The following is a 42,745-nucleotide window of genomic DNA, read 5'->3' as shown; positions in this document are numbered from 1 at the left end:
GGCCGCCATGACAGTTGACGCATTGACGGATGTCGCGGGAGTGCGGGTGGGACACGCCTCCCGCAGCGGGGACGGCTGGCTCACCGGTACCACGGTCGTCCTCGCTCCCGAGGGCGGCGCCGTCGTCGCCGTGGATGTACGCGGTGGCGGCCCCGGCACCAAGGAGACCGACGCCCTCGACCCGCGCAACGTGGTGCAGAAGGTCGACGCCGTCGTGCTGACCGGAGGCAGCGCGTACGGGCTCGACGCGGCGTCCGGAGTCATGGCCTGGCTGGAGGAGCAGGGGCGCGGAGTGCCGGTCGGCGCGGATCCGGCGCACGTCGTGCCGGTGGTCCCCGCCGCGTGCGTCTTCGACCTGGGGCGGGGCGGGACGTTCCGGGCCCGCCCGGACGCGGCGATGGGGCGCGCGGCGGTCGAGGCGGCCGCGGCGAGCACGCCGGGCGCGGCGGTGCCGGAGGGGTCCGTGGGGGCCGGGACGGGCGCGGTGGCGGGGCAGCTCAAGGGCGGGGTGGGGAGCGCGAGCACGGTCCTCGACTCGGGGATCACCGTGGCCGCGCTGGTGGTGGTGAACGCCGCGGGGGCGGTGACGGATCCCGAAACGGGCGTCCTGTACGGGGAGTTGTTCCAGGGGCGCGTGCGGTACCCGGAGGAGCGCGTGCACGAGGCGGCACGCCGGCGCCTTGCCGAGGTGGCCGCGCAGAACGGACCCCCGCCGCTCAACACGACGCTCGCGGTGGTCGCGACCGACGCGGACCTCACCAAGGCGCAGGCGCAGAAGATGGCGGGCACGGCGCACGACGGCATCGCCCGCGCGGTGCGGCCGGTGCACCTGATGCACGACGGCGACACGGTGTTCGCGCTGGCGACGGGCACGCGCCCGCTCGACAGCGGGCACCCGTTGGCACTGAACGACGTCCTCGCGGCCGCCGCGGACCTCGTGATGCGCGCGATCGTACGCGGCGTGCGCGCCGCCGAGTCGGCCGAGGGGCCGGGCGGAGTGTGGCTGTCGTACGGGGAGTTGTACGGGGAGCGGTAGGCGCAAGGCGGGTGAGGCGTAAGACCGGGGCCGCAGCGCCGGGCCGAGCGCCTCGGGGGTTTGGATTGTCGCGGTTGTGTCACGTGATGGCGTTCAGGGGCGATGGAGGGAACCTCCCCCGGGGCCGATGCCCTCTTTCCTCACGCACTGGAACGGATCACGCACATCACACGAACTGGGAGCAGCCCGTGACAACGCCGGACATTGCAGCGCGGCGCGCACTGGGGGCCTGTGCCGCCCTGATGGTCGGCGCCCTCACCCTGACCGGTTGTGGCGGCAGCGCCAACGCCACGAACGACGACGGCAAGGGCGGCCAGGACTCGCCCAAGACGTCGACGGCGAAGATCGTGATCTCGGCCAAGGACGGTTCGACCGGCGCGTCCATCAACGCGACCGGGGTGAAGGTCAGCGACGGCAAGCTGACCGACGTGAAGATGACCGTGGCGGGGTCGGGGCAGGCCGTGCCGGGGGCGGTGTCGGGGGACGGCAGCAGCTGGAAGCCGAAGCAGCAGCTGGAGCGCGGGACCAAGTACGAGATAGCTGCGACCGCGAAGGACTCGGGCGGGCGTACGGCGGCGGCCAACTCCATCTTCACCACCGTCAGCTCGGCCAACAGCTTCATCGGCACCTACACGCCGGACGACGGCTCGACGGTCGGCGCGGGCATGCCGGTGTCGTTCACCTTCGACAAGGCGATCACCGACAAGAAGGCCGTGCAGTCGCACATCACGGTCAACTCCAGCAGTGGGCAGCAGGTGGTCGGGCACTGGTTCGGGGACCAGCGGCTGGACTTCAGGCCGCAGGACTACTGGAAGGCCGGCTCCAAGGTCACGATGAAGATCGCCCTGGACGGGGTCCAGGGCGCGAACGGCGTCTACGGCGTGCAGAAGAAGACGGTGTCCTTCACGATCGGGCGCTCGCAGGTCTCCACCGTCGACGTCAACACGCAGACCATGACGGTGGTGCGGGACGGCAAGACGATCAAGTCGGTGCCGATCTCCGCGGGCAGCGCGCAGCACACCACGTACAACGGGCAGATGGTGATCGCCGAGAAGTTCGTGCAGACCCGGATGAACGGCTCGACGGTCGGCTTCGGCGGGGAGTACGACATCCCGGACGTGCCGCACGCGATGCGTCTGACGTCGTCCGGCACGTTCATCCACGGCAACTACTGGTACAACAAGGGCAACCCGCCCTTCGGCCGCGAGGGCACCAGCCACGGCTGCGTCGGGCTCGCGGACGTGCAGGGCGCGCAGGGCGACACGACGGCCAAGTGGTTCTACGACAACTCGCTCGTCGGGGACGTCGTGATCGTGAAGAACTCCCCGGACACGACCGTGGCCCCGGACAACGGACTCAACGGCTGGAACATGGCCTGGAGCGCCTGGACCGCCGGAAGTGCCGTCTGACCGGCAGTTTGTGACGGAGCGTGAGGCCGCGCGGGAACTTCTCGCGCGGCCTTCGCGTTTTCCCGGCATACGTTTTCTCGGTTCCCGGACACGATGTCCGACCGAGGGGCTACGGTATGCACCCACAAGGTGACATGCAGCAACGCCGGGAGAAGCCTTGAGCGTTCCGTACGAGACGGCAGCGTACGAACCAGCCGAGTCGCCCGAGTCTCCGGAGGAGCATCTCGTGCGACTCCTCGGCCGTGCCCTGAACTCCTTCGAGCTGCCCGACGAGGTGATACGGCGGCTCGACTGCGCGCTGGCGCACGACAGTTCCCTGCACTCCGCCCACCACAGCGCGGGGCTGCACCGCGAGACGTACCGGCACACCTGGCTGCTCGCCGACGGCTCCGCGGTGACCCTGTGGGAGCTCGTCCACAACACCGCTGTGGGCGGCGACGCCCAGCACGAGGTGTACGTCGACGAGGAGGAGCTGCACGCCGCCACCGCCCGGCTCGCACTGCCGCCGGACACGCCGGACTTCGAGCTGCCGACGCTGATGCAGTTGTCGGCGATTCCCGAGCCCCGGCACGTGTACGCCCCCGACGACTCGGCGGACCACGCGCGCCGGCTGCTGCGCCGTGCGGAGAACCCCGACCGGCCGGACGCGGAGGTGGCGGCGCTGCTGGCGACCGCGTCCGCGCATCAGATCACCCAGGCGTTCGGGCGGCCCGGGCGGGCCGCCCGGGCCGGACTGAGCTTCGCGCTGTACGAGCACGCGTTCCTGCTGTCGGACGGCCGGGAGGTCTCCCTGTGGGAGGTCGAGCACACGGCGACGCCCGACGGGCGGCACATGTGCGAGGTGTACACGACGGCGGACGCGGCGCGGAACGCCATGGAGCGGCGCGCGGCACGGCAGGGCTAGGGCCTGTCCGGCGGATCATGCCGGAATCGCGGGGGCTGGCACGCACATCTGCGGCGTTGTCGTCGGTTGCCGACGCTCCGCGTCGACGCCCTCCTCCGCCTTGCATCTGCACGCACCAGCCCCCGCTCACCCGTGCTGATGAGGCACCGTTGCCTGGAGCCGGCCCGATCCGCCGGACAGGCCCTAGCGCCTGCGCTCCCGGGTGACAGGAGTGGGCCCGGGCACGGACGGGAACTTCGGTGCCTTCTCGCGTCAGCGGTGGCCGAGTTGGCGTACCAGACCCGCGAAGGCGTCCTGTTCCGCCGGGGTCAGCTCGACGGACTCCTGCGGGGGACCGTCCTGGGGCTGGAACGGGAGAGCCGGGAGGGATGCGGCGGCAAGCCGTTCGGTGGCCTCGACACGGGCGCGGCGCAGCAGGCGCATCACCACGACGGCCCACACGGCACCCGCCGCGGTGAGGGCGGCCACGCCGATCAGCTGAAGAGTCGAGACGTGCTCAGGCATACGCCCCAGTACACACCACGGTCCGGGACTTTGGGCCCGGACCGTGACGTATCTCGCAGGTGCCGTGAACAACTCACAGTTCACCAAAGGGACAAGAGGTGGCGGTGCGCCGTCAGGCGGCGACCGGCTGCTTCGTCTCCTTCGCCGCCGCCGCGTTCGCGGCGGGGTCGGTGGCCGTGGTCTCGAGGGCCTGCTTGCGCATGCCCTTGAGGATGACGACCAGGGCCGTGGTGACGCACACACCGGCCGCGATGGCGATCAGGTAGAGGAACGGGTTGCCGATCAGCGGGACCACGAAGATGCCGCCGTGCGGGGCGCGCAGAGTGGCGCCGAAGGCCATCGACAGGGCACCGGTGACCGCGCCGCCGACCATGGAGGACGGGATGACCCGCAGCGGGTCCGCCGCGGCGAACGGGATCGCGCCCTCGGAGATGAAGGAGAGGCCCAGCACCCAGGCGGCCTTGCCGTTCTCGCGCTCGGTCTGCGTGAAGAGCTTCCCGCGGACGGTCGTGGCCAGGGCCATCGCCAGCGGCGGGACCATGCCGGCCGCCATCACCGCGGCCATGATCTTCATCGCCGAGTCGCTCGGGCTGGCGGCCGCGATACCGGCCGTGGCGAAGGTGTAGGCCACCTTGTTGACCGGGCCGCCCAGGTCGAAGCACATCATCAGGCCGAGCAGGGCGCCGAGCAGGACGGCGTTGGCGCCGGTGAGGCCGTTCAGCCAGTCGGTCATGCCCTTCTGGGCGGAGGCGATGGGCTTGCCGATCACGACGAACATCAGGAAGCCGACGATCGCCGAGGAGATCAACGGGATCACCACCACCGGCATGATGCCGCGCAGGGCCGCCGGGATGTCGATCTTCTGGATCGCGAGCACCACGCCACCGGCGATCAGACCGGCCGCCAGGCCGCCGAGGAAGCCGGCGTTGATCGTCAGCGAGATCGCACCGCCCACGAAGCCGGGGACCAGGCCCGGCCTGTCCGCCATGCCGTAGGCGATGTAGGCGGCCAGGACCGGGACGAGGAAGCCGAAGGCCACCACGCCGATCTGGAACAGGAGGGCACCCCAGCTGTCGGCCTGGGTCCACACGAAGTGGTCCATCACCGACGGCGCCTTGTTGATCTTGTAGCCGCCGATCGCGAAGCCGAGGGCGATGAGGAGACCGCCCGCGGCGACGAACGGGACCATGTAGCTCACGCCGGACATGAGCCACTTGCGGAGCCTGGTGCCGTAGCCCTCGGTGGAGTCACCGGCCCGCTCGACCGGAGTTCCCGCAGCGGCGGCGGCGGTGACCTCGCCGCGCTCGGCCTTGCCGCGCACCTCGGTGATCAGTTGGGCGGGGCGGTTGATGCCCGCCTTCACACCGACGTCGACCGTCGGCTTGCCCGCGAAGCGGTCCTTGTCGCGTACGGGGACGTCGTGCGCGAAGATCACGCCGTCCGCCGCCGCGATCACCGCCGGATCGAGCCGGGTGAAGCCGGCCGAGCCCTGCGTCTCGACGAGGACCTCGACGCCCGCGTCGCGGCCCGCGTTCTCCAGCGACTCGGCCGCCATATAGGTGTGCGCGATACCGGTCGGGCAGGAGGTGACGGCGACGATACGGAAGGGGCGCTCGCCCGCGCCGGTACCACCGGCCGTGGCGCTCTGCGCCGCAGCGGGCTCGCCCGCGCCCGGCGCCTGCGCCGTACTGCCCGCCGCGGCGCCGGCGGAGGCCGCCCCCGGCGCCGCAGCGGTGTTCTCGGGGGCGCCCGCCGGCGCCTCGTCCCCGCGGATCAGCGCCGCCGCCGTCCCCGCGTCGCCCGCCGACCGCAGCGCGTCCGTGAACTCGGCGTTCATCAGCTGGCGGGCCAGGGAGGAGAGGATCGTGAGGTGGGCGTCGTCCGCGCCGGCCGGGGCCGCGATCAGGAAGATCAGGTCGGCGGGGCCGTCCGGGGCGCCGAAGTCGATGCCCGCGGCGCTGCGGCCGAAGGCGAGCGTCGGCTCGGTGACGTGGGCGCTGCGGCAGTGCGGGATGCCGATGCCGCCGTCGAGGCCGGTCGGCATCTGCGCCTCGCGGGCGGCCACGTCGGCGAGGAAGCCGTCGAGGTCGGTCACCCGGCCCAGGGCCACCATGCGCTCGGCGAGGGCGCGCGCCGCCGCTTCCTTGGTATCGGCGGACAGGTCGAGGTCGACCAGGTCCGCGGTGATCATGTCGCTCATCGCGGGCTCCTATGCACGCGTATCGCCCGGGGAGTGGGGTGGGCGGGGGTGGGGACGGGGGTGCCGTGGGGGGAGGCAGCGGGGTGGACGGAGGCGGGGCCGGGGAGACCCCGCCTCCTGGGGGCGGCAGAGCGGCTCGGGGTGCCCTGCCTGCCCGCTGAAGCGGCGAGTAACGGGGAGCCTCGCCGCTTGGGGGCCGGTCGGCCGGGTACGTCCGGGCGGGCGGGCGTGGGGCGTCCGCCCAGGTGCCGGGTTCCGGGGCGGGCGCCACGGAGTGCGAGGGAGTTCATGACACCGGCTCCGTCAGTTCGCGGTCGACCGGGACGTCGGCCGTCACGGTCACCGCCGCCAGGTCCAGGTCGGCGGGGGTCGGCATCACGCTGCCGGGGAGCTGGACGGCGGCGGCGCCGTGGGCGACGGCGGAGGCGAGGGCCTCCGGGCCGCTGCCGCCGGCGATCAGGAAGCCGGCGAGGGAGGAGTCGCCGGCACCCACGTTGCTGCGTACGGCGTCCACGTGCGCGCTGCCGAACCAGGCGCCCGCGTCGTCCACGAGCAGCTGCCCGTCGGCGCCCAGGCTCGCGAGCACGGCGCGTGCGCCCATCGCGCGCAGTTCCTCGGCCGCCTTCACCGCGTCGCCCACGGTCGCCAGGGGGCGCCCGACGGCTTCCGCGAGCTCCTCGGCGTTCGGCTTCACCACGTCGGGCCGCGCGCGCAGCGCCTCCAGGAGCGCAGGCCCCGAGGTGTCCAGGGCGATGCGCGCGCCTCCGGCGTGCGCCCGCGTGACGACGTCGGCGTACCAGGAGGGCGCGAGCCCCCGGGGCAGGCTCCCGCAGCACGCGATCCAGTCGGCGTCCCGGGACTGCTCGCGGACGGTGTCCAGGAGCAGTTCCTGCTCGGCGGGCGACAGCTGCGGGCCTGGCGCGTTGATCTTCGTGAGCACCCCGTCCGTCTCCGCGAGCGCGATGTTGGAGCGGGTGGCGCCGGCGATCGGGACCGGTGCGACCTCGATGCCCTGCGCGGCGAGCAGATCGGCCACGAGCGCCCCCGGCGCACCACCCAGGGGCAGGACGGCGACCGTGCGCTGTCCGGCGGCCGTGGCGGCGCGCGAGACGTTCACGCCCTTGCCGCCGGGGTCCGTGCGCTCGGTTTCGGCGCGGATGACCTCGCCCCGCTTGAGCGCGTGGACCTCGTAGGTGCGGTCGAGGGACGGGTTGGGGGTGACGGTGAGGATCATGCGCGCACTACTTCCGTGCCGCCGCGCTCGATGGCGGCGGCGTCTTCAGGGCTCAGCCCGCTGTCGGTGATCAGCAGGTCCACATCGCTCAGGTCGCCGAAGCGGGCGAAGTGCTCCTGGCCGTGCTTGGAGGAGTCGGCGAGGAGGACGACGCGGCGGGCGGCGGCGACGGCCGCGCGCTTGACCGCGGCCTCGGCGAGGTCGGGGGTGGTCAGACCGTGCTCGGCGGAGAAGCCGTTGGCGGCGACGAAGAGGACGTCGGCGCGGATCTCGCCGTACGCGCGCAGCGCCCAGGCGTCCACGGCGGCGCGTGTGCGGTGCCGTACGCGCCCCCCGACCAGATGGAGCTGGATGCCCGGGTGGTCGGCGAGGCGGGCGGCGATCGGCAGGCTGTGCGTGACGACGGTGAGGGAGGCCTCCAGCGGGATGGCCGCGGCCATCCGCGCCACCGTCGTACCGGCGTCGAGGACCATCGTGCCCTCGGCGGGCAGCTCGGCGAGGGCCGCCTTGGCGATGCGGTCCTTCTCGTCGGCGGAGGTGGACTCGCGTTCGGCGAGGTCCGGCTCGAAGTCGAGGCGTCCGACCGGTATGGCACCGCCGTGCACCCGGCGGACCAGACCGGCGCGGTCGAGGGCCTTCAGATCGCGGCGGATCGTTTCCGCGGTGACCTGGAACTCCTCGGCCAGCGACAGCACGTCCACCCGGCCGCCGTCACGGGCGAGCCGGAGGATCTCCTGCTGCCGCTCCGGTGCGTACATGTCCGTTCGCCTCCGACTCATGCCCGAACGTGTGGTTTCACCGCGAGACTACGCCCGGATTTCCGGGAAGTAAACAGGTTCGGGCCACATTCGGGCATGAACGGACTTCCGGCGTTTCGGGGCAGCAGAAAGGCCCGGTACCTGGTCGGTACCGGGCCCCTCGTCGTGCCTGGTCAGGACACCAGCTCGGGTTCCTTCTCCACCACCGGAGCATCGGCCGCGCCCTCCACATGCTGTGCCGGCCGCTTCGGCAGGGCGGACATCAGCAGGAAGATCACGCCCATCACACCGGCCACCCACCACAGCGCGTGCTGGAAGCCGTGCACGAAGGCGGGGCCCACCTGGGCGGGCGTCAGCCGGTCGCCGATCACGCCGAAGAACACCACCGAGACCAGGCCGAGGCCGAGCGCGTTACCCATCTGCTGCACGGTGTTGATCAGGCCGGACGCGGACCCGGCATGCTCGCGCGGCACCTCGGAGAGCACCGCGTCGGTCAGCGGGGCGACGATCAGTCCCATGCCGGCGCCCATCACGACCAGCGGGAGCGCCATCTGCCAGGAGGCGATGCCGAGGCCGTACCGGTGCGACTCCCAGATGTAGAGGAGGACGCCCGTCGCCATCACCAGCGCACCGGCCTGGAGCACCTTGCGGCCGAACCGCGGGACCAGCTTCCCCACCGACACCCCGGCCGCCGTCGACACCGCGAGCGAGAACGGCACGCCGGTCAGGCCGGCCCGCAGCGGGCTCCAGCCGAGGCCGATCTGCATGTACAGCGTCCAGACCAGGAAGAAGATGCCGAGCGCGACACCGAACACGGTCTGCACGGCGATGCCGGCGGCGAAGCTCTTCACCCGGAACAGCGACAGCTCGATGAGCGGGGAGCCGTCCCGGGCGGCCTTGCGCCGCTCGTACGCCACCAGCGCCGCGAAGACGCCGAGCGCGCCGGCCATCGAGACGTACCCCCACAGCGGCCAGCCCAGCTCGCGGCCGCGGGTGAGCGGGTAGAGCAGCATCAGCAGGCCGAGGGTCACCAGGGCGACGCCGACCAGGTCCAGCTTCAGCGCCTTCGGGGCGCGGGACTCGGTGATGAAGCGGCGGCCGAGCAGGAAGGCGACGATGCCGACGGGGAGGTTGATCAGGAAGATCGGGCGCCACTGGAGCCCGAACAGGTTCCACTCCGTCAGCAGGGCGCCGAGCAGCGGCCCGGAGACCGCGCCGAGGCCGACGACCGCACCGAAGAGACCGAAGACCTTGCCGCGCTCATGGGCGGGGAAGGTGGCGTGCACGATCGACAGGACCTGCGGGACCATCATCGCCGCCATGCCGCCCTGCAGGATGCGGGAGGCGACCAGCATCTCCGGGTTCGCGGCGAAGCCGCACAGCGCGGAGGCCAGGGTGAAGCCGCCGATGCCGAGGAGGAAGAGCCGGCGGCGGCCGTGGATGTCGCCGAGGCGGCCGCCGGTGATGAGGCCGGCGGCGAAGGCCATGGCGTATCCGGCGGTTATCCACTGGATCTGGCTGAGGGACGCGCCCTCGTCCTGCTGGATCGAGGGGATCGCGATGTTGACGATCGTGACGTCGACGAGGTCCATGAAGGCCGCGGCCATCACGATCGCGAGCGCGAACCATCGGCGGCGGTCGCCCGCTGCCTGTTCAGCGGTGAGGGTCTGTTCCGTGGAGGTCATGACGTCAAGGTAGGAGGCCACTAGGTCAGATCGTGTCCTAGTTCTACGGCATTCTCGGATGTATGACGACGGACACTCCGGCTCGGCTCCTTCAGCTGCTCTCCCTCCTCCAGACCCCGCGCGAGTGGCCCGGCGGTGAGCTGGCCGACCGGCTCGGGGTGTCCCGCCGTACCGTGCGGCGGGACATCGACCGGCTGCGGGAACTGGGGTATCCCGTGCAGGCGAGCAAAGGTTCCGATGGCGGCTACCGCCTGGTCGCGGGCAAGGCCATGCCGCCGCTGGTACTGGACGACGAGGAGGCGGTGGCGATCGCGGTCGGACTGCGGGCGGGGGCCGGGCACGCGGTCGAGGGGGTGGACGAGGCGTCGGTGCGGGCACTGGCGAAGCTGGAGCAGGTGCTGCCGGCACGGCTGCGGCACCGAGTGTCGACGCTTCAGGCCGCGACGACGCCGCTGACCAGTGGGGACGGGGCGAGTATCGCGCCCGAGACGCTGACCGTGATGGCGTCGACGGTGGCCGGGCAGGAGCGGCTGCGGTTCGCCTACCGCGACAGGGAGGGGGGCGAGTCGCGGCGGCTGACCGAGCCGTATCGGCTCGTGTCGACGGGGCGGCGGTGGTACCTCGTCGCGTACGACCTCGGGCGGGAGGACTGGCGGACGTTCCGGGTGGACCGGGTGAGGGAGCCGTTCGCGACCGGAGTGCGGTTCGCTCCGCGGGAGTTGCCGGCGGGGAGCGCGGCGGAGTATCTGCGGCGGTCGATTCGGCGGCGGCAGGAAACGTACGAGTTCGAGGTGTGGTTCGCCGGGCCGGTGGAGGTGGTTGCTTCGCGGGTGCCGGAGTGGATCGGGACGCCGGAGGCGGAGGCCGACGGCGGGTGCGTGCTGCGGGGGAGCAGCGGGGATCCCGTGGAGTGGCTGGCGGTGCGGTTGGTGATGGTGGGGTGTGAGTTCGCGGTGCGGGGTCCGGGTGAACTGGTGGAGTGCGTACGGGAGTTGGGGGGACGGCTGAGTCGGGCGGGGGCGGCGGGAGGCTAGGCGGGTTTCAGGCGCACGGAGTTGGCGCGGGGCGGGGGTGGGTGTCGCTCGCCCGCGCTGACGGGGTGCCGCTGCGCCCACCCGTGCCGCCCCGGGGGTCCCCCAGGCCCTTAAGGCACTGAGGGGAGGCACGACTGCCCGCAGCTACGCGCGCCCCCAAGGGGCGCGGGGCTGTATCGATTTGCGGCTCCGCCGCGTGGGCGCGATCAGCCCCCACTCACCCGCGGCCGAAGCTAGGCGCCCCATCCGAAGTCGTCCAGAGCCTCGAGGTTTTGCAGGGCCAGGGCCGCCGGACCGGTGGGACCCGTGGGTGGGGCTGTGGTGGTCGCCCAGGACTCGACGGCCACACGGATCGCCGCGCCGGCCACTGCTGCCGCGAAGCGCAGACGCGGGGTGACCGGTGCCGGGGCGGCAGCGTTGTCCGCCGCCTCCTCCCCCGCCGACGCCAGTCGCTCAGCGAGGATTTCCGCGAGCGTGCCCTCCGAGGCCTGGCAGACCTCTGCCCAGACCTTCCGTAGTGCCGGGCTTGCGTCGGCCAGGCGGATGAGGGTGCGGACCCACTCCCAGGACGCCGCCGAGACGCCGATGCCGGGGGTGAGGGTGTGGCCGACCGCGTGCCGCAGGGCCTCGGGGACGGTGAGGGCGGGCGGGGCCTCGCGCACCGCTTGGGTCCAGCGCTCGGCGCCTGCCGCGTAGAGCGGGGACACCGCCTCCTCCTTGGAGGCGAAGTAACGGTAGAAGGTGCGCGGCGCGATGCCCGCCGCCTGCGCGATGTCCTCGGCGCGGGTGGCGCGCAGGCCCTGGCGGACGAACAGGGCGGCCGCCGCGCGGGCGATCTCCATGCGGGTCTCCGCCTTGCGGCGTTCCGTGAGGGACGCCGGGGCGGAGGCCGAAACGTGCTGGTGGGCGGTGGTGCCGGTGGTGCTGGGGGTGCTCACCTCGGCAGGCTATGCCGATGTGGCAGAATCTGCCATCCGGCGGGCCACCCCGGGGTTCAGGTACGGGGTGGCCCGCCCTTCCAGCATGTCCGCCCTCTGCGCCGTCTCCGCGGACACTCACGCCTCTCGGACATCCGCCCCGCAGTACCCCAGCGGCAAGGAAAAGGCCGGGCTCCGGCGCCTGGGGGGGGTAGGCGCCGAAGCCCGGCCCTGGGAAGGTCCCGGCGCCGGGGGGGGATTGCGTCGGGACGTGGCTCATACGGGGTGACGTCGTGCCGGTGGTGCGTGTGGGGGGAGTGGGAGTGCGGTCCGGGGCCCAACTCCTGGGCCCTGAAGGGTTGTTCCCTCGGGCCCCGGAGTTGAAGCGACGGTAGCGCGCCATGTTTGCGCCGTCTTCGGCCACCGGGCGTACGCGGTCGAAGCGGTCGTACGCCGGGTTACGCCGCGGCGTCGAAGCCGGTGTCGCGGGCCAGCTTCTTCAGTTCGAGCAGGGCGTGCTTCTCGATCTGGCGGATGCGCTCGCGGGTCAGTCCGTGCTCCTTGCCGACCTCGGTCAGGGTGCGCTCACGGCCGTCCTCGATGCCGTACCGCATCTTGATGATGGAGGCCGTGCGCTGGTCCAGGCGGCCGATCAGGCCGTCCAGTTCCTCGCTGCGCAGGAGGGTGAGCACCGACTGCTCGGGGGAGACCGCGGAGGTGTCCTCCAGGAGGTCACCGAACTGCGTGTCGCCATCGTCGTCCACCGCCATGTTGAGCGAGACCGGATCGCGGGACCAGTCGAGCACGTCGGTCACGCGCTCCGGAGTCGAGTCCAGCTCGGCGGCGATCTCCGCGGGCTCCGGCTCGCGGCCGTGCTCGCGGTTGAACTCGCGCTGGACGCGCCGGATGCGGCCCAGCTCCTCCACCAGGTGGACGGGGAGCCTGATCGTGCGGGACTGGTCGGCGATGGAGCGGGTGATGGCCTGACGGATCCACCAGGTGGCGTACGTGGAGAACTTGAAGCCCTTGCGGTAGTCGAACTTCTCCACGGCGCGCACCAGACCGGCGTTGCCCTCCTGGACCAGGTCGAGGAGCGGCAGGCCGCTGCGCGGATAGCGCCGGGCCACCGCCACGACCAGGCGGAGGTTGGAGCGGATGAAGACGTCCTTGGCCCGCTCGCTCTCGGCGACCAGGGCCTCCAGCTCCTCGCGGGTGGCGTCCGCCTCGGTCTCCTCGTATCCGTCGAGGACCTGCCGCGCGAACACGCCCGCCTCGATGGTCTGGGACAGCTCGACCTCCTTGGCGGCGTCGAGCAGCGGCGTGCGCGCGATCTCGTCGAGGTACATGCCGACCAGGTCGCGGTCGGCGATCTCGCCGCCATGGGCGCGAACACTGCTTGCCGAGTCGCCCGTCTCGCCGGTGGCGGACTGACGACGGGCGACGGCACGGGTTGCCATGCGTGCTCCCTTGCGTGATGGGCTGGCGGGTGGTCCTAACGAACGCTCGGCACTCCGGGGGCTGTCTCTGGGACTCTCCTGGAGTGCCCTGCATCCGTGGGAAACAACGACTGGAATCCGGACAGAATTCCCAACCCGCCCCCCTATTTTTCTGATCATGCAGTACCCTGTCCGCCACACGGGGAGGCGCGATGTCGTCCGGACGCACAGAAGTGCAGGTCAGGCCCGGAGTCGAGAAGGATCTCGACGCCCTCACAGCCCTCTACAACCACTACGTACGCGAGACGGCCATCACATTCGATACGGCGGTCTTCACTCCGGAAGAGCGCCGCCCTTGGCTGCTCTCCCACCCGGAAGACGGCCCATACCGCCTGATGGTTGCCACGGAAGAGGACTCTCAGCAGATTCTGGGGTACACCACATCCAGCCCTTACCGGCCGAAGTCCGCATACGTGACATCCGTGGAGACAACGGTGTACGTCGCCCCGGACGCCGGCCGCCGCGGGATCGGCACCCTGCTCTACGACGCCCTCTTCAAGGCCCTGGCCGACGAGGACGTACACCGCGCCTACGCCGGCATCGCCCAGCCGAACCAGGCCTCCGGGCGGCTGCATGCCCGCTTCGGCTTCCGGTGCGTCGGCACCTACCGGGAAGTCGGACGCAAGTTCGGCCGCTACTGGGACGTGTCCTGGTACGAGAAGGATCTGTAGGTCAGCCGAACTGCACCGACCGCTTCGCCATTCCCATCCAGAACCCGTCGATCACCGACTTCTGCGCATCCAGCTCGCCGCTCGCCTCGGCCGCGCCCATGGTGACGAAGAGCGGGGCGAAGTGCTCGGTGCGCGGGTGGGCGTAGCGGCCGGCCGGGGCCTTGTGGAGGAAGTCCAGCAGGGCGTCCCAGTCACGGGCCTCCAGGGCGTGCCGGCCCCAGTCGTCGAACTCGGAGGACCAGCTCGGCACGCCCCTGCCCGCGTACCGCAGTGCGGCCAGGTTGTGCGTGAAGAAGCCGGAGCCGACGATCAGCACGCCCTCGTCGCGCAGCGGGGCGAGCTTGCGGCCGATGTCCATCAGACGCCGGGGATCGAGGGTGGGCAGGGAGATCTGCAGGACAGGAACGTCAGCGGCCGGGAACATCTCGACCAGGGGGACGTAGGCGCCGTGGTCGAGGCCGCGGTCGGGGATGTCCTGGACGGGGATGCCGGGGGCGCGCAGCAGCTTGCGGACGGATTCGGCGACCCCGGGCGCGCCGGGGGCGGCGTACCGGACCTGGTAGTAGTGCTCCGGGAAGCCCCAGAAGTCGTAGACGAGGGGGATGGTCCGGGTGGCGCCGAGGGCGAGGGGCGCCTCCTCCCAGTGGGCGGAGACCATCAGGATCGCCTTGGGGCGCGGCAGGTCGGCGGACCAGGCGGCGAGCTGGCCGGGCCAGACCGGGTCGTCGGCGAGCGGCGGGGCGCCATGACTGAGATAGAGGGCGGGCATGCGCTCCTGGGTGGCGGCGGACATGGCGGCGGCTCCCAATGTTTCGGATGCTTCGACTCAGATGTCTTTGTCTTGAGGTCTGAGGTCTTGAGGTCTTGAGGTCTTGAGCCGGATGCTTTAACTCTCAAGCTTTACGGCAACAGCGTACGCCCGACTTGTTCAAGTTTCAAGGAGATGGCCCGTACAGTGGGACGCATGAACACGGCAACGGACTCCGCCGACCGGCACCGCTGGCTCACCGACGAGGAGCAGCGCGTCTGGCGCGCCTATCTGCACGCCACCACCCTGCTGGAGGACCACCTCGACCGGCAGCTGCAGCGCGACGCGGGCATGCCGCACATCTACTACGGACTGCTCGTCGGCCTCGCCGAGGCGCCGCGCCGCCGGCTGCGGATGACGGAGCTGGCGATGAAGTCGAAGATCACCCGCTCCCGGCTGTCGCACGCGATCGCCCGCCTGGAGAAGAACGGCTGGGTCCGCCGCGAGGACTGCCCCTCCGACAAGCGCGGCCAGTTCGCGGTGCTCACCGACGCGGGCGCCGAGGTGCTGCAGCGCACCGCGCCCGGCCATGTGACCGCCGTACGGCAGGCGATGTTCGAGCGGCTGACCCCGGAACAGCAGAAGACCCTCGGCGAGATCATGGAGATCGTCGCCGAGGGCCTTCAGCCCAACGAAGCGGGTGCGGACCTGCCCTGGCTCCGCTAAGTCACCGTACGGATGCTCAGTGGGCCACCACCGGCACCGGCACCTCGTCCTCCACGCCCTCGCCGGAGGCCACCGGGGCGGTGCCCGAGCCGCCGGCGTTGACGAGGGCCACGACGATCACCGCGGCGAGCACCAGCATGCCGACGGCGAACCAGATGGCGTTGGTGTAGCCGTGCACCATGGCCTGCAGGTGGACCAGCTGCTTCTGCGGCTTGGTGGTGGCCGCGGCGATGTGGCCGCTGACGTACGCGGTCTGCGCGGAGGCGGCGATCGTGTTCAGCAGGGCGGTGCCGATCGCGCCGCCCACCTGCTGCGAGGTGTTGACCATCGCGGAGGCGACACCGGCGTCCCGGGGCTCGACACCCAGGGTGGCCAGGGACATGGCCGGCATGAATGCCGTACCCATCCCGAGGCCGAGCAGCAGCATCGCCGGCAGGACGGTCGCGGCGTACGACGACCCGAGCTCCAGCTGCGTCAGCAGGAACATGCCGGACGCGGCGACCAGGAACCCGGGGCCCATCAGCAGCCGGGCCGGGACGCGGGTCATCAGGCGGGCGCCGATCTGGGTCGAGCCGACCATCATGCCGACGATCATCGGCAGGAACGCGAAGCCGGTCCTGATCGGCGAGAAGCCCTTCACGACCTGGAGGTAGTAGGTCAGGAAGAGGAAGGTGCCGAACATCGCGATGATCGCGATGCCGAGCGAGAGGTAGATGCCGCCGCGGTTGCGGTCGGTGACCACGCGCAGGGGCAGCAGCGGCGCCTTGACCTTGGCCTCGGTGACGACGAAGGCCAGCAGCAGGACGGCCGACGCGACGAACAGACCCACGGTCAGAGGGTCGCCCCAGCCGTCGGACTCGGCGCGGGTGAAGCCGTAGACGAGCGAGACCAGACCGAGGGTGGACAGGACGACGCCCGGGATGTCGAGCGGGGAGCGGTTGCGGCCGCCCGCCGGCTCACGGATGACGAAGTAGGCGCCGGCCGCGGCGACGACGGCGAACGGGATGTTCACGAAGAACGTCCAGCGCCAGTCCAGGTACTGGGTCAGCACACCGCCGAGGATGAAGCCGACGGCACCGCCGCCGCCGGCGATCGCGCCGTAGATGCCGAACGCCTTGGCGCGCTCCTTGGCGTCCGTGAACATCACGGCGAGCAGGGAGAGCGCGGCCGGGGCGAGCAGGGCACCGAAGGCGCCCTGGAGCGCGCGGGCGCCGAACATCATGGCGCCGGTGGTGGCGGCGCCGCCGAGCGCGGAGGCCGCGGCGAAGCCGGTCAGGCCGATGACGAAGGCGCGCTTGCGGCCCCACAGGTCGGCGATCCGGCCGCCGAACAGCAGCAGACCGCCGAAGGCGAGGGCGTAGGCCGTGACGACCCACTGCCGGTTGCCGTCGGATATGCCGAGGTCGTGCTGGGCGGAGGGCAGGGCGATGTTCACGATGGTGGCGTCGAGGACGACCATCAGCTGGGCGAGCGCGATGAAGACGAGCGCTTTCCAGCGGTTGGCGTCACCGCTCGGTGCGGCGGCGCCGGGAGCCTTGAGGGCTGTTTCGGACATGGGGGCACCCACTTCGGGACTTCGGGACTTCGTGACGGAAGAAAGGCGTGTCGTGCAGGTCGTTGGACCGGTGCGCCGGGCGGAACTAAACGGTCGCGGTCACGGTCACGGCATCGATGGCGGACGTGGTCGGGAAAGCGGTCAGGACTGACGCAGCTCCTTGATGCTGATGGCCGTGCCGGGCAGGGCGGAGCGGGCCGGGGCCCGCAGTCCGTCCAGGAAGAGCTGGAGATGGCGGTGGACGAAGCGGTCACTGATCAGGCAGTCCGTACCGGCCGGGGGCCTGCTGAGCTGGGCCACGACGATCAGCAGGTCGCCGACTCCCACGTCGGCGCGCAGCTGCCCTGCCGCCTTGGCGCGGCCCATGACCTCTTCGACGAGCTGCTCGATCCGTTCCCGAGCCGCTACCAGGTCGGGGTGGTTCTGGTCGAAGGTGCTGGAGACCATCGGGCACAGCGCACTGATCCGCTCGTCGGCGGCGGTGTGCACGAAGCGCTCCAGGGCGGCGAAGGCGTCGCCGGTCTCCGCGAGGGCCTGCTCGGCCGCCGCGGCCGTACGGTCCATCACGGAGCAGACGACCTCGCGGACGAGGGCGTCACGGTCGGGGAAGTTGCGGTACACCGTGGCGTTGCCGACGCCGGCCCGGCGGGCGATCTCGTCGAGCGGCACATCGGGGCCGTGTTCGACGAACATCTCCCGGGCGGCGGTGACGATCCGCTCCCGGTTGCGCAGGGCGTCGGCGCGGGGCCGGGTCACCCTGCCCAGGGGCGTTGCGGTCTGCACGGCGCACTCCTCGGGTCCATCGGGTCATTGAGCCGCGATCCGGGGAAGCAGTCCCCGTTTCGCTCGGACACAGGTCTAAACGGGGAGACGTTCCCCGGATATTTCCCGCAGCCGGAAAGAATCCCTGTGACCTGAACCACACGCGCCCGCGGGGTGTTTCACACCTGCCCGCGCGGGATTCCCACGATCGGTCTCCTCCAGCGCGCGCCCTTGGCCCTGCCGACACAGGGTGATCGCAAGGGTGCAGCCGGAGACCGGGCGGCTGCCGTGGAGCGGAAGGTCCATGCATGCAGCCGCAGCAGCCCCGCCGCCGCATACGCCCGCGCCGTACCCGCTCGTGCCGCATACGCCCGCGCCCCATACGCCCGCGCCGTGTGGCCGCCCTCGGCGCGGTGACCGTCCTGACCCTCGCGGTCAGCACCTCGGCCGGGACCGGACATCTGACGGCGCCCACCACCGCCGGGCCCATAGGCCTGGCCCCCTCCTCCGCTCTCTCGCCGTGCATGATCCGCGGCGGCCTGGACGTACAGATGACGGAAGGCGTCCCCACACCGGCCGGATACTCCCGCTCCACCGGCACGGTCCACGCCCTGACCCTGATGGTCGACTTCTCCGACGCACCCGGACAGGGCAGCGCGCTCGACCGCTTCCACGAGTTCTTCCCGCAGACCCGGGAGTGGTTCCGCAGGGCGTCGTACGGCCGTCTCGACTACCGCCCCGAAACCCCCGTCACCACCTGGCTGCGCATGCCGAAACCGTTCAAGGCGTACGGCATAGAGCGCGGCGCACCCTTCGACCCCGGCTACCGGCAGCTGGTGCAGGACATCGTGGCCACCGCCGATCCCGACGTGGACTTCCACGCGTACGACCTGCTGAACGTGCTGATCACCCCGAACGCCGGCCCTTCCGCCCTGGACACGGTGCTGTCCGTGACGTTCGCCGGCAACTCCGACGCCCCGGTCGCCGACGGCGTCCCCGTCGCCAACGCGTCCTTCGTCTACTCCCGCCAGGACGACGGCTCCGGCTCCTACGCCCGCACCGGCTACCGGGTGCTGCCGCACGAGAACGGCCACACCTTCGGACTGCCCGACCTGTACACCCAGGAGGGCGGGAGCGCGGTCGGGCACTGGGACATCATGAGCGAGGACTGGGGGGCCGACAACGACCTGCTCGGCTGGCACAAGTGGAAGCTGGGCTGGCTGAACGGCACCCAGGTCGGCTGCGCGGCGGCCGAGGGCGTCGCCGTGTACACGCTGACGCCGCTGTACAAGAAGGGCGGCGGGAAGCTGGTGCTCGTACCGGTCGACCGGCGGAGCTCGTACGCGCTGGAGCTGCGTACCCAGGGGGGCAACGACGAGTCCGTGTGCAAGCCGGGCATCCTCATCTACAAGGTCGACGCCACGGTGGACACCGGACGCGGCCCGGTCACCGTCTACGACGCCCACCGGGGCAGCGGCGGCTGCACCCACAGCCCCAACATCCACACGGAACTCTCCGACGCCCCCTTCTCCCCCGGCGAAAGCTTCAAGGATCCGCACCACGGGATCACGATCGAGGTGCTGGGGGCAGGCCGGTCCGGGGAGTACAAGGTGCGGGTGACGCGGACGCGACGCTAGGGCCCGTCCGGCGGATCGGGCCGACTCCAGGCAACGGTGCCTCATCGGCACAGGTGAGCGGGGGCGACGGGGGTGCCCCCGCGCCCGTAAGGCAGGTGGGGGAGGGCGGGCCAGGGGTCACGTCCGCTGGAGTGGTGTATCGACGGCCACTCGGTGATCTCGTTTTGAGGCTATGCGGTGAGTTCGGTGGGCAGGGCGATCCCGTCGGTTTCTGACTCGATCGGGTGGAGGCGGGCTTTGGCCAGCAGGTCGAGCCCCATGTAACGGCGGGCCTCGGTCCATTCGTCGTTCTGCTCGGCCAGGACGGCTGAAGACAAGGCGCCGACGAGACGGCGAAGGCAGGGCCAAGATCCATCGCCGGGCGGGAGGGGTGGCCGAAGGCCGGGACGGCCGGGTTTACCGTAGGCGTGCCCGAACGCCGTACCGGAGAGCCGATGCCCGCGAACACCGCACCGCACGACGTGGCCGCAGGGCCGCCGGCCGAGGCGGTCGCGCCGCTGATCCGCGGGATCGCCGTGCTGCGACGGCTGACCGAGGCGGGCGGAACGCTGAGCCCGAGCGCGCTGGAGCGGGCCACCGGACTCGCCCGCTCCACGGTCGACCGGATCACCGCGACCCTCGCCCGCATGGGGTACGTCCGTCTCGACGGCCGGGACGTCGTCCTCACCCCCCGCGTGATGGAGCTGGGCAACGCCTATCTGGCCGCCCTGCGCCTGCCCGCGCTGCTCGACGCCCGCGCCGACGCGCTCGCCGACGAACTGGACGAATCCGTATCCCTCGCGGTCGCCGACCTGGACGGCATCCGCTTCATCCACCAGGCCACCCGCCGCCGCGCGATGTCCGTGAGTTTCCGCATCGGCGACCTGCTCCCGGCCGAACGCACCGCCCCCGGCCCGCTGTTCGCAGCCGGGTGGACCGGGACCGACTGGCAGCAGTGGCGGTCCCGGCGGGCCGAGGACCCCGAGGACACCACCTTCCCCGCCGTACCGCTCCGCCCCCTGTCCCCCGCGGACGACTTCGAGGAGCGTGCGGAACAGGCCCGCCGGGACGGCTGGGCGCTGGACGACCAGCTGATCGAACCGGGGCTGGTCGCGGTTTCCGTACCGGTACGGAAACCGGGCACCGGCCGCCCGGCCTGCGTGGCGAGCGTGGTGAGCCACACCAGCCGCCACTCGGCGGCCAACCTGCGCACCACCCTCCTCCCCCGGCTGCTGACGGCCGTGGCGGCGATGGAGGCCGACCTGCGCGAGGCGGCGCCGCCGCAACCCGGTCCGCCGCCCTCGGGCCTGGCGACCTGGACGACGGCGTCCAAGCACGAGCTCGGCCGGGAGTTCGTCGAGTCCCTGGCCCGGGGCCTGACCGTGCTGACCGCGTTCGGCGACGGCCGCTCGGCGCTGACCCTGGCCGAGGTGGCCCGGGCGACCGGCCTGGCCCGCGCGACGGCCCGCCGGGCGCTGATCACGTACGAGTACCTGGGCCTGGTGGCCACGGCCACCGACCGCCGCACCTTCACCCTGACCCCCCGCGTCCTGGACCTGGGCTTCCCCCCGCTGTCCCGCACCACGCTGCCGCGCCTCGCCGAGCCCCACCTCCGGGCCCTCGCCGACCGGCTGCACGAGCCGACGGTACTGGCGATCCTGGCGCCGGGCACGGGAACGTCCACGGACGCGGAGATCCAGTACACGGCCGGGGCGGAGGCGAGCCGCGTCCTGACCGTGGACATCGCGGTGGGCGCACGGCTGCCCGCGGCCTCGACGTCCCTGGGCCGCGTCCTCCTCGCGGACGCCGGCGCCCCCCTGTCACCCGCCCTCACCGAGGTCCGCGCGCAGGGCTACGCCCTGGTCGACCAGGAGCTGGAGTCAGGGCTGCGATCGATCGCCGTACCGGTACGGGACCGAACGGGCCGGGCGATCGCCGCGCTGAACGTGTCCACCCACCCGGCCCGCCGCACCCTGGAGGACTGCGTCCACGACGTCCTCCCCGCCCTGCACACCACCGCCGACTGCATCCAGACAGACCTCCACACGGCATCCCGCTTCACCCGCGTCCCCCTGACCTGACCTACCCCAACTCCCTCCCTCACCCGCCTCATTGACACCAGCCGCCCGGCGAGTACGCCACCCCCCTGAAGCCACCCGCCCCTGACCGGCATCACCTGACTTTCACGCGCCCGGGCCCTGATCCGGTACCCTGTGGACCGAGTGCCAGGCCTTCGTAGCTCAGGGGATAGAGCACCGCTCTCCTAAAGCGGGTGTCGCAGGTTCGAATCCTGCCGGGGGCACACGACTAAGGGCCAGTTCAGAGGCTTGATCCTCTCGAACTGGCCCTTTGCTGTAATCACCGCCGTGCCACACCCGTGCCACAAGGTCCGCTAGGAGTCCGTATCACCCCGCTCCATGCGGATCATCGAACCGAGCCGATCGGCGATCTCCCGGTCACGGCCGTTGACCATGTGCTGATAGATCAGCGCCGCGCGAGGCGTGCTGTGGCCCATCCTGGTCATCAGCTCACGCAGACTCGCGCCGGAAGCGGCGAGAGTGTTGCCCGTGTGTCGAAGATCGTGGAAGTGAACGTCTGCCGTGATGCCTGCCTTGGTCCTGGCCTTGATCCAGTCGTCCCGGAAGTTACTCCTCCGCAGTCGACCGCCCTTCGGGCCAAGGAAGACGTGACCGTCACGGCCAGAACCCGCGTAGGCGTCGAGGTGCTGCGCCACGTCGCGGGGGATCGGCCGGCACCGGGATGGAAGGGGCGCCGTTCCCGACTGCGGGCACATCGTGGCGAGCGTTGGAGGCTCCCAGTCCACCATCGACCCAGGCAGAGCCGAGCAGACGCGGCCCATGGCGTCCAGGTCGTTCGTACAGTGGCGCGCTCCACCTGGACGCCATGAACCACGCCCGCTCCACGGTGTGTGGGTCGACGGCGGACGGGATGGGAGCTGGGGGTGGTGGGGGGTGCGGGAGTCTGTGTCGTGATCGCTTGGATTCCCGATTTTCCTCAAATCCCCTTCGTGGGCTACAACCTGAATGCTTGTAGCTCAGCGGATAGAGCGCAGCCAGGTCTCCGTTGTATGTAGTGTGCGGAAATGACGAGAAGCGAGCGGCTCGCGGAGCAGCTGGACTGGCACTGGCGCACGAATCTGCGGCCACGGCTGGACGGTCTTACCGATGAGGAGTACTTCTGGGAGCCGGTGCGCGGCTGCTGGAGCGTCCGCCCGCGTGGCACGTCGGCCGCACCGATGTCGAAAGGTTCGGGGGAGTGGACGATGGACTTCGCGTCCCCTGGCCCGGTGCCGGCGCCGGTGACCACGATTGCCTGGCGGCTGGCACACATCATCGTCTCGTGCCTGGGCTATCGGGTCGGATGGTACTTCGGCGGCCAGGACGTCGACTCCCAGACATTCGCCTACGCGGGGACCGCTGACGAGGCGCTGAAACAGCTCGATGAGATGTACGGGAGATGGAACGAGGGGGTCCGCGCGCTCTCGGACGCTGACCTGGAGAATCCGCCCACGGTGGGTCCCGAGCGGTTTCCCATGGAGAACAGGGTCCTGCACGTCAATAGGGAGCTGATCCATCACGGCGCTGAGATTTCCCTGCTGCGCGACCTCTACCGCTGGCAGGACGGAGCCGTACCGCACCGAATATGACTTTTCGGTAACCGACGATCGAGCTTCGGAAACCTACGTGGACTCCGTGACGCTCCGTGGCTTCGAGTTCTACGAGCGAGCCACCGAGGTGCCGGCGACGTGGGCCACCGAGGACTTCGCCGAACTCAAGACCGCGGGCGCCACCCTCGCGATCGCCGGCACCCGCACCGTCCCGCTGTTCGCCCCGGGCTCTGCCCGCCCGGCAGACAACCACAGCGTGATCACCGAGTTCCTCGTCGACGACGTGGACCGCGTTCACCAGAACCTGACCGGCTTCGTCACCGACTTCGTCACCGAGCCCACCACGATGCCCTGGGGCAACCGGTCGCTGCTGTTCCGCGACCCCGACGGCAACCTCGTCAACTTCTTCACCCCCGTCACCCCAGCGGCCATCGAAAAGTTCGCACGCTGACGCCACGCACAGCGCCCAGGCGGGAGCCCTGAGATCCCGGGGCTCCCGGTGAACGCGGCCGCCGAGTCCAGGAGCGCCACCGGCAGGTGACATCGGAACGCACCGCTGACCCTCGAAGGACGTGTGCGCTTGTGTCTGCGGATCGAAGCCGGACGTCCGATCGCGCACGTGGCTGCGGAAGCCAGGATCTCCAGCCGCTGCCTGGCCAAGTGGTACGCCCGCTGGCGCGCACACGGCGAGAACGGACTACTCGACACGCCTGAAACGGGCTCGCGACTGCGGATCACGGGCCAGCACCGAGGAGAGCGGTTTCACCGCGACAGTGCGGCGCAGCCGACGAGCCACCCCGCGATGGACCGTTCCCATGCCACCTTGACCAAGCTTCTCGACCAGCTCGTAGCGGTCACCGAGGACCATGTCCCCCACCCACGCCTCCCATGAATCAGAAACCCGGCGCGACTTACGGCGCGACCTCGACGGGCCGATCGCCACCGCTGCAGCCCGGCGGGTCGTAGAGCAGGAGACGCGAGCACTGCCGAACTCACGTGACCAGTCGGCCATGGTCGGGGACCAGGCCGTTCCGAACTGTGGTCAGGCGGTCGCGCCGTGCAGCAGGATCGCGTTGACGAGGTCCGGGGTTGACGGAAGGTCGACGGCCAGGCGGACCAGCAGGCTGCGCAGCTGGGTCACGGACGGTCGGGCGCCACCCCATTGCTCCGTGCCCGTCACAACGCCGGTCGCGGTCGCGCGCCATCGCGGCAGACCCTCGCGGAACGGATTCAGCACACATAAGGCCGGGAAACCCCGTGAACACGTGAGAACCATGGAGGCATGTTTTCCCAGGCCAGACGCCCTATCGCCGACGTCTCCACAGGTCACAGCCCCGACCAGGGGAAACTCCTGAAGCGGGTGTCGCAGGTTCGAATCCTGCCGGGGGCACCACGCATTACGCCGCTGACCTGGGGTTTGTTCCCCAGGGAAGCGATCTGTTCGGTCTCGGACTCCTCGCCCGGGGCCGTTTGCGTGAGCGGACGGGGAGTTGATCTCCCGAGCGTCTCCCAACGGATCAGCACCGTTCGTTCGGTGCGTCCTGCGGCCCAGGGTTCCGCGACAGTTCACGTCGCCGGGTGGTGCGGCGCTCACCGGTGTGGCCACCAGGTCAGTGGCGCCGCTGGTTTGTTCCGATCTCCTGGTGACAAGTCCACCGCGCCGGTTCCTGGCTGTCGGGGGCTCGCCGGTCGGATGCCGGCCGACGGGGAGCGGGCGCGAGCGAGATCAGCATGCCGGACGGGTGGCAGACACTACGCTGAATCCAGCGGGATCGGGCCCGCAGCTCAGTGTCCGGGAGGTGCTTCATGACGGCCGAGATGGTAGCCCCGGCGTGGATGCATGAGCAGATCACTGCCGAGGAGTACGAGTCCTGGTCCGAGGAGCAGTGCGCCGGCATCGAGGTCGTGGACGGGATGGTCGTCGTGAGTCCGAGTGCGTCCAAGCGGCACCACCGGCTGGCCCGGATTCTGGCGAACGCCCTGGATGCCGCCGCGGGCCCGGAGTGGAACGCCGACACGGACTTCGACGTCCGGCTTCAGGACGTCCCGCTCACCAATCGCCGCCCGGACGTCGTCGTGTACCGCGCAGACACGATCGACATCACCCCCACCCGCCCTGAGCACGTGCTGCTGGTCGCGGAGGTGGTGTCGCCGGGCTCGGAGACCACCGACCGGATCGTGAAGGTCGACCAGTACGCCGAGGCAGGCATCGGCTTCTACTGGAGGATCGAGCAGGCCGCGACAGGCGTTCCTCTTGTGTACACCTACGTTCTCGACCCCGCGACGAAAACCTACCGGGAGGGAGACGTGTTCACCGGCGTCCTCAAGGCAGCGGCTCCCTTCCCGGTGGAGATCGACCTCGGCCAGATCTGACCCACGCGCTGCTCAGCAGCCGACAGCGCGTGAGCGATGCGTGAGCGGACAGCCCGATGCAGGGCGGCATGAGCCGGATCAAGTGGCTCGCCGTGCGGTTCTGACCAGGGGAAACAGCACCGCACGGCAGCGCCAGGCACCCCCCGGCAAGGATTCGATCCCACTCCCAAAGCGGGTGTCGCAGGTTCGCATCCTGCCGGGGGCACCACGCGTTACCTCTCTGACCTGGGGTTTCTCCCCAGGGGCGGGTCTTGACCGGCCTCGGACTTCTCGTCCGGGGTCGTTTGCGTGAGCGGGCGGGGGCGTAAGGCTCCGAAATTTCTCCTGTACGCGCGGCGCAGGCCGAGTCCTGCTGCCCGTTGGCTCCCCAGCCGTTGGGTCCCGGCCGGACTGGGTCTATCGTCGGAATCCTGGGGTCAGGAGTAGGAGGACGGCCGGTGATGCCGCAGGACGAGGCCGTGATCGGCTGTACGGGGAAGGTACTCATCGGAACGCGCGGATCCGCGGGCCCCGGCGAAGTCCTGGTGCGGGTCAGAGGCGGTTCCGAGACGTTCCTCGCCTGGTCGGAGGATCCCCTGCCCATGGGCGCCACGGTGCTCGTGATCGAATCACGTGGATGCCGGGAGGTCGGCGTCATCGAGTGGGTGGATCCATTGGACGCGCTCGGCGGCGATACCGCCGACGCCGGCTGAGGAGTACAAGCATGTTCGGATACCGCGTTCCCGCTCCCGACGAGGCGATGTTGATCTCGGGGGGCCGGCGGGGACTGGGGGGCGCGCCTTTCCGAGTGGTGACGGGGCACGGCAAGTTCGTGTTCCCGATCTTCCGTAAGACCCGTTTCCTCACGCTGTCGATGTGCGAGGCCGAGGTCACCGAGACCTGTGTGACCAAGCAGGGCATCGCCCTGCACGTCCGCGCGGTCATCGCCTTCAAGGTCGGCAACGACCACGAGAGCATCATCAACGCCGGCCAGCGTTTCCTCTCCGACCAGGAGCAGATGTCGGTGCTCACCGGCCGGATCTTCGCCGGCCACCTGCGGGCCATCATCGGCTCGATGACGGTCGAGGAGATCGTCACCGAGCGGCAGAAGCTGGCCGCGGAGGTCCTGGACACCTCCAAGACCGAAATGGCGAAGATCGGTCTGATCGTGGACTCGCTGCAGATCCAGTCGATCGACGACGGCGACACCGGCTACATCGACGCGATGTCCGCGCCGCACAAGGCGGCCATCCAGCGGCAGGCACAGATCGCCCAGGCGCAGGCCACCCAGGCCGCGGCCGAGGCGGAGCAGGCGGCGGCCCGCAACCAGGCCGAGTACGCCCGGCAGACCGCCATCGTCAAGGCGGAGTACTCGGCCGAGGTGGACCGCGCACAGGCGCAGGCCGCGCAGGCCGGACCGCTGGCGCAGGCACACGCCCAGCAGGAGGTGCTCGCAGCCCAGACGGAACTGGCCCAGCGCCAGGCCAAACTGCGCCAACAGCAACTGGTGGCCGAGGTCGTGAAGCCCGCCGAGGCCGAGGCCGAGCGGGTCAGGATCCTCGCGGCCGCCGAGGCGCAGCGGATGAAGATCCAGGCAGAGGCGGCGGCCTCGTACGACCGGGTCGCGCTCGACCGGATGCTGATCGACCAGCTCCCGCAGATCGTCAAGGAAGCCGCCGGCGGTCTCGCCGGCGCCAACGTCAACGTCCTCAACGGCGCGGACGGCCTCGGCGAGATCGCCGCCGGCCTGGTGTCCCAGGGCCTGACGATCCTCGACTCGGTCCGGCAGAACCTGAGCGGCCAGGACTCCAACGGCCAACGCCCCGAGGAGAGCAAGGGCAACGGCCTGCTCCAGCTCCCCACCAGCAAGGAGAAGAAGTCGGACGACGGTCCGGTGGACGTCGACTAGGGGCGACGAGCATGCGTCCGGGGTCAGAGGGTTACGGGCCCTTCGTTCTATTTGGGCCGCGTAAGCTGGGACAAATGTCCCCCGATGGCCCCGGCGGTGCGTGTCCGCCCGGCCGGCAGAAAGGCGACAGAGGAGCCATGAGCGTCCGAATCCGTGGTGCCAAGGGCCCCACTGGCCACCGTTGTTCCGTCCATGGCCACGCGAGGACCGTCTTCGCCGTCCACACGGAGGGCAGCGCCGCGTGACGCGGACCGACACGATTCCACCGCACATAACCGGCTACCCGAACGTCGCGTTCGGTGGGTACGTTGCCGGCCTTGTGGCCGCCCGCAGTGACGCCGAGACGGTACGCGTCGACTTCCGGGCGGCCGTGCCCGTGGGAGTGCCCGTGCGACTCGAGGACATGGTCACGGTCACCCCCAGCGAGATGCGGCTCGATGCGCCCGAGATGCCGGCCTGGGCACAGGCCCAGGAGGCCAGCGAGGCGTACCTCGCTCAAGCCGACGCCCATCCGCAGCCGTTCGAGTGCTACGGCTGTAGCCCGCTGCCCGTCGGCAAGGGCATCCGCCTCTTTCCGGCGCCTGTTCCGGGACGGAACCTCGTAGCCGCCGCCTGGGTCCCGGACCCCGAACTCGCCGGAACATCAGGCACGTTGCCGCCGGAGATCGTGTGGTCCGCCCTCGACTGTCCTGGCGGGTGGGCCGGCATGCGGCTCGCTGAGACGGGCCCCGGCCTTGTCACGGCCGCTCTGACCGGCACCCTCCTGCGCGAGGTGAAATCAGGCGAGCGGCACATCTCGTGGGCCTGGGTGCTCGGCGGCCATGCCCGCAAGGTCACCGTGGGCGTGGCCCTGGCAACGGCGGAGGGTGAACTCTGCGCTCTCGCCGAAGCGGTATGGGTCAAACCGCGGCGGAATTGAGCAGAAGCACACGAGGACTGGAACCGCACGCGACTGCATCCTTTGGACTACTGCGTTTTCGGCCCTGTGGAGGATGATCTTGCGGCACCGCGGTGAGAGAGTTGATCCGTGCGAACCACCATCGGATACACCGCCGAAAGCATCGGCTACGTCGTAGGAGCCCAGGGGCTTGTCAGCTTCGCTTCGCAGACCTTCTTCGGCACGGAATGGGGCTGGCTGCACAACGTAGTCGACCTTCCGTCCACCGCTTACCTCGGCATCGTCGCCGTGGGGCTGGCGCTCATCGTCGGCGGGGTGAAGATGCGGAAGACGCCCCAGCCCCAGAAGGCCGCCTGACCGGCGGGCCTTTCAGCCCGCGACCGCCGCCGCCGAGCCTCACGCCCGCCCCGGTCGATGGTGCTGGTGGGCGGGCTCGTTCTACGGTTACGGCTCATGGACTGGACTACGCCCGTGAGCACGCTGATCGGTGCACTGGTTGGGGTCGGCTCGACGCTGCTGGGCGAGAGTGTTCGCTCCAGACGCGATCGAGGGCACCAGTTGCACCAGCTCAGACGGCAGCTGTACGCCCGATATCTGGAGGCGCTCACCAACACGGACAGCGAGCTGCAGTTGCTCGCCATCCGTCAGCCGACTCCGGTGGACGAAGCCGACCTTCGGGGGGTCTGGCGCAGCCACTCCCTGCTTGCCCTGAACTACGAGATCACCCTTGTCGCTCCGACTCCCGTTGCCACCACGGCCGATACGGCGTACCGCGCGCTGAGAGGGATGCGGAACGTCATAGGCACGGCCGAGGTGAACGTCAGCAATCCGGGCGTGTCTGAGGGCAACGACCCTGGATCCGCCGAGTGGCAAGGCGTGCACCGTGCCTACGTCGACGCGCTGGCCGCTCTGCGCTCGGCCATGCGTGCCGACGTAGGGAACAGTCAGGGCTGGTGATCGCCCGGGCGATCAGCCGGAGTCAGCGGGGGGGGCGACCACCGCCGCTCAGGTACCGTCCCGGACGAAGACCGGCTTGAGGTGCTTGTGCGGGAGTGCTGTGGGCAGGTCCTCCCAGTCGATGACGTGGGAGACGACCCGTTCGGGGGTGACCCGGCCGGATGCTGCGAGTTCGAGGGCGTCGGGGATGTGGGCGCGTACGGTGTCGCGGGCGATGCGCAGGGTGACGCCGGTGAGGTACATGTCGAGCAGGGGCAGCTCGCCGGGGCGGAAGTGGTTGCCCGCGCTCTCGCAGATCCCCTCCGGGGTCAGGCACTTGACGGCCAGGGCGAGCTGGTCGACGCGGCCGGTGGCCTCCACCGCGATGTCGAAGCCCTGTGGGGTGGGGGTCAGGGCTTCGGCCGTGGCGGCTCCGAAAGCCTCCGCGAGGGCGCGGTGCTCGCGGTCGGGGTCGGGGTCGACGTGCAGCACGTCGCGGCCGCCGCCGAGGTCTTCGACGAGGGGGAGGGCCTGCTGGCCGCCTCACTGCGCGCACACGGCGCCGAGCCCGGGCAGGCGGCCCAGCTCGCCACGCTCGTCGTCGCGGCCGTCGAGGGAACCGTGGCCATGTGCCGCGCCAAGCGCAGCACGCAGCCCCTCGACCACACCGCCGAGCAGCTGGAGGCCCTCATCCTCAGCGTGTGCCGCTGAGGACCGGCGGTCAGCGGGCTGAGGCCCCCGGGTACCCCTGCGCACCGTCCCCCCGGACCCTGCGCCCTCGGTACAGCCGCCCCTTCACCCCGCTGAACCGCAGATCCAGCCCCACCCCGTCCCGTTCGGCGTGCAGGTGCAGGTGCGGCTCCGACGAGTTGCCGCTGTTGCCCACCTCGCCGAGGAGCTGGCCCGCCTCGACGAACTCACCCGGCTTCACCGTGACCGAACCCGGGCGCAGATGGGCCAGTTTGACGATCTCGCGGCCCGTGTCGAGGAAGACGTGGTTGCCGTAGATCGGTTGGTAGCGGTTCTCGCCGGGCTGCTGGTCGGGGATGCCGGTCGCCGCCGAGATCACGCGGCCCTGGCAGGGGGCGTGGACGGGGCGGCCGTAGGCGGCGTAGGCGGCCAGGTCGTCGCCGGGGCGGGTGCGGGTGCCGTGGGAGCCGAGGGCGACCAGGTCCAGGGCGGCCCGCTGTTCCGGGACCGGGACGTGGTGGTTGATGAGGCGGCCGCCGCCCTGGATGACGTACCAGGTGCCCTCCAGGGGGAAGAGGAGGGGCTGGCAGACGGGGGTGCGCCAGTGGTGGAGGCGGGCCCTGGTCACCAGGTACACGCCTGCGGCGAGCAGCGCCAGGGCGATGCCCAGGGCCGGGGTGAAGTGTCCGGTCGGCAGGGACGGCAGACGGTAGGCCGAGAAGAGGGAGGTGAGGGCGACCGCCCGGACGGTGCGGTGGCGGAGGCGGGGTTGTTGCGCGGGGGCGCCGCAGCCCTCGACGAAGACGAAGAAGGTGGCGAGGGTGGCCATGCCCGCACACCACGCGGCGCGGTCGGCGGCTGTCCAGATCGTGAAGACGTTCCAGAGGGTGATCAGGAGGAGGTACGTCAACCAGGCGGCGGATTCCGGGAGGTGTCTGCGAGGGGCCGGGGGATCGTAGAGGGCTCCTTCGAGGAGCAGGCCGGTGATCTCCTCGCCGTCGCGGGTCTGCTGGGCCCAGGCGCGGACCTTGCCCTGCGGGCCGGTGACGATCAGGCCGTCGGGGCTGTCCGTGACGGTGACGGGGGTTCCGGTGCGGTCGAGGGTGGCCTCGACGATCCGCTCCATCGTGTCCGCGCCGACCGCTGCCGCGACGCCGGGCGCGAGACGGGCCCGGCTCGCCGGGTCCGCCGCCAGGAAGCGGGTCAGGGTGTCGGCCTCCGGCGGCGGCGCGGGCGAGGGCACGGCCCCCGGCGTCGGCTTCGGATCGTGCATGTGGTCCCCCACGGTTCCGGCTGTTGCAGCAGTCGGCCGCGAGATGCGCCGCGCGGCCGACTGGAAGACGGTCAGAGAGCGGCCCGGGTTGTTCATACAGGGCGATGGACGAGCATCCCCTGTCTGTTTCTTTACGGATCCCTGACGTCGCGTCCGCATCCGGCAAGCCCCGCCGTGGTGTCCTCCCCGTTGTCCGGTACCGGATGGAAGTCGCGTCGGAGAATGGAGTGCCATGGAAGGCACCGTCGTCGCAGTGGTGCTCGTGGCCCTGCTCGTGCTGCTCGTGCTGAGGAGCGGGATGCGGGTCGTCAACCAGGTGGAGCGCGGGGTCGTGTTCCGGTGGGGGAAGGCGCTGCCGAGCTACCGGCAGCCGGGGATCACCTTCCTCATCCCGTTCGCCGACCGGATGCGCAAGGTGAACACGCAGGTCGCGACCATGCCGGTGCCCACGCAGGAGGGCATCACCAGGGACAACGTGTCGGTGAAGGTCGACGCTGTCGTCTACTTCCGGGTGACCGACCCGCTGCGGGCCGCCATCGAGGTGCAGGACTACGTCTTCGCCGTCGGACAGGTCGCCCAGTCCTCCCTGCGCTCCATCATCGGCAAGAGCGACCTGGACGACCTGCTGAGCGACCGGGAGCGGCTGCACGAGGGGCTGGCGTTGATGATCGACAGTCCGGCCGCGGGGTGGGGCGTCCACATCGACCGCGTCGAGATCAAGGACGTACAGCTCCCCGAATCGCTGAAGCGGTCCATGTCGCGGCAGGCCGAGGCCGAGCGGGAGCGGCGGGCCCGGGTCATCACCGCCGACGGCGAGTTCCAGGCGGCGCAGCAGCTCGCCAACGCGTCGAGGATCATGTCGGACACTCCCGAGGCCATGCAGCTTCGTCTGCTCCAGACCGTCGTCGAGGTCGCCGCCGAGAAGAACTCCACGCTCGTGATGCCGTTCCCCGTCGAGCTGCTGCGGTACTTCGACCGCGCGGCCCAGAACCTCGGCGCGCAGAACGCCGGCACGCAGAACGCCCAGAATCCCGTCGCCGACCTCATCGCGAAGAGCGTTCCGGTACAGGAGCCGCAGGAGAACGCCGACCAGCCGTAACCAGCGAGCCGGTCACGGCCAGCGAGCTCGCCGCCATCAGCGCCATCGCCCAAGCCGGTGAGGCGAGTTGGGCCAGCGAGCCCGCCAGCGCCGCGCTCACGCCCTGCAGGGTCAGCATTCCCGCCGAGTGCAAGCCCAGGGCGTGACCGGCCAGTTCGTCCGGGGTCAGGCTCATCAGCCGCTCCTGCTGCACCAGGCTCGCCCCGAACCCGGCGGAGGCCACGGTCACACACACCGCCGCCACGGGCACCGACGGGTGCGCGAAGAAGAGCAGGTACGGCGCCGCCAGGAGAACAAGCAGCGGCGTCGCAAGACGGGGACGTACGGCGGCCGGGAGCAGCCGGCCGACCGTCACGTCCCCTACGAACATGCCCAGCGCCGCGCACGCGAAGAGGGTGCCGGCCGCGCCGGGGGCGTACGACACGTACAGCGACTCACAGCCGACGACCAGGCCGTTGGGCAGCCACAGGCCCAGATAGGTGAGGCGGCGCGGGCGGGCCGACCACAGCAGCGCGTTGGTGCGCCAGGTCGCCGCCGGAGAGGGGCGGCCGGCGGCGCGGGGCGGGCGCGCGGTCAGGCCGAGGCGCAGGACCAGCGCGGCCGTCAGGTACAGGGCCGCCGCGAGGAGCAGGCAGCTTTGCGGGGACAGGGCGGTCAGCAGGGCTCCGCCGGCGGCGTACCCGGTGATCTGCGCCAGCCCGCTCATCATGTTGAACAGCGAACGCCCGGTCAGATAGCCGTCCTTGGCGAGGATCTCGTTCAGCAGCCCCCAGCGGATCCCGCCGCCGAGCGAGGCGACCAGGCCCAGCAGCAGGACGACGGCGAAGAGCACGCCGGTCGGCAGGCCGGGCAGCGCCTGGACCGCCGTACCGGCCGCGAAGGCCAGCGAGACGGCGGCGAGGGCCGCGCGCGGGGGCAGGCGGTCGGCGCCGGAGAGCAGGAAGGTCGCGCCCAGCATCTGGGCCAGCGACGGGCCGAACATGCTCACCGCCGACAGCAGCGGGGAGCCGGTCGCCCGGTACACGAGCGTGCCGAGGGCGAGTCCGCCGACCGTCTGGGCGGCGGTCTGCGCGGCCGCACCGAGGAAGAGCGGGGTGAACCCCGGGGTGCGGAAGAGGGTTTGGAAGCTGGGCATGCCCCGGAGTCTCGGACGGGCCCGGCAGGCCCCGTTATTGTTTCGCCGTCGCGCGAAAGGTCGTGGAAAAGAGGGTGCCGTGGGCTGGTGGGAGCTGAACGCGGACACCCTGGCCCGCAGCCGGTTCGTCCTCTCCCCGCTCGCCGAGACCTTCGCGAGCCTGAAACTGCTGCACTCGGGGCAGGGCGCGCATCCCGGTGAGCGGGAGTGGCTGCGCACCCATCTGCCCGGTTACCGGGCGCTGCTCGCGGCCGACCCGGTGACGGCCCGGCTGGTGCGGGCGGGGCTCGGCCGGGACTGGATCGCCGACTTCCTCACGCCCACCCCCCGCGCCGGGGAGAGCTTCGCCGCCGAGGTCGCCCGCGTGCGCGCGGCCGGGCCCGCCGCCGCCCGCGCCCATCTGCGCCTCTCCCTCGCCGGGCCGCTCCCCGCCGTACTGGACCGGGACGACCTGCCGGAGCGGGCGGCCGCGCTGCTGGAGTGGGTGTGGGAGGAGACCGTACGGCCGTACTGGGAGCGGCGCCGGCGGGTGCTGGAGGCGGACGTGGTGGCACGGACCGCGCAGGTGAGCCGGGGCGGCTGGGTGAGCGTGCTGGACTCCCTGCGGCCGGACAGGACGCGGTGGCTCGGGGACAACCGGTTCCAGGTCAATCTGCACGAGTACCCGCCCCGCGAGATCTCGGGCGCCGAGCTGGTCTTCGTGCCGGTGACCCCGCAGCGGACGGGGTGGGTGGCCTGGGAGGAACGGGAGCGGTACGCCGTGGTCTATCCCTGCGCCGGTGTCCTCGCGGGCGAGGGCGACCGGGCCGCGCCCGCGAGTCTGGACGCGCTGCTCGGGCCCGCCCGGGCCGCAGTCCTCGCGCTCCTCGGCTCCCCCATGAGCACCACCCAGCTCACCGCGATCACCGGGCAGGGGCTGGGCTCGGTGGGCCGGCATCTGAAGGTGCTGCGGGAGGCGGGGCTGGTGCGGCGGTGGCGTGCCGGCCGGTCGGTGCTCTACGCACGGACGGCAGCGGGCCAGGTGCTGGTGGAGGCCGGGACGGGTCCGGCGCGGGCGGCGGCCGGAAAGGAGCCCGTGCCCCGGGTCCCTGACCCGGGCGCGTAACCCATCGGGGCTAGCATCCGCACCATGACGACTACTGACCACAACGGCACCGTACTGACCACCGAGATCGCAGCCCTCCAGGGCGGCTCCGCGGACCTGCCGCAGTACGCGGGCAAGGCCGTGCTCATCGTGAACGTGGCCTCCAAGTGCGGCCTGACCCCGCAGTACACGGGTCTCGAGCGGCTGCAGGAGCGTTACGCCGGGCAGGGCTTCACCGTGCTCGGGGTGCCCTGCAACCAGTTCCTCGGGCAGGAGCCCGGCACCGCCGAGGAGATCGCCGAGTTCTGCTCGGCGACGTACGGCGTGACCTTCCCGCTGACCGAGAAGGTCGAGGTGAACGGCGAGGGCCGGCACGCGCTGTACGAGCGTCTGGTGGGCTTCGCCGACGCCGAGGGGCACAGCGGGGACATCCGCTGGAACTTCGAGAAGTTCCTGATCGGCCGGGACGGCCAGGTCGTCGCCCGCTTCTCGCCGCAGACCGAGCCGGAGTCCGCCGCGCTCGTGGCGGCCATCGAGGGCCAGCTGGCCTAGCCGCTTGACCTTGCCCCAGGGGCAAGGGGGAGCGTCCCTGTCACCGGGCGGAAAGAGCCGCCCGGTGACGGAGGATGGCAAGGTGAACGAGGAGCTGCTCACCATCGGCGCGTTCGCCGCGCGGGCCCGCCTGTCGGCCAAGGCGCTACGGCTGTACGACCGGCTCGGGCTGCTGGAACCGGCGCATGTCGACGAGGCCAGCGGCTACCGCTACTACCGCGCCGGCCAGGTGGAGCGCGCCCGTCTGGTGGCCCTGCTGCGGCAGCTGGACATGCCGCTGGCCCGGATCGCCGAGGTGGCCGGGGCCGAGGGCGCCGTGGCCGCGGACCGGCTTGCCGCCTACTGGGCGGACGTGGAGACCCGGGTGGCCGGGCAGCGGACCCTCGCCGAGTACCTCCGTGGACGGCTGTCGGGGAGGAGCTCCGAGATGTACGAGAAGTTCGTGGTCGAGACGGTGGACGTGCCCGCGCAGGTGGTGATCACCGAGTCCCGCCACACGCTGGCGGACGAGCTGCCGACGTGGATCGGCGCGTCGCTGGGCCGTCTGGAGGAGGCCGCGCGGGAGTGCGGGGGCGTCGCCGGCGCGCCGTTCGTCGTCTACCACTCCGAGGTGTCGATGGAGAGCGACGGGCCCGCGGAGTCGTGTGTCCCGGTGGCGGACGAGGCCGCTGCCCGGGCCTGGGCGCAGGAGCACGGGCGGAGCTGGGCCACACGGGTGCGGGTGGAGCCGGCGGCCCGGCTGGCCTATACCCGGATCGCCAAGGCGCAGGTGGCCCATCCGCAGATCCTCGCCGCCTTCGAGGCGGTGGAGCAGTGGATGGCCGGGGAGGGCCTGGAGATGGCCGGCCCCTGCCGCGAGGTGTACTTCGCGGACTGGGAGGCGGCGGGTCCCGGGGATCCGGTGTGCGATGTGGCGTTTCCGGTGAAGTAACCCCCGGGGCCGGGCATGGCCGAGCCCTCTCGGCAAGGACGGCGACTGGTCGAGAGGGCTCTTGGGTGGTGCTTGTGCAGTTGTTGTTGTCGTCGGAAGCGTCTGCGCGGCTGCGTCAGAGAGGGCTCCCTACGCCTTGACCGAGGCGACGAAGGCGTTCCACGCGTCGGCGGGGAAGGCCAGGATCGGACCCTCGATGACCTTGGAGTCGCGTACGGCGAGTTCCGCGGTGGTGGGCGACTTGACCTCGACGCAGGCGCCGTTGCCCGCGGAATAGGAGGACTTCATCCACGTCTCCGAAGCGCCCTGAATCAGTGCCATGTCCACTCCTGTTGCGAGTTGCTGGTGGTGCGGTTCACGCCAACCCTGTCGACTGATTGGCGTGATCGACGCTACCGGGCAACTGCCTCTGCCGGAGTAGCCGTTCACTCAAGCGGATGGCATATTCCAGGTGAGCCTTCCGCTAGGGCGGACTACGGTGTACGATCCGGCGCCTCCTGTGGACCCCGGCTCAATCCGCGTAGGTTTTCGCCACATCGGAGATGTATTGCCGGGATTGCTCCACATTGAGGGACTGCGCCCGTAGATGCTCGTACATCACGGCGTACTTCTGCACGTCCTGCGCCTTCTCCAGGTACAGGTCGCTGGTGACGCCCTCGAGGTAGACCACGCTGGAGTCGGCCGCGTCGGTGAACTCCAGGATCGCGTACTGCCCGTTGAGCCCCGGGTGCGCGCCCACCTCGAACGGCAGCACCTGCACGGTGACATGCGGCAGCTGGGACATCTCGATCAGGTGCTCCAGCTGCTCCCGCATCACCAGCCTGCTGCCGACGACCCGTTTCAGCGCCGCCTCGTCCAGCACCACCCACAGCCGCAGGGGCGTGTTCTCGGCGGTGATACGTTCCTGTCGGCGCATGCGCACCTGCACGCGCTTCTCGATCTCCGCCGTCGACGTCTCCGGCAACGCGCCCTGCACCAGGGCCTCCGCGTAGGCGCGGGTCTGCAACAGACCGGTCACCAGTTGGGGTTCGTACACGCGCAACGACTCGGCGTCGGTCTCCAGGCCGATGTACACGCTGTACGGGATGTCCCCGAACGTGTGCCACCAGCCCTGCTGCCGCGAGTCCCGCGCCATCTCCATGAGGGAGTCGACGATCCGCTGGTCCTCGACCTCGTACACCCCGCACAGATCGCGCACATCGCGCTGGCTGATACTTCTGCGGCCGTTCTCCAGCCGACTGATCTTCGACTGCGACACGAGCAGCCGCTCCGCCACCTCTTCGGCCGTCATGCCCTTGAGCTCACGGAGCCTGCGCAGCTCCTGGCCCAGCCGGCGTCGCCTGACGGTGGGATTGACATTGGACGCCACGGGACGTGCACCTCCGGCTGCCTGCCTGTACCTGACACTTTGCGTATCTGCTGTTGAGCAGACTGCCACCAAGGTGCTTACTACCGCTGGGAAACGGTGGATATGCGGCGCGTACGCGTCAGTTCGGGCACGGATTTGCGAGTGCCGACGCGTTCGAGCGGGGCGGTGCGACCACAAGGATCTCATCGCCCCGCTCGAATCAGCGGCTCCCGTACCGGGTATTGGGTACCGACGGTGCGGCTCAGTGGGCCACGGCGCGTGCCATGGACCCGTGGCGCGGCTGCATCGGAACCCCGCGTGCGGGTTCCGCCCTGACCGCGGGCCCCGCCTGGCGGCCGGCCGGGGCCGGACGCCGCGGCTGGGCCCCCGCGCCGTTCTGCACATCCATCACGGCATGGGCGACGAGCCCACCCATGGGGTCGTGCCGAATCAGATCCCGCAACCGGGACCGGGACGAGCGCCCCTCGTTCCCCGGATACAGGTGTTTGCCGAGGCCGACAGCGTGTGCCAGGGCGGCGAGCGCCGCGGTCCGCGGGTCCGGCGGTACGCCGGTGCGGATCGCGGAATCCAGCCGGGACCGGATCTCCCGGCTGATGGCGGTGTCCGTCGCCTGGTAGCGAGTCGTCGGCAGCACTCCGCACATCTGCCCCGGTACGGCGGCAACCATGCCGCACCGTTCGAGATGCGAGAGGTAGATCTGGCGCAGCCCCAGCCGGGGCCCGCCGATCCAATGGACGGCCCGTACGGGAGCGCCACGCCTTCGCAGCAACTCCAACGCGCAGTCCAAAGTCGGATCTCCAGTCGGCCGTGGTACCACCACGGCGATACGATCCCCGTCTGGGGCTATCCGTCCGGCCAGCGCCAGCTCCACTAGCTGCGCTCCGGCCAGACCGAGGTCGAGCGACTGCGGCTGTGCAGTGGTACCCGTGGCCGGGTCCAGTGCCAGCAGCAGAAGCTCCTCCGGAAGTGTTCTGCGGCTCCTGCCCATCCATGCCTCCCCGCGTGGATGAAAGACAGGGTGACCCCTCTCACATTGGTCTGTCGAGGGTGCGTGACCGGTTCGTGAGGGAACCGGTAGGTATGTCGTTCTCGTCTACCACAGGGGCCAAGCCCTCACACAGGACACTGGTACATGGTTCGGACAGGGCGCGCGCGACGGCGTGCGGCGCATGGAGGAGGCATCGGTGGCGGGCGAGTCCCCCGGCAGGTCGAAGCAGCACGAGTCGTCGGCGGAACCGACGTCGGGGAGCGCGGGTGCGGTTCCCGAGGCTCGCGATCCGCGTCTGGCCGTCTCCCGCGAAAAGGATTCCGCGGACGGCGCGGTGGACACGGCGACGAAGGTCCTGTCGGTACGGGACGTGAAGAAAGCCGCCGCCGAGAAGCCCGCCGAGGACGAGGACGCAGACCTCCGCGAGGCGGTCTCGGCCTGGGTCCGCTCGGCGGGCACCCCGGACGCACCTGCAAAGGCCCCGGAGAAGGCCGAGGAGCCGGCAGAACCCGAGCAGAGGCCTGACACCGAGGCCGAGGCCGACCAGCCGGAGAAGGCTGCCGCAAAGACCGATCCGAAGCCGGACGCAAGCGCTGACACAGACGCGCCTGCACAGCCCGAATCCGCCTCGGAGCCGGACGAGGACGCAGACGCAGACGCAAAGACTCCCGACGAGGACGAGCCGTCGGCCGCCGACGGCGAGGACACCCCACAGGAGCCACCCGCAGCCGACGACGAGACCCGCACGGCTGGTGCGGGCGGGATATCGGACGCCGAAGGCGAAGCCGAGACGAAGGACACCGACGCGGACGGGCCGCAGCCTGCCGACAAGGACGAGCCGTCGGCCGCCGACAGCGAGGACACCCCACAGGAGCCACCCGCAGCCGACGACGAGACCCGCACGGCTGGTGCGGGCGGGATATCGGACGCCGAAGGCGAAGCCGAGACGAAGGACGCCGAAGCCAAGGGCGCCGAGACGAAGGACGCCGAAGCCAAGCGCACCGTCGACCAGCCCACCACCGTCTTCAAGGCCGTACCCGCCAAGGCGCCGCAGGCACAGGCAAACGTCGACCAGCCCACCACCATGCTCAAGCTGGGCGGCAGCAAGTTCGTCCCGCTCAAGAACCCCGACGTCACCGCGCCCACCACCGCCCTCCCCCAGGTCGGCCCCGAGCGCACCACCCAGCAGCCCCTGCCGCCCAAGCCCCCGCTGGACCTGCTGGCGGAGCTGACGAACACGCCTCCGCCGCCGCAGACCCCGGTCCGTACGGTCGTCCGCCGGGTCAAGATCTGGACCCCCCTGGTCCTCCTCCTGGCGGTCGTCTTTGCGGTCGTACAGGCCTTCCGCCCGCTTCCCCAGCCGACCCTCGACCTCACCGCGAAGGACACCTTCACCTTCGACGGCGGCAAGGCCGGCATCCCCTGGCCCGCTCAGGGACAGGCCGCCCTCGACGTCCAGGGCATCGGCACCTTCGGCTCCTCCGGCACGCAGAAGCCCGTACCGATCGCGAGCGTCGCGAAGGTGATGACCGCGTACCTGATCCTGCGCGACCACCCGCTCAAGAGCGGCGAGGACGGCCCGAAGATCAAGATAGACAAGCCCGCCGAGGAGCAGTCGGACGCGGGCCAGGAGTCCACCGTCCCGGTCACCGCCGGCGACCGGATCTCCGAGCGTGAGGCCCTGGAGGCCATCCTCCTGCCCTCCGCCAACAACGTGGCCCGGCTGCTCGCCCGCTGGGACTCCGGCTCGGAGAAGGCGTTCGTGACGAAGATGAACGACGCCGCCAAGGAACTCGGCATGACCAACACCACGTACACGGACCCCTCGGGCCTGACGGACTCGACGGTCAGCACGGCCGTGGACCAGGTCAAGCTGGCCAAGAAGGCGATGGAGCGGCCCGCGTTCCGCGAGGTCGCGGCGATGATGTCCTACGTCGACTACAAGGGCGCCAAGCACAACAACTACAACCGGCTGGTCGGCCACAACAACGTCGTCGGCATCAAGACCGGCACCACCACCTCCGCCCTCGGCAACCTCGTCTTCGCGGCGAAGCAGGAGGTCGGCGGCGAGACGCGCACCATCATCGGCGCCGTGATGCGCCAGCCCGCCGGCGGCTTCGACAACACCATCATCAGCGGCGTCCTGGACGCGGGCGACAAGCTGATCCGGGCCGCGCAGGGCGCCCTGAAGCCGGCGACGATCCTGAAGAAGGGCGATGTCGTCGGGTACGTCGACGACGGGCTCGGCGGCCGTACGCCGGTCGTGGCCACGAAGGACGTCACCGCGGCCGGCTGGGCGGGCCTGAAGGTGAAGCTGTCCTTCGCCTCCGATGCCGTACCGCACACCGCGAAGGCCGGCACCAAGGTCGGCACGCTCACCGTGGGTGATGGTTCGGCCGGTGCGGTGAAGGTGCCGGTGGCCCTCCAGAAGGCTCTGGCCGAACCCGGCCTCACGGACAAGCTGACCCGCCTCGGCTGAACCGACCAGGCTGAGCCGGCCTCCGGTTCAGCACTCCCGCACCCCGCCGACGGAGCCCCGCGGCGGGGTGCGTGCTAGCGTCACGAATCGGGGCAGGTCGCCGGTCACGGGACAGGGCCGCGAAACTGGACGGGAAGCGGCCGGGAACACCCAGGAAAGCGGCCGAGAACAGAAGACGGGACACGGGGAGTGCCTTCAGGTGGCCACAACCGAGCCGACACGCGCCGACGACGCCGATCCGGACCCGGGATCCGGCCCGCGAATACGCCTGTCCACGGCTGACACGGACGGTCATCAAGAGGACCGCACGGACAGCCGTACCGACGGCCGTACCAACAGCTGCACGGACAGCCGCACGGACGGTCGTACGGGCGCACGTCCGGGCATCCGTCCGGACGGCAGACCGGCCCGTCTCCTCGCCGCCGCCGAACCCCTCCGGCAGCGGCTCCTGCTGCACCCGGCGCTGTCCATGACGGCCCTCTCGGGCGTCCTGCACATCATCTGGTTCTTCACGTTCGCCAACAGCGGCGGCGACCTCGCGGCCCAGGACGCCTGGGCGGAGTTCGTCGGCCGGCACCCGGACTCGGCGTACAACCTCGCCTGGTACGGGGGCATGCACCCGGTGTCGTACAGCGTGGTGTCGCCGTATCTGATGTCGGTGCTCGGCGTCCGTACGACGATGATGATCGCCGGGACGATCTCGGCGGGCCTGCTGACGATGGTCCTGATCCGCAGCCGGTCGGTGAAGAACCCGCTGTGGGCCTCGCTCGCCGGGGTCTTCGCGCTGATCTGCAACGCCGTGTCCGGGCGGGTGACCTTCGGGCTCGGCACGCTGTTCGCGCTCGGCGCGGTCGCGGCCGTCTTCTGCTGGCCCTACCGGTGGCGCTACAAACGCTGGGCGAAGGCCCTGGTCACCGCCCCGCTGGCGGCGCTCGCCACGATGGCCTCGCCGGTCGCGGGGCTGTTCGTGGGCCTGATCGCGGCCGCACTGTTCCTGCAGAAGCGGCGGCCCGGCGCGTGGGCGCTGGGGCTCGCGCCCACGGCGGTGGTCGCCGTCTCGGCGTGGCTGTTCCCGTTCTCCGGCACCCAGCCGATGACGATCGGCTCGGTGATCCTGCCCCTGACGTACGGCCTGCTGTGCCTGTTCCTCGTCCCCAAGGAGTGGATCACCGTACGGCTGACGGCCGCCGTCTACAGCCTCGGCGTGGTCCTGGTGTGGCTGATCAGCTCGCAGATCGGCTCGAACATATCGCGACTGCCGATGATGTTCGCGGGTGCGACGCTGATCGCCGCGCTGCCGTTCACGGTGCCGCGCTCGCGCAAGTGGTACCTGACCGTGCTGGCCTTCCTCGGCTTCGTCGGCTGGATAGGCTTCAAGTCGGTGGACGACATCATCAACACGACCCCGGCCGCGGCCTGGGCCCGTGAACAGGCTCCGCTGGTCAACCAGCTCCAGCACGTCGGCGCCGAGAAGGGCCGCGTCGAGGTGGTCCCGGCCCGTTCGCACCGCGAGGCCTCCGCGTTCGCGCCGTACTTCAACCTGGCTCGCGGCTGGAACCGGCAGGCCGACATGGAGCGCAACCCGCTCTTCTACGACGACACGCTCAACTCGGCGAACTACCACGAGTGGCTCCAGCGCTGGGCCGTGCACTTCGTCGTGCTGCCGAAGGACGAGCCGGACGGGGACGGCGGCGAGCGCGAGCGGGCGCTGCTCCAGCGCGGGATGCCGTACCTGAAGCAGATCTGGGGCGATGCGAACTGGCAGCTGTTCAAGGTGACCGACCCGGCGCCGATGGCCGAGCCCCACGCGGTGGTGGACCGGGCCGAGCAGGGCGAGATGACGCTGGAGGTGCGCAGGGCCGGGCGGATCCTGATCAAGATCCCGTACTCGCCGTGGCTGAGCATCGTCGACGAGCACGGCAAGAGCCTGAAGGCGCCGCAGGAGACGGACGCGTCCAAGCACCGGGCCGAGGGCATGCCGAAGACGTACGACAACGTCAACGGGTGTCTGGCGGAGACGCCGGAGGACGACAAGGGCGACAAGTGGACGATGCTGCTCGCTCCGCGGGCGGGCACGTATCACCTGGCGGCGCCCTATCAGCTGCCGCGCGGTACTCCCTGCCCGGACGAGCTGAAGTGACCGTCTGGGGGCTCCGCCCCCAGACCC

At 70.8% G+C, this 42,745-nt stretch carries 37 protein-coding genes, 1 tRNA gene and 5 pseudogenes; 25 read left to right on the top strand and 18 right to left on the bottom strand.

Features of this window, described 5'->3' with window-relative positions:
• The first annotated feature begins 7 nt into the window (after nt 1–7).
• From AQI88_RS21570 to AQI88_RS21560, 3 genes are all read left to right on the top strand, one after another.
• On the top strand, nt 8–1,036 hold the full coding sequence (locus tag AQI88_RS21570; RefSeq protein WP_107118620.1) for a P1 family peptidase: 1,029 nt from the start codon (nt 8–10) through the stop codon (nt 1,034–1,036).
• Nucleotides 1,037–1,224: 188 nt separating this feature from the next.
• Complete coding sequence (locus AQI88_RS21565; protein ID WP_107118619.1) at nt 1,225–2,445, top strand: L,D-transpeptidase; 1,221 nt, start codon at nt 1,225–1,227, stop codon at nt 2,443–2,445.
• Nucleotides 2,446–2,602: 157 nt separating this feature from the next.
• Nucleotides 2,603–3,349, top strand: a complete 747-nt coding sequence (locus tag AQI88_RS21560) for a DUF6227 family protein (protein WP_067001880.1) — start codon at nt 2,603–2,605, stop codon at nt 3,347–3,349.
• 252 nt (nt 3,350–3,601) lie between these two features.
• Here the strand turns inward: AQI88_RS21560 and AQI88_RS21555 are convergent, their stop codons facing one another.
• From AQI88_RS21555 to AQI88_RS21535, 5 genes are all read right to left on the bottom strand, one after another.
• Nucleotides 3,602–3,853, bottom strand: coding sequence for a hypothetical protein (locus AQI88_RS21555; RefSeq protein ID WP_067001878.1), 252 nt, complete (start codon nt 3,851–3,853; stop codon nt 3,602–3,604).
• Nucleotides 3,854–3,965: 112 nt separating this feature from the next.
• Nucleotides 3,966–6,053, bottom strand: a complete 2,088-nt coding sequence (locus AQI88_RS21550; RefSeq protein WP_067001875.1) for a PTS fructose transporter subunit IIABC — start codon at nt 6,051–6,053, stop codon at nt 3,966–3,968.
• A gap of 286 nt (nt 6,054–6,339) precedes the next feature.
• Complete coding sequence (gene pfkB, locus AQI88_RS21545) at nt 6,340–7,287, bottom strand: 1-phosphofructokinase (RefSeq protein WP_067001872.1); 948 nt, start codon at nt 7,285–7,287, stop codon at nt 6,340–6,342.
• Entirely contained in the window at nt 7,284–8,045 is a 762-nt protein-coding gene (locus AQI88_RS21540; protein WP_067001869.1) for a DeoR/GlpR family DNA-binding transcription regulator, read from the bottom strand. The genes pfkB and AQI88_RS21540 overlap by 4 nt, the downstream gene beginning before the upstream one ends.
• 173 nt (nt 8,046–8,218) lie before the next feature.
• Nucleotides 8,219–9,730: an MFS transporter gene (locus AQI88_RS21535; RefSeq protein WP_067002308.1), complete on the bottom strand. Its 1,512-nt coding sequence runs from the start codon at nt 9,728–9,730 to the stop codon at nt 8,219–8,221.
• Between the two features lie 62 nt (nt 9,731–9,792).
• On the opposite strand from AQI88_RS21535, the gene AQI88_RS21530 reads away from it, so the two are divergent.
• Nucleotides 9,793–10,764, top strand: a complete 972-nt coding sequence (locus AQI88_RS21530; RefSeq protein WP_208615855.1) for a helix-turn-helix transcriptional regulator — start codon at nt 9,793–9,795, stop codon at nt 10,762–10,764.
• A 233-nt stretch (nt 10,765–10,997) separates the two neighbouring features.
• On the opposite strand, the gene AQI88_RS21525 is transcribed toward AQI88_RS21530, so the two are convergent.
• Both AQI88_RS21525 and AQI88_RS21520 read right to left on the bottom strand, forming a co-directional pair.
• Nucleotides 10,998–11,606, bottom strand: a complete 609-nt coding sequence (locus tag AQI88_RS21525; RefSeq protein ID WP_067002306.1) for a TetR/AcrR family transcriptional regulator — start codon at nt 11,604–11,606, stop codon at nt 10,998–11,000.
• A gap of 533 nt (nt 11,607–12,139) precedes the next feature.
• Entirely contained in the window at nt 12,140–13,138 is a 999-nt protein-coding gene (locus AQI88_RS21520; RefSeq protein WP_067001863.1) for a sigma-70 family RNA polymerase sigma factor, read from the bottom strand.
• A gap of 191 nt (nt 13,139–13,329) precedes the next feature.
• Here AQI88_RS21520 and AQI88_RS21515 point away from each other — a divergent pair, with 191 nt between their 5' ends.
• On the top strand, nt 13,330–13,848 hold the full coding sequence (locus AQI88_RS21515) for a GNAT family N-acetyltransferase (RefSeq protein WP_067001860.1): 519 nt from the start codon (nt 13,330–13,332) through the stop codon (nt 13,846–13,848).
• Nucleotide 13,849: 1 nt separating this feature from the next.
• Here AQI88_RS21515 and AQI88_RS21510 read toward each other — a convergent pair whose 3' ends face one another.
• Entirely contained in the window at nt 13,850–14,641 is a 792-nt protein-coding gene (locus tag AQI88_RS21510; protein ID WP_067001856.1) for a dioxygenase family protein, read from the bottom strand.
• 171 nt (nt 14,642–14,812) lie between these two features.
• On the opposite strand from AQI88_RS21510, the gene AQI88_RS21505 reads away from it, so the two are divergent.
• Nucleotides 14,813–15,322, top strand: a complete 510-nt coding sequence (locus AQI88_RS21505; protein ID WP_067001853.1) for a MarR family winged helix-turn-helix transcriptional regulator — start codon at nt 14,813–14,815, stop codon at nt 15,320–15,322.
• Nucleotides 15,323–15,338: 16 nt separating this feature from the next.
• Here the strand turns inward: AQI88_RS21505 and AQI88_RS21500 are convergent, their stop codons facing one another.
• Nucleotides 15,339–16,877: an MFS transporter gene (locus AQI88_RS21500; protein WP_067001850.1), complete on the bottom strand. Its 1,539-nt coding sequence runs from the start codon at nt 16,875–16,877 to the stop codon at nt 15,339–15,341.
• Nucleotides 16,878–17,018: 141 nt separating this feature from the next.
• Nucleotides 17,019–17,660 (bottom strand): TetR/AcrR family transcriptional regulator, encoded by a 642-nt coding sequence (locus AQI88_RS21495; protein ID WP_067001847.1) that lies wholly within the window; start codon nt 17,658–17,660, stop codon nt 17,019–17,021.
• Nucleotides 17,661–17,947: 287 nt separating this feature from the next.
• Here AQI88_RS21495 and AQI88_RS21490 point away from each other — a divergent pair, with 287 nt between their 5' ends.
• Nucleotides 17,948–19,276, top strand: coding sequence for a M6 family metalloprotease domain-containing protein (locus tag AQI88_RS21490; RefSeq protein WP_079057709.1), 1,329 nt, complete (start codon nt 17,948–17,950; stop codon nt 19,274–19,276).
• Nucleotides 19,277–19,446: 170 nt separating this feature from the next.
• Here the strand turns inward: AQI88_RS21490 and AQI88_RS46000 are convergent.
• Nucleotides 19,447–19,608, bottom strand: a pseudogene (locus tag AQI88_RS46000) (IS256 family transposase); the annotation flags it as partial.
• 102 nt (nt 19,609–19,710) lie between these two features.
• Between AQI88_RS46000 and AQI88_RS21485 the strand changes: the two are divergent.
• Complete coding sequence (locus AQI88_RS21485) at nt 19,711–21,336, top strand: IclR family transcriptional regulator domain-containing protein (RefSeq protein ID WP_067001841.1); 1,626 nt, start codon at nt 19,711–19,713, stop codon at nt 21,334–21,336.
• A 148-nt stretch (nt 21,337–21,484) separates the two neighbouring features.
• A tRNA-Arg gene (locus AQI88_RS21480) sits at nt 21,485–21,557 on the top strand.
• 90 nt (nt 21,558–21,647) lie between these two features.
• Here AQI88_RS21480 and AQI88_RS21475 read toward each other — a convergent pair.
• Nucleotides 21,648–21,989, bottom strand: a pseudogene (locus AQI88_RS21475) (tyrosine-type recombinase/integrase); the annotation flags it as partial.
• A 369-nt stretch (nt 21,990–22,358) separates the two neighbouring features.
• Here AQI88_RS21475 and AQI88_RS21470 point away from each other — a divergent pair.
• The 9 genes and pseudogenes from AQI88_RS21470 to AQI88_RS21435 all read left to right on the top strand — a co-directional run bounded on the left by AQI88_RS21470 (nt 22,359) and on the right by AQI88_RS21435 (nt 28,999).
• The gene (locus tag AQI88_RS21470; RefSeq protein WP_067001838.1) at nt 22,359–22,922 is read left to right on the top strand and encodes a DinB family protein; all 564 of its coding nucleotides are present in this window, start codon (nt 22,359–22,361) and stop codon (nt 22,920–22,922) included.
• 37 nt (nt 22,923–22,959) lie between these two features.
• Nucleotides 22,960–23,334: a VOC family protein gene (locus tag AQI88_RS21465; protein WP_067001835.1), complete on the top strand. Its 375-nt coding sequence runs from the start codon at nt 22,960–22,962 to the stop codon at nt 23,332–23,334.
• 105 nt (nt 23,335–23,439) lie between these two features.
• Nucleotides 23,440–23,589, top strand: a pseudogene (locus tag AQI88_RS47815) (helix-turn-helix domain-containing protein); the annotation flags it as partial.
• Between the two features lie 1,100 nt (nt 23,590–24,689).
• Complete coding sequence (locus tag AQI88_RS21460) at nt 24,690–25,256, top strand: Uma2 family endonuclease (protein WP_067001832.1); 567 nt, start codon at nt 24,690–24,692, stop codon at nt 25,254–25,256.
• A 440-nt stretch (nt 25,257–25,696) separates the two neighbouring features.
• Complete coding sequence (locus AQI88_RS21455) at nt 25,697–25,948, top strand: hypothetical protein (protein ID WP_067001829.1); 252 nt, start codon at nt 25,697–25,699, stop codon at nt 25,946–25,948.
• A gap of 11 nt (nt 25,949–25,959) precedes the next feature.
• Entirely contained in the window at nt 25,960–27,144 is a 1,185-nt protein-coding gene (locus AQI88_RS21450) for an SPFH domain-containing protein (RefSeq protein ID WP_067001826.1), read from the top strand.
• A 241-nt stretch (nt 27,145–27,385) separates the two neighbouring features.
• Nucleotides 27,386–28,063, top strand: a complete 678-nt coding sequence (locus AQI88_RS21445) for a PaaI family thioesterase (RefSeq protein ID WP_067001823.1) — start codon at nt 27,386–27,388, stop codon at nt 28,061–28,063.
• Nucleotides 28,064–28,171: 108 nt separating this feature from the next.
• Nucleotides 28,172–28,399 carry a hypothetical protein gene (locus AQI88_RS21440; RefSeq protein ID WP_067001820.1) on the top strand — a complete coding sequence of 76 codons (228 nt, stop codon included), beginning with the start codon at nt 28,172–28,174 and terminating at the stop codon, nt 28,397–28,399.
• Between the two features lie 114 nt (nt 28,400–28,513).
• Nucleotides 28,514–28,999, top strand: coding sequence for a hypothetical protein (locus tag AQI88_RS21435; protein ID WP_159050371.1), 486 nt, complete (start codon nt 28,514–28,516; stop codon nt 28,997–28,999).
• A gap of 48 nt (nt 29,000–29,047) precedes the next feature.
• Here the strand turns inward: AQI88_RS21435 and AQI88_RS21430 are convergent.
• Nucleotides 29,048–29,482, bottom strand: a pseudogene (locus tag AQI88_RS21430) (zinc-dependent alcohol dehydrogenase); the annotation flags it as partial.
• Between AQI88_RS21430 and AQI88_RS21425 the strand changes: the two are divergent.
• Nucleotides 29,471–29,689, top strand: a pseudogene (locus tag AQI88_RS21425) (LmrA/YxaF family transcription factor); the annotation flags it as partial. The pseudogenes AQI88_RS21430 and AQI88_RS21425 overlap by 12 nt on opposite strands.
• A 10-nt stretch (nt 29,690–29,699) precedes the next feature.
• On the opposite strand, the gene AQI88_RS48845 reads toward AQI88_RS21425, so the two are convergent.
• Nucleotides 29,700–30,941, bottom strand: a complete 1,242-nt coding sequence (locus tag AQI88_RS48845; protein ID WP_067001815.1) for a M23 family metallopeptidase — start codon at nt 30,939–30,941, stop codon at nt 29,700–29,702.
• 232 nt (nt 30,942–31,173) lie between these two features.
• Here AQI88_RS48845 and AQI88_RS21415 point away from each other — a divergent pair, with 232 nt between their 5' ends.
• The gene (locus AQI88_RS21415) at nt 31,174–32,040 is read left to right on the top strand and encodes a slipin family protein (RefSeq protein WP_079057708.1); all 867 of its coding nucleotides are present in this window, start codon (nt 31,174–31,176) and stop codon (nt 32,038–32,040) included.
• Here AQI88_RS21415 and AQI88_RS21410 read toward each other — a convergent pair.
• Entirely contained in the window at nt 31,985–33,175 is a 1,191-nt protein-coding gene (locus AQI88_RS21410) for an MFS transporter (protein WP_067001812.1), read from the bottom strand. The genes AQI88_RS21415 and AQI88_RS21410 overlap by 56 nt on opposite strands.
• Before the next feature lie 79 nt (nt 33,176–33,254).
• Here AQI88_RS21410 and AQI88_RS21405 point away from each other — a divergent pair, with 79 nt between their 5' ends.
• The 3 genes from AQI88_RS21405 (at nt 33,255) to AQI88_RS21395 (ending at nt 35,742) form a co-directional block, all read left to right on the top strand.
• A complete protein-coding gene (locus tag AQI88_RS21405; protein ID WP_067001808.1) occupies nt 33,255–34,280 on the top strand; it encodes an ArsR/SmtB family transcription factor in 1,026 nt (341 codons plus the stop codon).
• Nucleotides 34,281–34,304: 24 nt separating this feature from the next.
• Nucleotides 34,305–34,811: a glutathione peroxidase gene (locus tag AQI88_RS21400; protein ID WP_067001804.1), complete on the top strand. Its 507-nt coding sequence runs from the start codon at nt 34,305–34,307 to the stop codon at nt 34,809–34,811.
• A gap of 64 nt (nt 34,812–34,875) precedes the next feature.
• Nucleotides 34,876–35,742: a MerR family transcriptional regulator gene (locus AQI88_RS21395; protein ID WP_067001801.1), complete on the top strand. Its 867-nt coding sequence runs from the start codon at nt 34,876–34,878 to the stop codon at nt 35,740–35,742.
• 129 nt (nt 35,743–35,871) lie between these two features.
• Here AQI88_RS21395 and AQI88_RS21390 read toward each other — a convergent pair whose 3' ends face one another.
• The 3 genes from AQI88_RS21390 to AQI88_RS21380 form a co-directional block, all read right to left on the bottom strand.
• Nucleotides 35,872–36,063, bottom strand: a complete 192-nt coding sequence (locus AQI88_RS21390) for a DUF397 domain-containing protein (RefSeq protein WP_067001798.1) — start codon at nt 36,061–36,063, stop codon at nt 35,872–35,874.
• 190 nt (nt 36,064–36,253) lie between these two features.
• Nucleotides 36,254–37,111, bottom strand: a complete 858-nt coding sequence (locus tag AQI88_RS21385; RefSeq protein WP_067001795.1) for a helix-turn-helix domain-containing protein — start codon at nt 37,109–37,111, stop codon at nt 36,254–36,256.
• 241 nt (nt 37,112–37,352) lie between these two features.
• Nucleotides 37,353–38,099, bottom strand: coding sequence for a GOLPH3/VPS74 family protein (locus AQI88_RS21380; protein WP_067001792.1), 747 nt, complete (start codon nt 38,097–38,099; stop codon nt 37,353–37,355).
• A 181-nt stretch (nt 38,100–38,280) separates the two neighbouring features.
• Here AQI88_RS21380 and AQI88_RS21375 point away from each other — a divergent pair, with 181 nt between their 5' ends.
• The gene (locus tag AQI88_RS21375; RefSeq protein WP_107118618.1) at nt 38,281–40,578 is read left to right on the top strand and encodes a D-alanyl-D-alanine carboxypeptidase; all 2,298 of its coding nucleotides are present in this window, start codon (nt 38,281–38,283) and stop codon (nt 40,576–40,578) included.
• Nucleotides 40,579–40,777: 199 nt separating this feature from the next.
• Nucleotides 40,778–42,718: a DUF2339 domain-containing protein gene (locus AQI88_RS21370; RefSeq protein WP_208615853.1), complete on the top strand. Its 1,941-nt coding sequence runs from the start codon at nt 40,778–40,780 to the stop codon at nt 42,716–42,718.
• Nucleotides 42,719–42,745: the final 27 nt, after the last annotated feature.

Source organism: Streptomyces cellostaticus (assembly GCF_001513965.1).
In the GTDB taxonomy this organism is placed as follows: Bacteria; Actinomycetota; Actinomycetes; order Streptomycetales; family Streptomycetaceae; genus Streptomyces; species Streptomyces cellostaticus.
The sequence above is the reverse complement of the archived record's forward strand: the minus strand, read 5'-3'. Positions and strand labels throughout refer to the sequence as shown.

What these genes read in the sequence shown, in the direction of transcription:
- AQI88_RS21570 (WP_107118620.1), top strand. Translation starts at nt 8, where the DNA reads ATGACAGTTGACGCATTGACGGATGTCGCGGGAGTGCGGGTGGGACAC.
- AQI88_RS21555 (WP_067001878.1), bottom strand. Translation starts at nt 3,853, where the DNA reads ATGCCTGAGCACGTCTCGACTCTTCAGCTGATCGGCGTGGCCGCCCTC.
- AQI88_RS21550 (WP_067001875.1), bottom strand. Translation starts at nt 6,053, where the DNA reads ATGAGCGACATGATCACCGCGGACCTGGTCGACCTCGACCTGTCCGCC.
- pfkB (WP_067001872.1), bottom strand. Translation starts at nt 7,287, where the DNA reads ATGATCCTCACCGTCACCCCCAACCCGTCCCTCGACCGCACCTACGAG.
- AQI88_RS21540 (WP_067001869.1), bottom strand. Translation starts at nt 8,045, where the DNA reads ATGTACGCACCGGAGCGGCAGCAGGAGATCCTCCGGCTCGCCCGTGAC.
- AQI88_RS21535 (WP_067002308.1), bottom strand. Translation starts at nt 9,730, where the DNA reads ATGACCTCCACGGAACAGACCCTCACCGCTGAACAGGCAGCGGGCGAC.
- AQI88_RS21530 (WP_208615855.1), top strand. Translation starts at nt 9,793, where the DNA reads ATGACGACGGACACTCCGGCTCGGCTCCTTCAGCTGCTCTCCCTCCTC.
- AQI88_RS21525 (WP_067002306.1), bottom strand. Translation starts at nt 11,606, where the DNA reads ATGGAGATCGCCCGCGCGGCGGCCGCCCTGTTCGTCCGCCAGGGCCTG.
- AQI88_RS21520 (WP_067001863.1), bottom strand. Translation starts at nt 13,138, where the DNA reads ATGGCAACCCGTGCCGTCGCCCGTCGTCAGTCCGCCACCGGCGAGACG.
- AQI88_RS21515 (WP_067001860.1), top strand. Translation starts at nt 13,330, where the DNA reads ATGTCGTCCGGACGCACAGAAGTGCAGGTCAGGCCCGGAGTCGAGAAG.
- AQI88_RS21510 (WP_067001856.1), bottom strand. Translation starts at nt 14,641, where the DNA reads ATGTCCGCCGCCACCCAGGAGCGCATGCCCGCCCTCTATCTCAGTCAT.
- AQI88_RS21505 (WP_067001853.1), top strand. Translation starts at nt 14,813, where the DNA reads ATGAACACGGCAACGGACTCCGCCGACCGGCACCGCTGGCTCACCGAC.
- AQI88_RS21500 (WP_067001850.1), bottom strand. Translation starts at nt 16,877, where the DNA reads ATGTCCGAAACAGCCCTCAAGGCTCCCGGCGCCGCCGCACCGAGCGGT.
- AQI88_RS21490 (WP_079057709.1), top strand. Translation starts at nt 17,948, where the DNA reads ATGCAGCCGCAGCAGCCCCGCCGCCGCATACGCCCGCGCCGTACCCGC.
- AQI88_RS21485 (WP_067001841.1), top strand. Translation starts at nt 19,711, where the DNA reads ATGCCCGCGAACACCGCACCGCACGACGTGGCCGCAGGGCCGCCGGCC.
- AQI88_RS21470 (WP_067001838.1), top strand. Translation starts at nt 22,359, where the DNA reads ATGACGAGAAGCGAGCGGCTCGCGGAGCAGCTGGACTGGCACTGGCGC.
- AQI88_RS21460 (WP_067001832.1), top strand. Translation starts at nt 24,690, where the DNA reads ATGACGGCCGAGATGGTAGCCCCGGCGTGGATGCATGAGCAGATCACT.
- AQI88_RS21455 (WP_067001829.1), top strand. Translation starts at nt 25,697, where the DNA reads ATGCCGCAGGACGAGGCCGTGATCGGCTGTACGGGGAAGGTACTCATC.
- AQI88_RS21450 (WP_067001826.1), top strand. Translation starts at nt 25,960, where the DNA reads ATGTTCGGATACCGCGTTCCCGCTCCCGACGAGGCGATGTTGATCTCG.
- AQI88_RS48845 (WP_067001815.1), bottom strand. Translation starts at nt 30,941, where the DNA reads ATGCACGATCCGAAGCCGACGCCGGGGGCCGTGCCCTCGCCCGCGCCG.
- AQI88_RS21415 (WP_079057708.1), top strand. Translation starts at nt 31,174, where the DNA reads ATGGAAGGCACCGTCGTCGCAGTGGTGCTCGTGGCCCTGCTCGTGCTG.
- AQI88_RS21410 (WP_067001812.1), bottom strand. Translation starts at nt 33,175, where the DNA reads ATGCCCAGCTTCCAAACCCTCTTCCGCACCCCGGGGTTCACCCCGCTC.
- AQI88_RS21400 (WP_067001804.1), top strand. Translation starts at nt 34,305, where the DNA reads ATGACGACTACTGACCACAACGGCACCGTACTGACCACCGAGATCGCA.
- AQI88_RS21390 (WP_067001798.1), bottom strand. Translation starts at nt 36,063, where the DNA reads ATGGCACTGATTCAGGGCGCTTCGGAGACGTGGATGAAGTCCTCCTAT.
- AQI88_RS21380 (WP_067001792.1), bottom strand. Translation starts at nt 38,099, where the DNA reads ATGGGCAGGAGCCGCAGAACACTTCCGGAGGAGCTTCTGCTGCTGGCA.
- AQI88_RS21375 (WP_107118618.1), top strand. Translation starts at nt 38,281, where the DNA reads ATGGAGGAGGCATCGGTGGCGGGCGAGTCCCCCGGCAGGTCGAAGCAG.